Consider the following 56,490-nt stretch of genomic DNA (forward strand, 5'->3'; position numbering starts at 1 on the left):
CTGGTGATCTGCGAGAAAGACCGCGTGCTGCCGCATCCGCGGTTCACCCGGCACTTCACCTCGCAGCTGCCCTCCGACACGAAGGTCACCCACCTCGACGGCGTCGGGCACATCCCGATGTACGAAGCGCCGCAACGGGTCGCCGACCTGATCGTCGAGTTCGTCGACGGCTACGCCGCACCGCCGCCACGCGAGGCGCTCGGCGGTTAGCCCTGCGTCACCGGCGCTTCGGTCGCGCCCTCGAGCACCGAGTTCAGCGTCTTGCTCGGCCGCATCACCGCGGTGGTCTTCTCCGCGTCCGGGTAGTAGTAGCCGCCGATGTCGACCGAGTCGCCCTGCACCTCGGCGAGCTCGTTGACGATGGAGTCCTCGTTGTCGCCCAGCGCCTTGGCCAGCGACGCGAAGTGGTCGGCGAGCTCCTTGTCCTCACCCTGCTCGGCGAGTTCCTGGGCCCAGTACAGCGCGAGGTAGAACTGGCTGCCGCGGTTGTCGAGCTCACCGGTCTTGCGCGACGGACTCTTGTTGTTGTCCAACAGCTTTCCGATCGCGGAGTCCAGCGTCTTGCCCAGCAGCACGGCGCGCTCGTTGCCGGTCTTGCGGCCGATGTCCTCGAAACACGCGCCCAGAGCCAGGAATTCACCCAGCGAGTCCCAGCGCAGGTGGTTCTCCTCGACCAGCTGGTGCACATGCTTGGGCGCCGAGCCGCCGGCCCCGGTCTCGTACATGCCGCCGCCGGCCATCAGCGGGACGATGGACAGCATCTTCGCGCTGGTGCCCAGCTCCAGGATCGGGAACAGGTCGGTCAGGTAGTCGCGCAGGATGTTTCCGGTGGCGGCGATGGTGTCCTGGCCGCGGATCAGCCGCTCGAGCGTGTACCGCATCGCCCACACCTGCGGCATGACCTGAATGTGCAGGCCCTCGGTGTCGTGGTCGGCCAGATAGGCCTTGACCTTGTTGCGCAGCTCCACCTCGTGCGGGCGCTCGGTGTCCAGCCAGAACAGCACGGTCATGCCCGAGGCGCGGCCGCGGTCGACGGCCAGCTTCACCCAGTCGCGGATCGCGGCGTCCTTGACGATCGGCATCCGCCAGATGTCGCCCTCTTCGACGTTCTGCGTGAGCAGCACCTCGCCGGTCTCGTTGTCGACGATGTCGGCGACGCCGTCCTCGGGGATCTCGAAAGTCTTGTCGTGACTGCCGTATTCCTCGGCTTTCTGCGCCATCAACCCGACGTTGGGGACGGTGCCCATCGTCGTCGGGTCGAACTGGCCGTGGGTCTTGCAGAAGTTGATCATCTCCTGGTAGATCCGCGAGAACGTCGACTCCGGGTTGACCGCCTTGGTGTCCTTGGTCCGTCCGTCGGCGCCGTACATCTTGCCGCCGAGGCGGATCATCGCGGGCATCGACGCGTCGACGATCACATCGGACGGCGAATGGAAATTCGTGATGCCCCTTGCCGAATCGACCATCGCCAGTTCCGGCCGGTGCTCGTGCACGGCGTGGATGTCCTGGACGATCTCCTCGCGCTGCGAGGCGGGCAGCGACTGGATCTTGTCGTACAGATCGGACATGCCGTTGTTGACGTTGACGCCGAGCTCGTCGAGCACCTGCTGGTGCTTCTCGAACGCCTCCCGGTAGAACACCTTGACGGCGTGGCCGAACACGATCGGGTGGCTGACCTTCATCATGGTCGCCTTGACGTGCAGCGAGAACATCACGCCGGTCTTGTAGGCGTCCTCGATCTGCTCTTCGTAGAAGGCGATCAGCGCCTTCTTGCTCATGAACATGCTGTCGATGATGTCGCCCTCATCGAGCTTGACTTCGGGCTTGAGGACGAGGGTTTCACCGCTCTTGGTCTTGAGCTCCATGCGCACGTTGCGCGCCTTGTCCAGCGTCATCGACTTCTCGCCGTGGTAGAAGTCGCCGCCCTTCATGGTCGCGACGTGGGTGCGCGACGCCTGCGACCAGTCGCCCATGCTGTGCGGGTGCTTGCGGGCGTACTCCTTGACCGCCTTGGGTGCACGACGGTCCGAGTTGCCCTCGCGCAGAACGGGATTGACGGCGCTGCCGAGCACCTTGCCGTACCGCTCCTTGATGGCCTTCTCGTCGTCGTTCTTCGGCTCACCGGGATAGTCGGGCAGGTCGTAGCCCTTGGCCCGCAGCTCCTTGATCGCCGCCAGCAGCTGCGGCACCGACGCGCTGATGTTGGGCAGCTTGATGATGTTGGTGTCGGGCTCCTGGGTCAGCTGACCGAGACGGGCCAGGTTGTCCGGGACACGCTGCTCTTCGGTCAGCCGGTCGGAGAACTCGGCGAGGATGCGCGCGGCCACCGAGATGTCGCTGGTTTCGACGTTGATGCCGGCCGGTTCGGTGAACGTGCGGATGATCGGCAGGAACGCGTACGTCGCCAGCAGCGGCGCCTCGTCGGTGAGCGTGTAGATGATGGTCGGCTGCTCGGCGGTCATGCGGTGTTCTCCCGGCTCGTTGTCGGTCAGGTTCAGGCGTCTCAGTCGCCTACCAGTATTGCTCCGCACCCGACGCTACGTGTGAGCCAGGGGGTCCGCCCGGGTCCGGTGTGATCTGGCTACTGACCAGTAGCTTTCGCGCCGGCAAGCACACGCTGGCCCACGGTCAGGAAGGTGCGCTAGGCTTCTGGTCGGTCATGAGCGCCAGCGACAAGCCCCGGCTTGCTGGCCGGCAACCCTCCAACCGCGGTGGGGTGCCCCGGGTGATGACCAGGTTGAGCGGCCGCTAGCGAGCGGTCGCCGGCAAGCGCGGGTCCGTTGTGACGGACCCCCCGAGAGCCAGATGGAGGTCCGTTCCGCATGAGCACGCCAGAAGACCCGACTGCCAATTGGGCGTTCGCGACCAAGCAGGTCCACGCCGGGCAAACCCCCGACCCCGCCACCAACGCGCGGGCGCTGCCGATCTACCAGACGACGTCGTACACGTTCAACAACACCGACCACGCCGCAGCGCTGTTCGGGCTCGCCGAGCCGGGCAACATCTACACCCGGATCATGAACCCGACGCAGGACGTCGTCGAGAAGCGCATCGCCGCGCTCGAGGGCGGCGTCGCGGCGCTGTTCCTGGCTTCGGGTCAGGCCGCCGAGCACTTCGCGATCCTCAACCTCGCGAACGTCGGCGACCACATCGTGTCCAGCCCGCGGCTCTACGGCGGCACCTACAACCTGTTCCACTACACGCTGCCCAAGATCGGCATCGAGGTCAGCTTCGTGGAGGACCCCGATGACCTCGACTCCTGGCGCGCGGCGGTGAAGCCGAACACCAAGGCGTTCTTCGCCGAGACGATCTCCAACCCGAAGATCGACGTCCTCGACATCCCCAACGTCGCGGCCGTCGCCCATGACAACGGTGTGCCGCTGATCGTCGACAACACCATCGCCACGCCGTACCTGATCCAGCCGCTGGCCCACGGCGCCGACATCGTCGTGCATTCGGCCACCAAGTACCTCGGCGGCCACGGCGCGGCGATCGCCGGTGTGATCGTCGACGGCGGCACGTTCGACTGGACCAACGGCAAATTCCCCGGGTTCACCGAACCCGACCCGAGTTACCACGGGGTGGTGTTCGCCGAACTCGGCCCGCCCGCCTACGCGCTCAAGGCGCGCGTGCAGCTGCTGCGCGACCTGGGCTCGGCGGCCTCGCCGTTCAACGCGTTCCTGATCGCCCAGGGTCTGGAGACGCTGTGCCTGCGCGTCGAGCGGCACGTCGCCAACGCGCAGAAGGTGGCCGAATACCTGGAAGGCCACGACGACGTGCTGTCGGTGAACTACGCGGGCCTGCCGTCGTCGCCGTGGTACGAACTCGGAAAGAAGCTGGCCCCCAAGGGCACCGGCGCGGTGCTGGCGTTCGAACTGGCCGGCGGCGTCGACGCGGGCAAGGCGTTCGTCAACGCGCTGACGCTGCACAGCCATGTCGCCAACATCGGTGACGTGCGCTCGCTGGTGATCCATCCGGCGTCGACCACGCACGCGCAGCTCTCCCCCGAGGAGCAGCTGGCCACCGGCGTCACCCCCGGTCTGGTGCGGCTGGCCGTCGGCATCGAGGGCATCGACGACATCCTGGCGGACCTCGAGCAGGGCTTCGCCGCGGCCAAACCGTTCAGCGCCGCGAGCGCGACGGACCCGAACACTGCGGCGGCGTTCTGATGACGCTTTCTGACCTGGAAGTCGAGGTGCCCCTCCTGAACCTGCCCGCGGAAGGCGAGATCGGCGTGGTCGACATCGGCCCGCTGACGCTGGAGAACGGTGCGGTCATCGACGACGTGTCGATCGCCGTGCAGCGCTGGGGCGAGCTGTCCCCGGAGCGCGACAACGTCGTGGTCGTGCTGCATGCCCTGACCGGCGACTCGCACATCACCGGTCCGGCCGGCCCCGATCATCCGACCGCCGGCTGGTGGGACGGGGTCGCGGGGCCCGGCGGCCCGATCGACACCGACCGCTGGTGCGCGGTGGCGACCAACGTGCTGGGTGGCTGCCGCGGCTCGACCGGGCCGAGTTCGCCGCACCCCGACGGCAATGCGTGGGGTTCGCGGTTCCCGGTCATCTCGATCCGCGACCAGGTCGCCGCCGACATCGCCGCGCTCGAGGCGCTCGGCATCACCGAGGTCGCCGCGGTGGTGGGCGGCTCGATGGGCGGCGCGCGGGCGCTGGAGTGGATGGTCGGGTATCCGGAGCGGGTGCGCTCGGCGCTGGTGCTGGCCGTCGGTGCGCGCGCCACCGCTGACCAGATCGGCACCCAGAGTTCGCAGATCGCCGCGATCAAGGCCGACCCGAACTGGTGCGGCGGCGACTATTACGGCACCGGCCGCTCCCCCGACCTCGGCATGGAGATCGCCCGCCGGTTCGCGCATCTGACGTACCGCGGCGAAACCGAACTCGACACCCGGTTCGCCAACGACGCGCAGCCGGGTGAGGATCCGGGGCGCGGCGGCCGCTATGCGGTGCAGAGCTACCTCGAATACCAGGGCCGCAAGCTCGTCTCGCGGTTCGACGCGGGAACCTATGTCACGCTGAGCGATTCGCTGTCCAGCCACGACGTGGGCCGTGGCCGAGGCGGCGTGGAGGCCGCGCTGCGCGGCTGCCCCGTGCCCGCGGTGGTCGGCGGCATCACCTCCGACCGGCTGTATCCGCTGCGGCTGCAGCAGGAACTGGCCGATCTGCTGCCCGGCTGCGACGGGCTAGACATCGTCGACTCCATCTACGGACACGACGGGTTCCTGGTCGAGACGGACGCGGTGTACAAGCTGATCCGCCAGACGCTGGAGCTGGCTTCGAAATGAGCCCGCGGTGAGCCGGCCGGAGCAGGACCGCTCGCTGTCCTTCGGCGCGGAAGCCGCCGCCTACGAACGCGGCAGGCCGTCGTACCCGCCCGAGGCCATCGACTGGCTGCTGCCGCCCGACGCGCGCACGGTGCTCGACCTGGGAGCGGGCACGGGCAAGCTGACCACCCGGCTCGTCGAACGCGGTCTGGACGTGGTCGCCGTCGACCCGATTCCGGAAATGCTTGAGCTGCTGAGCAATTCGCTGCCCGACACGCCCGCGCTGCTCGGCACCGCCGAGGAGATCCCGCTGCCCGACGACAGCGTCGACGCGGTGCTGGTGGCCCAGGCGTGGCACTGGTTCGACCCGGAGCGCGCGGCCAAGGAGGTGACCCGCGTGCTGCGGCCCGGCGGCCGGCTCGGGCTGGTGTGGAACACCCGCGACGAGCGGATGGGCTGGGTCAAGGACCTGGGCCGCATCATCGGTCACGAGGACGACCCGTTCAACCACAAGGTGACCCTGCCCGAGCCGTTCACCGGCGTCGAGCGCCGCCAGGTCGAGTGGACGAGTTATCTGACCCCGCAGGCGCTCATCGATCTGGTGGCGTCGCGCAGCTACTGCATCACCTCACCGGAGAAGGTCCGCACCCGCACGCTGGACCGCGTCCGCGAACTACTGAACACGCACCCGGCGCTGGCGAATTCGAGTGGGCTGGCGCTGCCGTACGTGACGGTGTGCATCCGCGCGACGATGACCTGACGCCCCAACGTCGAGTTGCGCTCGAGAATCTGCCCATATCTCACTCATAACTTGACGTTCGGCGAGCCGAGCTGATCGCGGCCACCGCGAGCGCCGCAGTGGCCGACAGCACCGCCAGTACCGTCGTCGACGAGTGCAGCGCGGTCAGGAAGGCTTGCTGTGACGCCTCTGCGACCGGCCGGCCGCCCGGTCCCAGTGACTGCGCGATGCGCACGGCCTTGCCGAACCCGTCGGCGACCTCGTCGGCGAGCGGCCGGGGCAGCCCCGCCAGCCGCGTGCTCACCTCGGCGGCGTAGCGGTCGGCGAGCACCGAACCGGCGACGGCCATCCCGACCGCGGCGCCCAGTTCGCGGGTGGTGTCGTTAATCGCCGACGCCACACCCTGCTGGTCGTCGCGCAGCGCCAGCATGATCGTCGACGTCGCCGGCGCGGTGGCCAGTCCGATGCCCGCACCGATGATCACCGACGACAGCAGCAGGTTCGGGTACGACGAATCCGGTTGCAGCAACAGCATGCTGGCGAAGCCGGCCGCGATCACCGCCAGCCCCGCGACCAGCGGACGCACCGGTCCCCAGCGCGGCACGATCCGGTGCGAGAGCACCGACAGCGCGACCACCGGCACCGCGAACGGAGCGAACGCGCCGGCGGCCGTCAGCGCCGAATAGCCGAGCACCAGCTGCGCGTACTGCATACCGAGGTAGAAGAACCCGAACGTCGCCGCGAACAGGGCGGTGATCGTCACCGCGCTCGCCGCGAGCAGCCGGTCGGTGAACAACCGCGGATCCAGCAGCGGTGCGGTCATCCGCCGTTCGGTCAGCACGAACAGCGCGGCGGCCAGCGCGCCGCAGCCCAGGCAGCCGAGGGTCCGCCAGTCCGTCCAGCCGCGGGTGGGGGCCTCGAGAAGCCCGAACACCACCAGCGCGACCGCGAGGGCGATCAGCAGCGACCCGAACCAGTCGATGCCCCCGGTGGCGTGCTCGCGCTCGGCGTCGGGCGAAAGCGTCAGCGCCGCAAGGAGAACGACGACACCGGCGCCCGCGAGCGCCCAGCAGATGGCCTGCCACTCGCCGTTGGCGAGCACCAGTCCGGACCCGAGCAGCCCCAACACCCCCGCGCAGCCGGCGACCGCCGCCCAGATGCCGATGACCTTCGCGCGCTCCTCGGCCGGGTAGGCCCGCGACAGCAGCGACAGGCCGGCGGGCATGACGAACGCGGCGCCGGCACCGGCCACCAACCGGGCGGCGATCACCTGTGTCGGGGCGTCGAACAGCACCGGCGCGGCCGACGCGATCGAGAACACCGCGAGCCCGCCGATCAGCGCGGCGCGCCGGCCGTAGCGATCGCCGATGGCGCCGGCCAGGAGCAACAGGCAGGCCAGCGCCAGCGTGTAGCCGTCGACGATCCAGTTCAGCTGCGTCTGGGTCGCCGAGGTCACGGCCGCGACATCGCCGAGTGCGGTGTTGAACGCGACCATCGAGCCGACCACCACCGCGACGCTGAGGCAGCCGACGACCAGAGTCAGCATCCGCGACGACGGCGGCCCGTCGACTTTCGGCATCGGCGATACCTGCGTCATCCCGCACTCCTTAGCTTCGGGCGACCGCGCGCCGCCGACTTCGCATGGCGTCAGGGATTCGACGCAGAAGCGATGCGGGATGGGTGCCCGCGGCGGGTTATCCGAAACCCCTACCCGGCGCCGAACCAGCGCGCGAGGGCGACCCGCAGCGCGTCAGCCGCAGTGTCGTCGACCCGGTCCGCCGCCCAGGCCACGTACCCGTCGGGGCGGATCAACAGCGCCGCGGCGGGCGGCGGCGTCATGGTCGTGACCGCGGCGTCGACCCGGTCGGCCCACGCCGCAGCGGCCGCCGCCGCGGCGCCGCCGGACAGGTCGAGCAGCACCGCGCGCCCCCGGTGCAGGAGTTCGGCGACACGCCGACCGTCGTCGAGCACCAACTCCGGCACCATCCGCCCCGACAGCGGGTGTCCGTCGCCGACGTCGTAGCGCACGTCGGAGCCCGCCAGCAGGTGCGCCAGATGTTCGACGACCACGCGGTGCTCGGCGAGCTCGCCGAACAGCGTGCGCAACGCGTCCACGTCGGGTCCGGGTGCCGCGAGCGCGAGCTGAGCCTGCGAGTGCATCATCACGCGCTTGCCGACCGGGTAGCGCTCGGACTCGTAAGTGTCGAGCAGGTCGTCGGAGTGCCGGCCGTTGACGACGGCGGCCAGTTTCCAGCCGAGGTTCACCGCGTCCTGCAGTCCGAGATTCAAGCCGGGCCCGCCCATCGGCGAGTGCACATGGGCCGCATCGCCGAGCAGCAGGACACGTCCGACCCGGTAGCGCTCGGCCTGGCGGGAGTTGATGTTCTCGAGCCGCCGAAGTGCATGTGGGCCCGCGGCTTTCGGGGTCTGCAGCGGTACGTCGACGCCGATGATCCGACGGACACTGGCCCACAGTTCGTCGAGGGTCATCGCGTCGTCGGCATCATCGACTGTCTGGCCGTACTCGGTGGTGCCCAGCAGCGGCCGTTCGGGCTCCAGCGGGAAGACGATGATGCTGCCGCGCTCGAATCGGTTGTAGCCGAACTTGAGACGGCCGAATTCGGGAATGTCGTATCCCTGACCGGGAACGAGCCATTCGTCGGGCAGCCCGACGTGCGCGATCCGGCTCACGATCGGCGATGTGTGGCCGAGAAAATCGACGCCGAGGCGCTTGCGGACCATGCTGCGACCGCCGTCGGCACCGACCAGATAGCCGGCGCGCAGGCCGTAGGTCTGCCCCTCTGCGGCCACTGTCACCGACACCGAGTCGGCGTGTGCCTCCAGATCGATCAGCTCGTGCCCCCAGCGGATGTCGACGCCCAGGCCGCGCGCGTGCTTCTCCAGCAGCCGCACCAGCAGCGGTTGCGTGATCAGCAGGGCGTGCATCGGGTTGTCGTCCAGCTCGAGGAAGCTCAGCGCCATCCCCGCGAACGGCCACCCGTACACCGGCCGCGGCGGACCCTCCTCGCCACCGAGCACGTGGTACAACCCGCGCATGTCGAGGTGCCGGATCACCTGGCCGACAAGGCCGTTGGCCTTCGGTTCGTCGCTCGGTCCGGGCAGCCGGTCGAGGACGACCGGGCGCACACCGGCGAGCGCGAGTTCACACGCCAGCAGCAGACCGTTCGGACCCGCCCCGCTGATCACCACACTCTCGCGGCTCATGAGGCGCTCGGATCCGGCAGTCCGGCGGCCACTTCGGCGAAGCCGGCGCGAATCAGCGTGGTGATCGGAACCGGTGGATCGGCCCGCACATACGTTTCGGTCGCCGCGTCTCCGACGGCCCGGACGACGGCGGCGACCAGGCGGGGATACATGTCCACCTCCGGGTCGGTGCCGGTGCGCTCGGCGACCACGACCATCCACTCGTCGAACAGTTCTTTGGAGACCACGTCGCGAATTTCCGGTCGCATCAGCAGTTTTCGGATCTCCGCGAACTCCTCCCGGCTGGGTATCCGGTTCTCCGCGGCGTCCGAGTCGGCGAAGTCCTCCTCGAGCGGCGCCAGCACCGACTCGGTGATCGACGTCCACAGCGGCTCGTCGGCGGGCCGCTGGCGCAGCACCGCGATGCTGCGGCGCAGGCGTTCACTCTGCCGGTAGGCCAGCGCCTCGTACTTGCCGGTGAAGTAGTTGTTGAAGGTGCGCAACGAGACGCCGGCCAGCTCGGCGATCGCTTCGCGGGTCACCGAGTCCACGCCCCGCTCCAGGACCAGCTTGAGCGCGGCATCGCTCAGTGCGCGTTTGGTGTCGAGCTTCTTGCGTTCCCGCAGTCCGGTCATGCGGCCAGGCTAACCCGAAACTTGCACAGCGGGCAAGATTGCCCGTTGAGCAAATTTACCGTCGGCGCCGAAACTGAGGTTGTGCAGGCTCCTACTCGCACTTTTTCTGCAGATCCTCAGTTTCGGCGAGCGCGCGGCGAGCGCGCGGGTCAGCTGGTGCCCAGCGGGTCGATCGTCCAGGCGATGTAGAGCATCGCCGCGCTCACCACCGCCGTCGTGACGACGTCGATCATCCGGCTGCGCACCGCCAGCAGCCCCGCGCGCTCGTCGCTAAGCATCAACCGCAACCCCGCCGCGACGCCGACGCCGATCGCCATCACCAGCGCACCGCGCCGCCAGTACCCGGTGACCACGAGACCGAAGGCGGCAGCCAGGATCAGGCCGACCAGCCAGAACGGCCACTGCCCCGCGAAAACCTTGCGCGCGAACTCCTTTGGGGTCACGTTGCGGCGAGTGCCTCCGCCCGCTCGACGACGTTGGTCAGCAGGAAGGCCCGGGTGAGCGGGCCGACGCCGCCGGGGTTGGGCGACACGTGGCCGGCCACCTCCCACACGTCGGGGTGCACGTCGCCGACGAGCTTGCCGTTGTCGTCGCGGCTGACCCCGACGTCGACGACGGCCGCGCCCGGCCGCACCATCTCCGCGGTCACCATGTGCGGGACGCCGGCCGCGGCGATGATGATGTCGGCCTCCCGTGCGATCTCGGACAGATGCCGAGTCGCGGTGTGGCACAACGTGACTGTGGCGTTCTCCGAGCGACGGGTGAGCAGCAGGCCCAGCGGCCGCCCGACCGTCACACCGCGGCCGATGACGACCACGTGCGCGCCGGCGATCTCCACCTCGTAGCGGCGCAACAGGTGCACGATGCCGCGCGGCGTGCACGGCAGCGGCGCGGGCTCGTTGAGCACCAGCCGGCCCAGGTTCGTCGGGTGCAGGCCGTCGGCGTCCTTACCGGGATCCACCCGCTCCAGGGCGGCGTTCTCGTTGAGGTGCTTGGGCAGCGGCAGCTGCACGATGTAACCGGTGCACTCGGGATTGGCGTTGAGCTCGTCGATCGTCGCGTCGAGTTCGGCCTGGCTGATGTCGGCGGGCAGGTCGCGGCGGATCGAGTTGATGCCGACCTTCGCGCAGTCGGCGTGCTTACCGCGCACATAGGCGTGCGAGCCCGGGTCGTCGCCGACGAGCACCGTGCCCAGTCCCGGTGTGCGGCCGGCCGCGGTCAGCGCCGCAACCCGCTCCTTGAGGTCGACGAAGATCTCGTCGCGCGTGGCCTTGCCGTCCAGTGTCATCGCACCCACGGGTGTCAGTCTGGCATGCTCCTCACTATGAACACTCAGCCCAATGTGTTCACCCCGGCCAAGCTCGGCCCGGTGACGCTGCGCAATCGAATCATCAAAGCGGCGACGTTCGAGGCGTCGACGCCGAACGCGCTCGTCACCGACGAGTTGATCAACTACCACCGGCTGCCCGCCGCCGGCGGAGTCGGCATGACGACGGTGGCGTACTGCGCGGTGGCCCCCGGCGGGCGCACCGACGGCTGGCAGATCTGGATGCGCCCGGAGGCGGTGCCGGGTCTCAAGAGGCTGACCGAGGCGATCCACGCCGAAGGCGCGGCGATCAGCGCGCAGATCGGCCACGCCGGCCCGGTCGCCAACGCCAGGACCAACAAGGCCAAGGCGCTGGCACCGATCCGCTTCTTCAACCCGCTGTCGATGCGGTTCGCCAGGAAGGCCACCCGCGAGGACATCCGCGAGGTCACCGAGGCGCACGCCAGCGCCGCGCGGCTGGCGATCGAATCCGGCTTCGACGCCGTCGAGATCCACCTCGGCCACAACTACCTCGCCAGTTCGTTCCTCAGCCCGCTGCTCAACCGCCGCACCGACGAGTTCGGCGGCTCGCTGGAGAACCGCGCCAAGGTCGCGCGCGGCGTGGTGCGCGCGGTCCGCCAGGCCGTCGAGAAGGAGGGCAACCCGATCGCGGTGACGGCCAAGCTCACCATGTCCGACGGTGTGCGCGGCGGGATCAGCATCGAGGAGTCGCTGCAGACGGCGAAGTGGCTCGAGGAGGACGGCGGGCTCGACGCCATCGAGTTGACCGCGGGCAGCTCACTGGTCAACCCGATGTACCTGTTCCACGGCGACGCACCGGTCAAGGAGTTCGCCAACGCGTTCAAGCCGCCGATCCGGTGGGGCATCCGGATGACCGGCAAGAAGTTCCTGCGCCAGTATCCGTACCGCGAGGCGTTCCTGCTACGCCATGCCAAGCAGTTCCGCGCCGAGCTGAAGATGCCGCTGATCCTGTTGGGCGGCATCACGAATCGCGAGACCATGGACCTGGCGATGGCCGAGGGTTTCGACTTCGTCGCGATGGGTCGCGCGCTGCTGGCCGAACCCGACCTGCTCAACCGCATCCAGGCCGACAGCTCGGTGCGCTCGATCTGCGACCACTGCAACAAGTGCATGCCCACCATCTACAGCCACACCCACTGCGTGCTGACGGGCGCACCGGATCACTATCAGCCGGTGGTGCGCGGCTCCACGTAGGCCACCATCGGCTCGGTCACGAGTACCCGATCCCCTTCGGCGACAACGAGTTCCTTCGCGGAGAAGGTGTAGGCGACACCGTCGTTCTCGGCGTTGAACACACCGGCGCCGGTTCGGTCGGCGGCCAGCGTGAGCAGCGCATCGTCGCGGAGCCGGACGCCGCGGTACTGATAGCCGTCGCCGGTCTTGCAGATCACCACCAGCGCGCTGGCGGTGCGGCCGAACGCCACCCCGGATGACGCGGTCTCGCAGCGGGCTTCGGTGCCGACGAATCCCCTGCCGTCGATGGCGACCGCTCCGCCTTGGGCATCGACCGTCGGCGCCAGCAGCGCGGCGACGACGCACAGTCCGGTCACTCCGATGAACAGCAGGGCCGCTCGGGACACCATGCTCAATGGTGACCACGAACTCGCGCGGATTCCGCGCGACTCGCCGGACGACCGGCAAACTTTCAGTCGGCGATCAGCGCCGCGGCGCAGTCCGCGACGATCTCGTCGGCGCTGGGTGGGATCACCGCGCCGGCCGACAGGTGACGGCGCACGACCGCGTAGGGGATGTCGATGACGGCGGCGTTCACCCGGTCGGTGTCGGCGTGCAGATCCTTGAGCAGACGGCGCAGTTCCCGATGCAGGCGGCGGCGCCGCGCGGCCACGGCCGACGGCCAGTCCGCAGCGCCCAGCGCGTCGGCGCCGGCCAACAGGACCCCGGCCTCGCTCGGATTCTGACGACACCACGCCACGGTGAACCGGGCGCCGGCGACACATCGCTGACGCGCATCGCCCGGCGCCGAGAGCGCCGCGGTGAAACCCCCGACGAACCGCTCCTCGGTGCGCATCCACAGTTCGGCGCAGAGGGCCGCCCTGCCTGCGAAGCGGTGATACATCGAGCCGCTCGGAGCGCCGGCCGCACGGGCCACCGCGGACATCGTCACCGCGGCGGGGCCCCCGTCGGCGAGCACCTGAGCAGCCGCGTCGAGGAGGTCGTCGACGGTGAACTGCGCGGGCCGCGGCATCGCACTACCCTATAATAGAGAGCACTCTCTAATATTTGAAGGAGCGCCGATGACCACCGCCACCGATGTCGCCCAGCGGCTCTACGCCGCGCTCGCCGCCGCCGACGGCGAAGCCCTTGTCGGATTGCTGACCGACGACTTCGTCGGAACGGTCAGCGCGGGCATGCCCCATCAGGTCGGCGGCGTGCACCGCGGCGCGCTCGACATGATCGGGACCGTCTGGGGCCGCATCGCCGAGCTCTACGAGATGCATGTCGACCCGACCGAATACCTCGCCGTGGACGCCGACCGCGTGGTCGTGCTCGGCCGCTACCGGGGCCCGGCCCGCGACGGTGCGACGACCGTCGACGCCGACTTCGCTCACGTCATCACGACCCGCGGCGAGCGCATCGCGGCTTTGCGGCAGATCACCGACACCGCGAACTGGCGAATCCCGCGGCGCTGACCACGGGTCGCACCTCCGCCGAAGCCGGCCCTCCTGCGGTTAGAGTTGGGCCCGATGAGCCGACCCGCTGCACCTGCGCTGACCGTTCGGTATGACGGATCGACCCGGACCTTCGCGGCCGGAAACGATGTCGTCGTCGGGCGTGACCTCCGCGCCGACGTCCGAATCGCCCACCCGCTGATCAGCCGCGCACACCTGGTGCTGCGGTTCGATCAGGGCCGCTGGGTCGCGATCGACAACGGCAGCCTCAACGGGATGTTCGTCAACAACCGGCGGGTGCCCGCGGTCGACATCTCCGACGGCCAGACCGTCAACATCGGCAACCCCGACGGCCCCCGGCTGACCTTCGAGGTCGGCCGCCATCAGGGCGCTGCCGGCCGGACCCCGACCACCGCGGTGCCCATCGCGGGTCAGCAGCGCCAAGCCCCGCCGGCCTACCCGCAGCACGCCTCGGCCCCACGTCAGTACGCACCGCCGCCCGGCCCTCCGTCGCGCCCGCACACGTATCCGACCGCGCCGCCGCCGCGCTACCCCACCGCGCCGCACGCCTACGCCAGCGGACCGACGGCCTACCCGACCGCACCGCCGAGCACCGCCCCGACCCCGCCTCCGCTCCGGCCGTCGCAGCCGCCGCCGATCTCCTCGCCGGAGCTGGAGTCCGCGACGATGATGGGCCCGACCGCGGCACCCCGCTCCAGCGACGGCAACCTCGCGACGAGCATGCTCAAGATCCTGCGGCCGGGCAGCCGGCCCGCGGACAACGTTCCCGGCGCGGTGAAGATCGGCCGCGCCACCGACAACGACATCGTCGTGCCCGACGTGCTGGCGTCGCGCCACCACGCCACCCTGGTGCCGACGCCGGCCGGGACCGAGATCCAGGACAACCGCAGCATCAACGGCACGTTCGTCAACGGCGCGCGGGTGGAATCGGCCCTACTGCACGACGGCGACACCGTCACGATCGGCAACATCGACCTCGTCTTCTCGGGCGGCACGCTGGTGCGGCGCACCGAGACCGAGGCCGCGACCCGCACCGGCGGGCTCGAGGTGCACGGGGTCACGTGGACCATCGAGAACAACAAGACGCTGCTGGACAACATCTCGATCGCCGCGCGGCCCGGCACGCTCACCGCCGTCATCGGCCCGTCCGGTGCCGGCAAGTCGACGTTCGCGCGCCTGGTCGCCGGCTACACGCACCCGACGACGGGCACGGTCACCTTCGAGGGCCACAACGTGCACGCCGAGTACGCCTCGCTGCGCTCCCGGATCGGGATGGTGCCGCAGGACGACGTGGTGCACGGCCAGCTGACCGTCCGCCAGGCGCTGATGTACGCCGCCGAGCTGCGGCTGCCCCCGGACACCACGAAAGCCGACCGCGAGCAGGTCGTCATGCAGGTCCTCGAGGAACTCGAGATGACCAAGCATCTCGAGACCCGCGTCGACAAACTCTCCGGCGGCCAGCGCAAGCGCGCGTCGGTGGCGCTGGAGCTGCTGACCGGCCCGTCGCTGCTGATCCTGGACGAACCGACCTCCGGTCTGGATCCGGCGCTGGACCGGCAGGTCATGACGATGCTGCGCCAGCTCGCCGATGCGGGCCGCGTCGTGCTGGTCGTCACGCACTCGCTGACCTACCTCGACGTCTGCGATCAGGTGCTGCTGCTGGCGCCGGGCGGCAAGACCGCGTTCTACGGTCCGCCCAGCCAGATCGGCCCGTCGATGGGCACCACGAACTGGGCCGACATCTTCAGCTCGGTCGCCGGTGACCCGGATGCGGCCGCTCAGCGGTTCCTGGCCCAGCACGGGCCGCCGCCGCCCCCGCCGCCGACCGAGGAGCCGTCCGACCTGGGCAGCCCGACCAGCACCAGCGTGCGACGGCAGTTCTCCACGATCGCGCGGCGCCAGGTGCGGCTGGTGATCTCGGACCGCGGCTACTTCTCGTTCCTGATGCTGCTGCCGTTCATCATGGGCGTGTTGTCGCTGTCGGTGCCCGGTGACGTCGGGTTCGGCGTCCCGATCCCCGCGCTGCAGGGCGGTCCGGCGCCCAACGAGCCGGGCCAGATCCTGGTGATGCTCAACGTCGGCGCCATCTTCATGGGCACCGCGCTGACGATCCGGGCGCTGATCGGCGAGCGCGCGATCTTCCGCCGCGAGCAGGCCGTCGGGTTGTCCACCACCGCCTACCTGCTGGCCAAGGTGTTCGTGTTCACGCTCTTCGCGATCGTGCAGTCGGCGATCGTCACGGTGATCGCGATCATCGGCAAGGGCTGGGGTCCCGGCGCCGTCGAGTCGGGTTCGGTGCTGGGCAACCGCAGCGTCGAGTTGTTCGTCGACATCGCGGTGACGACGGTGGCCGCGGCCATGGTCGGTCTGGCGCTGTCGGCGTTGGCCAGGTCGAACGAACAGATCATGCCGCTGCTGGTGGTGGCGATCATGTCGCAGCTGGTGTTCTCGGGCGGCATGATCCCGGTGACCGACCGTATCGTGCTCGACCAGATGTCGTGGTTCACCCCGGCCCGGTGGGGTTTCGCGGCGTCGGCGTCGACGATCGACCTCATCCGGCTGGTCCCCGGCCCGCTGACCCCCAACGACCGGCATTGGCAACATACGTCCGGAGCGTGGCTGTTCGACATGGCAATGCTCGCCGCGATCTGTATCGGCTACACCGCTTTCGTGCGCTGGCGGATCCGGCTGTCGAGCAGCTGACCTACCGTCCGTAACGCCAGTTGTTCTCTGCACGACAGTCCTTGTGCGGGCGGCGTTCGCCGCTGGCGGAAAACGGCGAGCACCCTCGCGATGGTGTTAGCGTGGTCTGATCGTGACCAAAGTGGCGGAAGGTATATAACGCATGCGCACAGCGACGAAACTGGTTGTCGCCTCGGGTGGTCTGGCTCTACTGCTGGGAGCAGGGGCCGGCGTCGCCTCCGCCCAGCCGGTGGACGACGTGATTGTGAACTCCACCTGCACCTACCCGCAGGCGATCGCCGCGCTGGAGGCTCAGGACCCCAAGCTCGCCCAGCAGCTGCAGGCGGAGCCGGCGGCGACGGGCTGGCTCAAGAGCCTGATCGCGGCATCGCCGGATCAGCGCCGGGTGATGGTCGCTCAGGCCAGGGCGTTCCCCGGTGTGCAGCCGTTCATCCCGGTGATCACCGCGGTGGCGAACACCTGCCAGAACTTCTGACCGGTCAGCCGTCGGGCACGGCGCTCGCAGTCACGGACTATTCGCCGTGGATGTCGAGGCCGTGCGCGACGGCGTAGGCCACGGCCTGGTCGATGTCGATCTTCGCGCCGCGCAGGCTCGCCGTAGTCCACAACGTGGGATCGATGCGGGCGGCGCGCAGGTCGGCGTCGTCGAACCGGGCGTTCTGCACGCGCGCACCGGTCAGGTCCGCGGTGCGCAGCACCGCTTTGCGCAGATCGGTGTCGACGAGGCTCGCCTCGCGTAGCCGGCACCCGCTCAGGTCGACGCCACGCAGATCGCAGCCGCCCAGCACGGCCAACGTCAGATCCACTTCCGCGAAGGTCACCGGCCGCAACCGGCTCTCGGTGAAGACGGATCCGAGCATGCTGCACTGACGGAAGCTGCTGTGGTGCAACGTGGCCCGCTCAAAGCGGCAGTTGCGGAACGCCGACCCGACGTGCTCGGACTCGGTGAGGTCGACGCCGCGGAAGTCGCATTCGTCGAACACCACCCGCTCGGTGCGCAACCGGCTGAGGTCCTCGTCGCGGAAATCGCGGCCGCTGAATTCCTCTTCGGCCCAGACTGTTTCGTCCTCGGACACCGAGTCAACCCGGCAGCGCGCTGAGGCTGGCGAGGGCGTACTCGGTGATTGCGATGAGCGCCGCCTTGGCCGACTGGCGGTCACGGGCGTCGACGGTGATCACCGGGATGTGCTCGGGCAGCGCCAGCGCCTTACGCACCGCGGCCACCGGATGCCGTGGCGCGTCGTCGAATTGGTTGATCGCGACGAGGAACGGAAGCCTGCGGGCCTCGAAGAAGTCGACCGCGGCGAAGCTGTCCTGCAGGCGGCGCACGTCGACCAGCACGATCGCCCCGATCGCTCCGCGCACCAGGTCGTCCCACATGAACCAGAACCGGCGCTGCCCCGGGGTGCCGAACAGGTACAGCACCAGGTCATCTGCGAGGGTGATGCGGCCGAAGTCCATCGCCACGGTCGTGGTGTTCTTGTCCGGCGTGGCGTCGAGCCCGTCGAGTCCCGCCGAGGCGTTGGTGACCAAAGCCTCGGTGCGCAGCGGCATGATCTCGGAGACGGCGCCGACGAACGTCGTCTTGCCGGCGCCGAAGCCGCCCGAGATGACGATCTTCGTCGACGCAGCGTCAGAGTGCCCTGAGGCCACGCAGTGTCCTTCCTATCAACTCACGTCGTTCGTCGAGCGTGCTCGACTCGGTCAAGGTGCCGCGCACCGCGACATAACCCTGCAGCACCAGATCCCCGATCAGCACCCGCGCCACGCCGAGCGGCAAGGATAACTTCGCGGCGATCTCGGCGACCGACGGATGTTCGACGCACATCGCGACGATCTGGCCGCGCACATCGCCGCCCGGCCACTGCGGCTCGGCCGCCTCGAGCGTCTCGATCGGCGCCTCGAGCGGAAGGTCGACGCGCGACGTGGTGCGGCCCGAGGTCAGGATGTACGGCCGGACCAGGCTCGGCTGGTCGCCGGCGTCCTGCTCCCACAGCGGATGCCCGGCGGCGCCGTCCCCTCCCACTGGTTCGTCCATGGGCCGCTCACGAGTGCTGCGGTGCGCGTCGTCGTGCCGACTGGACGACGGTGCCCACCCGCTCGACCAGAATGGCCATCTCGTAACCGATTTGGCCGATATCGCAGTTGCGGGTCGCCAACGTGGCCAGGTTCGACCCGTCGCCGACGCGCATCAGCAGCAGGTAGCCGTGCTCCATCTCCACCACCGACTGCAGCACGTGACCGCCGTCGAACAACTGCGCGGCACCGGTGGACAGGCTGGCCAGCCCCGAGGCGACGGCCGCGAGTTGGTCGGCGCGCTCGGTCGGGATGTGCTCGCTGGCGGCCATCAGCAGCCCGTCGGCCGACACCAGCACCGCGTGCGCCACCCCGGCGACGTCGCGGGCGAACTTCGACACCAGCCAGTCGAGCGATTCGCGCTGCGACGGACGGGGCGGGTAGGTCATTCGGTCTCTGTTCCTCTGGTCTCTCTGGCGTGCGAGCGGCCGGCGCGCACCCCGCCGAAGTGGCTGCTGATGCTCGCCCGGACGGCCTCGGGATCACGCGGCGGAGACGGTTCCGCGCCGGGCGCGGATCCCGGGTCGCCCCCGAACTCAGCCGCCGATGCTACCTGCTCGCTGCGGTGGGCACCCCCGTTGCGCTGCTGGGGGTCGCCGAACATGCGGTCCGCGAGGTCGGCCGCGCCCGGCACCAACCTGGCCCCCGGTTCGCGGACCGGCAGGCCCTCGTCGGTGACCTGGGTGACCGGCGCCTCGTCGGCGGCGGCCGCGACCGACCAGCCGCGGTCCCAGACCGACTCCCAGTTCAGGTCTTCGCTGTTGGCGAGTTCGGTCGGGTCGACCAGCCATTCGGACAGCATCTTCTGGTAGATCGCATCGTCGGAACCCCCGTCGTCGGACGCGGGCGCGGGCTCCGAGCGCACCGGCTCGGGTGCCGGCTGCGGTGCCGGGTCGGGGGCGACCTGCGCGCGTGCGGCGAAGAATCCGGAGGTGTCGGTCGGCCGGACCGGCTCGGGTGCGACCGGCTCCGGTGCGACCGGCGGTTCGGGCGTCTGGGCGGGCATGGAATCCGCCGGCCACTCCTCCTGATACACCTCGGCGGGCGGCGCGGTCAGCGAGCCGGGAACGTCGGAGATCCCGCTGGCACCCGGATTTCGTTGCGGCAGCAGCGAAACCGGCACCTCGAAGTGGCCGTTGAGTTCGTCGTCGTACCGCCCGCCCTGGTCGGCGTACGGGTCGTGCTGCTCGGCATGCGCGGGCGCCTCATGGTTCTCGTCGAGATGGTCCTCGTCGAGCGCCAGGGCCGTCGCGATGCCGGCGTGCGCGTCGGCCGGGGTCGCGTAGTCGGGTGCGCTGAACTGGTCCGGCCGGCCGGCGTGGGTCAACAGTTCGGCGGGCACGTACACCCCGGCGGTGGTGCCGGAGTTCGGCTCGCCGTTGACGGTGCTCCGCAGCCGCACCACCAGCCCGTGCTGCGCGGCCAGCCGCCCGACCACGAACAGGCCCATGTGCCGCGCGGTGTACGGGTTGACCTCGCCGCCGGACTGCAGGCGGGTGTTGGCCACCCGCAGGTCGGATTCGGTCATCCCGAGACCGATGTCGCTGACCTCGATGACCAGCCCGCCGTTGGCGGTGTGCACCGCCGACACCCGCACCTGCGAGATCGGCGGCGAATACCGCAGCGCGTTGTCGAGCAGTTCGGCCAGCAGGTGGACCAGGTCGCCGGCGACGGCGCCGGTGACCTCGCTGTCCGGCACGGTCGCGGTCACCACCCGGGTGTAGTCCTCGACCTCGGAGGCCGCCGCGTTGATCACCGCGGACACCGGCACGGGCTCGGCCTGCTCGCGCGGCACCTTCGCCCCGGACAGCACCAGCAGGTTGGCGCCGTTGCGGCGCATCCGGGCGGCCAGGTGGTCCAGCCGGAACAGGCTTTCCAGCCGGTCGGGGTCCTCTTCGTCGCGTTCGAGGCGGTCGATCAGCGACAGCTGCTGGTCGACCAGGGAGCGGCTGCGCCGCGACAGCGTCTCGAACATGTCGCCGATCTGCAGCTGCAGCCGGGACTGCTCGGCGGCCAGGAACACGGCCTGCTCGTGCAGTTCGTCGACGGCGTGCGCGACCTGTCCGACCTCCTCGGAGGTGTGCACGGGGATCGGTTCGATCGGCGCGGCGTCACCGCCGGCGCGGACCTGCTCGATCTCGCGGGTCAGGTCGTCGTGGGCCACCTTGAGCGCGCTGTCGCGCAGCCGGCGCAGCGGGCGCACCAGCGAGCGCGCGACCAGCACCACGACGATCAGCGCGAGCAACAGCGCGGCGCCGACGATGGCGGCGTCGCGGATCAGCGTGCTGCGTTGCTCGGCGGCCTTCTGCTCGACGGCGGCGGTGATCGAGCCGGTGGTGCGGTCGATGATCTGGCGGGCGATCTGATCGGTGGCGTCCACCGACGCCAGCAGTTCGGGGTTGTTGACCAGCGGCACTGCCGGATTGGTCATCAGCGCCATCCGTTTGACGAACTCGGCCTGCAGCTTCTGCGCATCCGGCGAGCCGACGCCGAGTACCTGGCTCATCCCCAACAGCGTCGACGGCTCGGTGCCCGCCAGCGCGATCACCGCGGTCCGCAACTCGGGTTCGGGCAGTTCGGCGCCGCGGGTCAGCGCCAGCCGCTGCATCATCATCTGGCCGCGCGCGCCGATCGCGCGGGACACCCCGACGGTCTCGGCGCGGATGCGTTCGTCGTCGACGCGGACCGACGCCGTCACCGTGTCCTCGGCGGGCAGCAACAGCAGCGCATAGGCCTGGATGCTGTCGCGCAGCCCGATGCTGTTGGCGGTCACCTTGTCCATCAGCGCCTGGCCGTCGTCGATCAAGGTGGTCACGCCCTCGCGGACGTCGGGGGCGATGTCGGTGTCGGACAGCCGGCGCTGCAGGTCCTGGCGGCTGCTGTCGAACGTGCTCAGCGCGGCCTGCGGGTCGCCTCCGGTGGGCGCGGCGAGCATCGCGCCTTCCAGCGAGGCCATGTAGTTCTCGATCGCGGGCACCATTTCGGCGCGATCGGCGGCGCGACGCAAATCCGTTTCGGCCGTCGCACTTCCGTAGATTCGCAAGCCGCCGAACGTTCCGGCCAATATCAGCGGCACCAATACGATCGCCAATACTTTCCACCGGACGGGCCAATTGGACAGCGCCCAGCGCGACGGCCGCTGCACGGGTGGCGCCTTCTCGCGGTCGAAATCCACCAGCGTGCCGTCGGCCTGCTTGAGCTGGGAGAACGCGCTCATCGTCGGCAGCCCGCGTTATCGGTCGGCGATCCGAATTTCAGTAATGGCGCGTCGTTCATCTGACTTCCTGCTGATTTCAGCTTCTCCAGTTGCTATTGCCCACCCCCGGCGGGCGCGCTCGGCCCCTGGCAATTGATCGAGTATGCCAGCGATGTGAACCGGGTTCCACAATTCTTACTGAACAGACAGAGTTCAAACCCGCAGGTCGGAAGTGGTTGTGCTGATTCGAGCAAATACCGGAACGCAACCGTGATGCGACGGGGTCAGGCGGGCCGCAGGACCGCCACGAGGAAGTCGGCGTCGTCGGTGAACGGCCGCGCGTCCCAGGTCGACAACAGCAGGTCGGCGGCGAAACCCGCGCCGGCCGCATCATCGAGGAAGTCGGCGAATGCGTAGTCCCGCCCGGCGCCGAACCCGATGACGGCACGGCCGTCGTCGCGCAGGTGGGCCCGCAGCCGGGACAGCACCAGGCCGCGGGTGCTCGGCGCGAGGAACGTCATCACGTTGCCGGCGGACACGATCACGTCGAACCGCTCGGTGATGCCGTGCGCGGACAGGTCGAGCTCGGCGAGATCGCCGACGAGCCAGCGCGGTCCGGGATGATCCTGTTCGGCGGCCTCGATGAGCGCCGGGTCGACGTCGACGCCGACGACGCGGTGACCGACCGTGGCCAGGTAGCCACCGACGCGACCGGGTCCGCAGCCGGCGTCGAGGATGTGCGCGTCGCGGGGCGCGATCGCGTCGACGAAGCGGGCCTCGCCGGTCAGGTCCTCGCCGGCGCGCGCCATGGCGCGGAACCGCTCGATGTACCAGCGGGAGTGCGCGGGGTCGGCCGCGACCTTCTGCATCCAGAGACTCTGCGCGACCATGCCCTCATTATTGCCATGCCCGACCCGTGCGGTCGCAGCGTAGATTCGTCGAGTGTTTCGGCTGCTGTTCTATTCGCCGCGCATCGCCCCCAATACCGGCAATGCGATCCGGATGGTCGCGGCGACGGGCGCCGAACTGCACCTCGTCGAGCCGCTCGGGTTCGACCTGTCCGAGCCGAAACTGCGCCGCGCGGGGCTGGATTACCACGATCTGGCGTCGGTCACCGTGCACCCCGACCTGCCGGCCGCCTGGCGGGCGCTGGCGCCGCAGCGGGTCTATGCCTTCACCGCGCACGCGACGACGTCGTTCACCGACGTCGCCTACCAGCCCGGCGACGTGCTGATGTTCGGCCCCGAACCGACGGGCCTGGACGCCGCGACGCTGGCCGACCCGCACGTCACCGCGCAGCTGCGGATCCCGATGCTCGCCGGTCGTCGCTCACTGAACCTGTCGAACGCCGCCGCCGTCGTGGTGTACGAGGCCTGGCGCCAGCACGGGTTCACCGGCGCGGTCTGATACTCACCAGGTGTTGAAGTGCGCGAACTGCTCGGCGGGCAGCCGCTTCGCGCGCCGGAAGTCGGTGCCCTTGGTGTAGGCGATCGGGAACAGGCCACCCTGGCTGTACTGCTCGTAGGGGATTTCGAGCACGTCGGCGGCCAACTTCTCGCCCTTGCCGAGCAGGTGCAGTGTCGTCCACGCCGAGCCCAGACCCCGCTCCCGCAACGCGAGCATGTAGCTCCACACCGCGGGCAGCAGCGAGCCCCAGAACCCGGCGCTCTGCCCGGCGGGGGCGCCGTCGGGGCGGCCCTCCAGGCACGGGATCAGCATGACCGGCACCTCGTGCAGGTGGTCGTTGAGGTACTTCGCGGACTCGGTCACCAGCGGGCGTTGCTCGTCGCGGGTGTCGCCGAATTCGGGTTTCGGCGCGTCGAGATACGGCGTGGCGTTGTGCCGGTAGATGTCGGCGAGCGCCTTCTTCTTGTCGGGGTCGTCGACGAACACCCACTGCCAACCCTGGGCGTTGGAACCCGTCGGCGCCTGCAGCGCGATGTCGAGGCATTCGAGAAGCACCTCGCGCGGCACCGGCTTCTCCAGGTCGAGCCGCTTGCGGACCGAACGCGTGGTGGTCAGGACTTCGTCGGCGGACAGGTTCAACGGCATCCTTCGACCCTACATTCGCCGGGGTTCAGGACCTCACCTGCGAGCGGACCGGCCGCACGGCCGCCGCGCACAACCCGATCAGGGCGATGACGACGAACGCCGTCCTGGCTCCGGTCGCGTCGATCAGCGCACCGGCGGCGGGGGCGCCGACGGCCTGCCCGGCCGCGATCGTGAAGAACCCCAACCCGACTCCGAACGAGGTGCTGTCCGGATACAACCGCGCGCTCCACAGCAGCACCAGCCCGGTCAGCGCGATGTAGGCCCCGCCGAACAAGGTCGACGCCGCGACGATCACCGCCAGATGGGACGGTGCCGCGGCGAGCAGGAGCGACGCCGCCGCCATCGTCGCCGTGGCGAGGACCCACGCCCGGTGCAGGCCGATGCGCTGCGCGGCGTCACCGGCCAGCGCGCCGACGATCCCCGCGGCGCCTATCACGATCCACATCAACGACGACCGCGTGGCATCCGCACCGCCGACCGTGGTGATCAGGTCGCGGCCGAACGTCCACACGGCGACGCTGCCCAACCCCGTCAGCAGCGAGGCCGCCAGCATCGCGAATGTTCCTGCGCGCCAGGGCTGCTCGACGACCAACCCGCTGCGGCGCTGTCGCGACGGGGGGATGGACCGGTACACCCACACGGTGACGATCGCGGTGATCGCGGCGAAGATCGCCCAGGCGCCGCGCCAGTGGCTCAGCAGCAGCAGCGCGATGGGCGCCGACAGCACCACGCCGATCCCGGTGCCGCCGTTGACCACGGTCTGAGCCCGGTCGGCTGACTCCGCGGGCACATGCTCGGCGACCGCCGCGGCCAGCGGCGGCGACACGATCCCCGTGCTGCAGCCGGCGACCAACACCCCGACCGCCAGTATCCACGCCGTCGGCGCCAGCGCGATGATCGAGATGCCCACTGCGGCAACCACTCCGGCCGCGACGGCGACTGTGCGCGGTCCGAGTCGGTCGGTCAGCAGCAGGCTGGCGACGATGGCCGCGCAGTATCCGACGTAGCTGCCCGCCCCGATCACACCCGTGATCGTGGCGTTGAGGCCGAACGTCTCGGCGAACACGGGCCCGAACAACCCGTAGGAGAACCGGCCGAAGCCGTAACAACACGCAATGAGCGCGGTGCCCGCGCCGATGAGAAGTAAGCCGGGTCGCCGCACCGTTCAACGTTAGCGACCCCTTCTCGCCCGGTCATCTCGGACCGGCGAAGCGACTGCATCAAGTTTGCTGTGAAGTCACTCGACTGCCGCGGGGCGCGGTTCCAGGCGGGCCACGAGCCGGTTCTCACCGGCGTGCACCGATATCCGCGGCGGGAGTCGCTGCGGGCTGGGGCGAGCCGCCGCGCGGATCTCCGCTCGCGGCGTCGCGAGCGGTGCCGCGGCCGGCCGTGTAGTCGGGAGCCAGCCCATCCAGGTACGGACCCGACAATGACAACAAACGATGTCTGTAATTGCTACGCGCACATTGAGCGCTTTGCTGAATTCGCATCAGCAGGGCGAGAGCGGTTTGCGCGCGGATCAGCCTAGCGACGATTTTTCGCTGCATATGGCCAGTTCACAGTCACTATCCGCGCAGCACGGCGAAACTGGTGCCGGGGTGTGTCGAGGTGCTGAAAATTGCTAGTTTCGTGCAGTTTCGCAATCCGTGATCTGCCAGCGAAGTTAACCCGACCTCAGCGCCCAAGATCAATTACCGCATTCGTCAAAAAAGGGGGAAGCTGGCTTGCTGTTCGGTTAATTTGAGGGACATAACTCGACCTATGGCGCACCGAACGAGGTCTGAAGGGAGCAAGCATGAGGTGGTGGACTCCGCCGCGGCGGCGTTGGAGCGCGGTACTGGCGGTGATCATGATGGTCCCGATGGCCGCCATGCTCATGGCCCCAAATGATTTGCTCAGCGACAAGCGTCGGCTGGTCGCGATGCCCTATGTGCTGACCGCTGCCATCGAGGAGTCCGGGTCGACGGTCGGTATGGCCGACTCACACATCTGGGAGTTGACGACGCCGGCCGGCCAGCCCGATTACGCCGCGATGGACGAGCACCTCGAAGCGATGCAGCAGTTGGGCATCGACACCGTCCGCGTCATCATCCCGTGGCGTGGCAACGAGCCGTGGGGCCCGCCGGGCACCGTGGCGTCGCCCATCGAGCAGTCGTACTGGGCCCGTTCGGACTACATCATCAACCGCGCGCCCGAGCGCGGCATGGCCGTGCTCGGTGTGCTCAACCACGCACCCGAATGGGGCAGCGCATTCCCCGAACCGTGGGCGACGATCGGCTTCGAGGAAGCCCCGGATCCGGAACTGTATGCCGAGTACGCGGCCCGGGTCGTCGAACGCTACGGCGACAAGGTCGGCGCGTACGAGATCTGGAACGAGCCGAATGCGGTGACGGGCTGGGCGCCGAATATCGATGCGGCCCTTTACACCGAGGTCCTCAAGGCGGCCTACACCGCGATCAAGAACGTCAATGGTGACGACCCCAACGACCCGCTGGTTGTCGCGGGCGTGTTGGGCGCGGTCGTCACCACGCCGCTGCTGACGCTGGACCCGCGCGCGTTCGTCGCGACCATGTACGCCAGTGGGGCTCAGGGCTACTTCGACGCGCTGTCGTTCCACCCGTATCACTACAGCCTGCCGTTCTCCGAGGGCGAGGTCACCAACAGCGAGCCGTGGAAGATCAACTCGCCGCTGGAACAGGTCATCGCGATCCGGCAGCTGATGCTCGCCAACGGTGATGCGGACCTGCGCATCTGGGCAACGGAGTACGGCCTGCCCACGTTCGGGCTCAACGGAGTCACCGAGGATCAGCAGCGGGACTACATCAAGGACTTCCTCGATGCCTGGGCCAAACTCGAAGACGAGGACGGCACCAACTACGCCGGTCCGGCGTTCCTGTACACGCTGCGCGACGCGTATCTGAACGGTGAACTGACCGAGGCGACGTCGTTGGGCCTGTTCAAGTACGACATCCTCACCGGCGAGTGGATCGCCAAGGAAGCGGCCAAGTGGCTCAAGGACTTCCTCGCCGATCCGACGAATCCGACGGACCCGCCGCCCGCAAGCGGTGGCCCGAGCAACCTGGGCGAGGCGATCGCCCAGGCGATGCAGGCGTTCTTCGAGCAGATCCGGGCGACCGTGCAGCTGTTCCAGCAGCAGGTCGAAGGTCTGGTGAACTCGGTCAACGCGATGATGCGGGCGGTGGCGCAGGCGATCGCGTCGATCTTCAATCCGCGTAGCGCCGTGGCGCCGGCACTGGCGCCCGAGGTTCAGGACGCCGTCGCCGCGGGTGCGAGGACGGCGGCGTCGGCGCTGGCCGCCGAAACCCAGGAACCCACGGCTGACGTCGTGGGCGGTGAGGAGTCGGCGGACGCATCGAAGACGGCCGTCGAGACCGTCGAGTCGGAGCCCGTGGTGGTCGAGACCGCACCGACGGTCGAGGTCGAACCGGTCTCGGCACCCGAGGTCACGTCCCCGGTGGAGGTGCCGGCGAGTGAACAGGAAGCGGTTGCCGTCGAGGGGTCGGCTGCCGATGAGGAGTCGAACCCCGGCGCAATGCCGACCGAGGTCGACTCGGTGACTGACGAGACAAGGGAGGACGAAACCGGCACGGGTACAGCTGATCCGGTGGTCGCCACGGATGACGACACCGACCTCGCCGATGAGGCTGCGACCAAGTCACGCCAACCCGATGTGCGGGTCGGGATCGTGGCGCGGCCGGGTGGGACCGGCGATGACGACGGTGACGTCGACGACGCCAAGGACAGTGCACCCTCGACCGAGACGGCGGACGACACCGACGACTCGGCGGATACGTCCAGTGCCGACTCCAGCAGCGAGAGCTGACCGGTAGGCCCGATCGTCATTCGAGAGCCGCCCCGGCCTTGTGCCGGGGCGGCTTTCGTTTGACCCGTGTCCGGTCAGCGGAAGTCGCGGGATCTGGAGCCGACCGCCATCGTGAGCTGACCCAGACGCTCGGCGACGACTGTCACGGCCCCGGTCGCGTTCTGCACCCGGCCGCGCACCAGCAGGGCCGCCGCCGTCTGCGCCAGCTTGCGGTGGCGTGCCCACACCCCGCGTGAGCACACGACGTTGACCATCCCGGTCTCGTCCTCGAGGTTGAGAAACGTGACCCCCTGCGCTGTCGCGGGCCGCTGCCGGTGTGTCACGGCCCCGGCGATCAGCACCCGCGAACCGTCGGGCACGCTCAACAGGCGGTCCGCGCAGACCACTCCGAGAGCGTCGAGATCCTCGCGCAGGAACTGCGTCGGGAAGCTGTCGGGCGAGACGCCGGTGGCCCACACGTCGGCGGCCGCCAACTCGAGTTCGGTCATCCCGGGCAGCGCCGGAACATGCGACGACGCACCCACTCCCGGCAGCCGGTCGGGACGTTGACTCGCGGCCGCGCCCGCCGCCCACAACCCTTCGCGGCGGGTGATCCCGAAGCAACCCAGTGCGCCCGCGGTGGCCAGCGCCTCGGTCTGCGGCACCGACAGTTGCACCCGCTGGGTCAGGTCCAGCAGGGAGGTGAACGCGCCCTGTGCGCGTTCCTCGACGATCCGCTCCGCCAGTTCGTCGCCGATGTGGCGGACGTTGCCCAGGCCCAACCTGACCTCGGTGCCCGCGTTCTCCAACGTGGCGTGCGCGAGGCTGGCGTTGACGTCGGGTCCGTGGACCGTGACGCCGTGCCTGCGCGCGTCGGCCACCAGCGTCTGCGGCGAGTAGAAGCCCATCGGCTGGGCCCGCAACAGCGCGGCGCAGAACGCGGCGGGGTGGTGCAGCTTGAACCACGACGAGTAGAACACCAGCGACGCGAAGCTCAGCGAATGGCTCTCGGGGAAGCCGAAATTCGCGAACGCCTCCAGCTTCTCGTAGATGCGGTCGGCCACCTCTCCGGTGATGCCGTGCCGCTGGCGCATCCCGTCGTAGAACCGGCCCCGCAACCGGCGCATCCGCTCGGTGGAGCGCTTGGACCCCATCGCCCGGCGCAGCTGGTCGGCCTCGGCGGCGGTGAACCCCGCGCAGTCCACCGCCAGCTGCATCAACTGCTCCTGGAACAGCGGCACGCCCAGCGTCTTGTGCAGCGCCGGTTCCATCGACGGGTGGTCGTAGGTGATCGTCTCTTCGCCGTTGCGCCGCTTGATGTACGGGTGCACCGATCCGCCCTGGATCGGGCCCGGGCGGATCAGCGCTACCTCGACGACCAGGTCGTAGAACACCCGCGGCTTCAGCCGGGGCAGGGTGGCCATCTGCGCGCGCGACTCCACCTGAAACACCCCGACGGAGTCGGCCTTCTGCAGCATCTCGTACACCGCGGGCTCGGACAGATCCAGGTGTGCGAGGTCGACGTCGATGCCCTTGTGCTCACGCACCAGGTCGATGCAGTAGTGCAGCGCCGAGAGCATGCCGAGCCCGAGCATGTCGAACTTGACCAGTCCGATGGCCGCGCAGTCGTCCTTGTCCCACTGCAGCACGCTGCGGTTCTCCATCCGGGCCCACTCGACCGGGCACACGTCGGCGATCGGCCGGTCGCAGATCACCATGCCGCCGGAGTGGATTCCCATGTGCCGCGGCAGGTTCGACACCTGCTTGGCCAGGTCGATCACCTGTTCGGGAATGTCCTCGGTGTGCGGCGCCTCGGACAGGTTGCCCCACTGGCCGAGTTGCTTGCTCCACGCGTCCTGCTGGCCCTGGGAGAAGCCCAGCGCCCTGGCCATGTCGCGCACCGCGCTGCGGCCCCGGTAGGTGATCACGTTGGCCACCTGCGCGGCGTAGTCGCGGCCGTAGCGCTGGTAGACGTACTGAATCGCGTTCTCGCGCAAGTCCGATTCGATGTCGATGTCGATGTCGGGTGGACCGTCGCGGGCGGGCGACAGAAACCGCTCGAACAGCAACTCGTTGGCGACCGGGTCGACGTTGGTGACCCCGAGCGCGTAGCAGACCGCGGAGTTGGCCGCCGATCCCCTGCCCTGCGCCAGGATGCCGTTCTCCTTGCAGAACCGGGTGATGTCGTGGACCACCAGGAAGTAACCCGGGAAGTTCAGCTGCTCGATGACCTTCAGCTCATGTTCGATCTGCGCGTAGGCCCGCGGCGCCCGCGCGGGCGGACCATAGCGTCTGCGGGCGCCCTCCATCACCAGGTGCCGCAGCCAGCTGTCCTCGGTGTGCCCGGCCGGCACGTCGAACGGCGGTAGTCGCGGCGCGATCAGCGCGAGTTCGAACGCGCACTGCTCGCCGAGGTCGGCCGCGGCCGTCACCACCTCGGGCCGGTCGGCGAACAGCCGCGCCATCTCCACACCCGACCGCAGATGCGAACCACCCAGCGGTGCAAGGAAACCGGCGGCCTCGTCCATCGAGTTGCGGGCGCGGATCGCGCCCATCGCCATCGCCAGCCGGCCCCGCGACGGTTCGGCGAAGTGAGCCGCGGTGGTGGCCACCACGCCAAGGCCGAACCGCGGCGCCAGCTCGGCCAGCACCGCGTTGCGCTCGTCGTCACACGGATGCCCGTGGTGGGTGAGTTCGACGCTGACCCGGTCGCGGCCGAACCGGTCCACCAGGTCGGCCAGCGCCTTGTTAGCGGCTTCGGGTCCACCCGTCGAAAGCGCGTGCCGGACATGGCCTTTGCGACAGCCGGTGAGAATGTGCCAGTGCCCGCCCGCCGCCTCGGTCAGCGCGTCGTAGTCGTAGCGCAGGATTCCCTTCTCCCCGCCTGCGAGGTGCGCCTTGGCGAGTTCGCGGGACAGCCGCCGGTAGCCCTCCGGGCCGCGCGCCAGCACCAGCAGGTGCGGGCCTGGCGGGTCGGGATCCTCGGTGCGGTCACCGCCGCTCAGCGACAGTTCCGCGCCGAACACCGTCGACATCTGCAGTTCCTTAGCGGCTTCGGCGAACCGGACCACGCCGTAGAGCCCGTCGTGGTCGGTCAGCGCGATCGCGCGCAGGTCCAGCCGGACCGCTTCCTCGACGAGTTCCTCCGGCGTGCTGGCGCCGTCGAGGAAGCTGTAGGCGGAATGCGCGTGCAGTTCGGCGTACGGGACCGTCGACGTGGGCCGTTGCACGTCGAGCGCCTGGTACTCTCCCCGCTTGCGCGACCAGGCCGGGCTGTCGCCCCCGTCGCCGATCTGCTGGTCGATGGGCCAGCCGGCGCGGCGCGGTTTGCTGTTGAGCACCCGCTCCATCTCCGCCCAGGTCGGCGGCCCGAGATGCCAGCTCATGCCGACAGTCTATCGAACATGCGTTCGATCTTGAATGGTCGACTCTGCGGCTAGGGCCCCCAAACCGGCCGATAACGCGCCCTCAGCGCAGAGTCAACGCGTCACGGCAGGTCGTCGCGCCCCAGTTGGTCGCGCGGCACCACGACCATCGGCACGTCGAGCACCCGCAGCATCTTGGCCGCCGTCGACCCGAGGAACAACCGCCGCGGGGCGCTCAACCGGCTGGACCCCACCATGATCAAGTCGCCGTCCTGCCAGTCCAGCTTGCCCACCGCGTCCTCGACCGTCGTCCCCTCCACGATGGTCGAGGTCACCGGGAACCCGTCGGGCAATTCGGCCTTGGCGGATTCGAGTACGGCCTCCGCGTGCGCCAGCGCCCGCTGCCGCACCGCGTCGCCGTCCGCGCGCAGCACGCCGAACGTCGGGTCCAGCGCCACCAGCGACACCAGCCGCAGCGGGGTCCCTGCCGCCAAGCTGTACCGAACGGCGGTGTCCAGCAGGACATCTGCGCCATCGCGTTCGCCGATCGCGCACGTCGCCTCGTGGACCCGATCGACTGTCGAATTGCGCGTTCCGCGCGGCGCCACCGCGACGGGCAGGGGTGCCGAATGCAGCAGTCCGTTGACCACCGAACCGAGCGAGTAGCTGCCGGCCAGGCCGCCGCCCGCCCCGCCGACGATGATCATGTCGGCCTCGACGCGGGCGGCCTCCTGGATCAGCCCGTCGGCCGACGAGTCGTCGATCCGGACGTGGGTGCGGACCGTGACGTCGTCGGGCACCGTGGCCGCGGCCTCGGCGAGCCACTCCTGCGCCTGGGCGGCGAGGTGCTGTTCGAAGTCGCCGACCGGTTTGATCGACGGCGCCACCCGGTCCGGCGGCAGCACCATGCACAAATCCAGCTCGGCGCCGAGGGTGCGGGCGAACCGCACGCCGAGCGCCACCGCATCGGCACCGCCCGGGGTGGCCAGATAACCAACGACGAACCTCATGGTCGATCATCCTGTCAATCGGCGGCGCTCGATGCCTGCGGATCGACCAAATGACGGTCAGTCCGTGTATTCGGCGGCACCGTCCTCGAGGACCAGCCGGGTGTTGGAACCGTCGGGACCGGCCGCCTCGGTGCGGAACACCGCGCGGCCGGCCTCGGTCCGCCAGATCGACGTCGTCAACGTCTCTCCCGGGAACACCGGCGAGGTGAACCGGGCGTCGATGGCGCGGACCTTTCTCGCATCGCCGCCGCCGAGCTCGGCGACCAGCGCGCGGCCCGCCACCCCGTAACTGCACAGCCCGTGCAGGATCGGCTTCGGGAATCCGGCCAGCTCGCGGGCGAACCAGGGATCGCTGTGCAGCGGGTTGCGGTCACCGGAGAGCCGGTAGATGAGTGCTTGATCCTCCCTGGTGGGCAACGAGATTCGCGCGTCGGGCGCCCGCTCGGGGATCTGCGGGGCGACGGGGCGCTGACCCGGTTGCCCGCCGAATCCCCCTTCGCCGCGCAGGACTGCGGTCGTGAAGGTCTCGGTGACGACGGCGGAGGTGTCGGGATCGGTGCCCGTCGCCTTGAGCATCACGATCGCGTTCTTGCCCTCGCCCTTGTCCTGGAGGTCGACGACTTCGGCGACGACGCTGAGCCTGCCCGCCGGCTTGAGCGGTTCGTAGAGCCTGATGCCCTGCGATCCGTGCAGCAGCATCGCGAAGTTGAACGAACCGACCAGACCGATCGCCGCGAACGGCAGGCACGCGATCACCGCGTAGGTGGGCAGCACCTGCTGTTCGACGCCGTGGCTGTTCTCGGTGGTGAACACGAGATCGTCGGTCCCCGCGCCGACGCCCAGCGCGTAGAGGAGCGTGTCACGGTCCGTCCATTCGAACAGGTGGGGTTCGGTCTGGGCGCCGATGGCTTTGGGGTCGAGTGGCATACCCGGACGATAGCCGCTTCGCCTCACCGCGTGCCCTATCGTTGTCGGGGTGACGCACCCGGTCTTCGCCGACGTCGACACCGGCGTGGACGACGCGATGGCGCTGACGTATCTGTTCGCCAGCGACGACGCCGAGGTGGTGGGCATCGCGTCGACGGCGGGAAACGTTCCGGTGCACCAGGTTTGCCGCAACAACCTGGGCCTGCTGCAGCTGTGCGGGTTGTCGGGCATCCCGGTGTCGCAGGGCGCCGAGGCACCGCTGAGCACACCGCTGCGCACCGCGGAGGACACCCACGGCCCGCAGGGCATGGGGTACGCCCGGTTGCCCGCCACCGAACAGCGGCTCACCGGCCATGACGCTGCAGATGCGTGGGTGCGTGCGGCACAGTCGCATCCGGGTGAACTGATCGCGATAGCCGTCGGCCCGCTGACCAACCTGGCGCTGGCCCTACGCAAAGAGCCTGCGCTGCCGACACTGCTGCGCCGGTTGGTGATCATGGGCGGGGCGTTCGACTACCGGGGGAACACCACCCCGGTGGCCGAGTGGAACATCAGCGTCGACCCTGAAGCCGCGGCCGAGGTGTTCGGCGGATGGACCGCGGCGTGGGGCGGGCGGCCACCGGCACACCTGCCGATTGTGTTGGGGCTGAACCTGACCGAGAACATCGCGATGACGCCGGCGCTGCTCAACCGGCTCGCGACGGCGGCGGGCGTCACCGCGGATCCGATGAGTGTGCACGACGAGCGCGGCGCCCGGTCCGCATCAGCCAACCCGTTGATCGCGGTACTCGAGGACGCGATGCGGTTCTACTTCGAGTTCCACCACGACCAGGGCGAGGGGTATCTGGCGCACCTGCACGACCCGTTGGCCGCGGCGGTGGCGTTGGACCCGAGCCTGGTCGAGTGCCGGGCCACCACCGTCGACGTCGAACTGACCGGCACGCTGACGCGCGGGATGACGATCGCCGACTGGAGCAACCGGTGGGGCCGCGAGCACAACGCGCTTGTCGGCGTCGGCGTTGATCCCGGCGTGTTCTTCGACCGGTTCATCGACCGCGTCGGAGCGTTCGCCCGGCAGGTCGGCTCCTAGAGCCCGCCCATCAGCACCCACACCACTGCGGACAGGAACAGCAGCACAAAGATCGCGATCGCGATGACGCTGATGACCGCCGTCGGCGTCCAGCGGCTGCGCCCCGGCGGCGACTCCACGGCGCCGATGCCCGAGGTCTGGTCGGAGTCCGGCGGCGTCGACCCGGGCGGCACACCGCCACCAGGCTCGAGGTCGGGGACGTCAGCGGGATCGGGGTCCGGAGGTATGGCGGTCATCGAAAAGCGGATACCCGCTCATCCGGTCATCATTCATAAATCCCTTCGACATACCAGCGCCGCTGCCGGTAGCACAGCAGCAAGGCCTGACCGGGCCGGCCGTCACGGTCGAGCAGCACCTGCGCCCGCGCGGTGCGGCCGGCCTTGACCTGTTCGGGATCCCACCACCGCTCGTCGACCGGCCACGGCCCGGCCCACCAGGCCAACCGGCCCGTCGTGACCGCCTTGCCCGGCGCGGCCAGCCGCGACGGATCGGCGGAGAACAACCCGCGCGCGGTCACCCGCACCGGGCGGTCGTCGGCGTCGAACAGGTCGACGGGATCGTCGAGCAGCACCGTCGGCGACGGCTCGGGCAGCTGACCGGGCCACGGCTGTGCCGGGTCGGCCCGCGGCACCGGTTCGTCCCCGAACGGGGTGAGCGTGATGCGTTCGGCGGGTCCGCGGCCGCCGCTGAGCACCGGAACCTGCACCGCTTCCGGCCCGAGCAGACCCTGCACGCGCACCAGCGCGCGGCGGGCCCGCAGCCGGTCCTCTTCGCCAACTCCACCCCACAGCGGCAACTGAAGCGCCTCGGCCGAGACCACCTCCACCGGGCGCAGCCGCAGCACGGTGATCGGCGCTGTGGGCCGGTCGTTGGGGTTGCGCCGGTTCAGCCAGCCGTCCAGCTGCCAGCGCACCCGGTCGGCGGTGGCGTCCTCGGTCAGCGGTTCGGCACAGCGCCAAACCCGTTCCAGCTCTTTGCCGTCGGCGGTGATGGCGCGGATGGCCAACCGGGTGCAGCCCACGCCCGCCGCCGCCAGGGTGCGGTGCAGGTCGGCCGCCAGCGACCGGCCTGCGAAGGCTGCGGCGTCCACCCGGTCGATCGGCGGGTCACAGTCCATCACGGCGTCGAGTTCGGGTTCGGGTTCGCGACCCGACGGGCCCCGCGTCGGCTCCCCGCAGGCGAGCTGGTGCGCGGCCACCGCGTCGGCGCCGAACCGCGACGCCACATCGCTGCGGGACAGCGCGGCGAACTGCCCGACGGTGCGAATTCCCATGCGCCACAACAGGTCAGCCAGATCCTCGCGGCCGGGCTCGGCCAGGCTGGGCTCGGTGGCCAGCTGGCGGATCGACAGCGGTGACAGGAACTGCGCGTCCTGGCCGGGCTCGACGATCCGGCCCGCCCGCGCGGCGAAGACCGCGGTGGGCAACTGGTCGGCGATCCCGACCTGGCATTCGGCCCCGGCGGCGGCGACCGCGTCGACCAGACGTTCGGCGGCGTCCTGCTCGGAGCCGAAGTAGCGGGCCGCCCCTCGGACCGGCAGCACCAGCAGACCCGGCCGCAGCACCTCGGCCCGCGGCACCAAGTCGTCCACCGCGAGCGTCACCTGCTCGAAGTGCCGGGCGTCGCGGGCCGGGTCGGCGGCGGCCACGTGCAGTTCCGGACAGCGGGCCTGCGCTTCGCGGCGGCGCAGACCGCGCCGCACCCCGACCGACCGGGCCGCCGCCGAACACGCGATGACCCGGTTGGCCAGCGTCACCGCGATCGAGGCGGTGGACGGCAGGTCGGCTGCGGCGGCCGCGGCGACGGCCGGCCAGTCCATGCACCAGATGGCCAGCACACGCGAAGCACTCATCCGCCGACCGCACGGGCGGGACCGAAAGCTCGACCGGCCGCCCGCATGGCGAGCCGGACCCGGCTGATGCGGCCGAACCCGGGACGCCCGTGACCCGTGATCTCATAGCCGCTCACCCGGGCCTCCAGCCGGGTGGCCGCCCCCTGCCAGTCCCCATCGGTGACCAGCAGCGTGCACCCCTTCTGCCGGGCCCTGGCCACCACCGCCCGGGCGCGGGTGGCAGGCACCGCCCGTCCAGCCAGGCCGAGCACGACCATGTCCATGCCGTCCATCAGCACGGCGGCCACCTCGACCGGATCGGCGCCGGGTTCGGGAATGACCGCGATACGGCTCAGGTCGGCGCCCATCTCCACGGCCGCCAGCAGACCGACGTCGGGTTGGCCGACGATCGCGGCGTGCCCGCCCTCTGCCGTCACCGCCGCCACCATGCTCAGCGGCAGCGACCGGGCCCCCGACACCACTGCCACCGTCCCCCGCGGCAACGGCTTCGGGAGGAGTTCGGCCAGCGTTTCGGGCACTGGCAGCAAAGTTTCCGAGTCGGGAAGCGGGTCGGCGTCCTGCGCCGCGCCGCGTCGCCCGCCGCCGACCTTGCTGGAGACCGCCGCCATCTTGCGGCGCAGGTGTTCGACCTGTTCAGCCCGGGTAAGCTGACGGTGATTCAGGTCCGCCGCAGCAGTCACAGCAGCACCTCCTGCATCATCAGAATCACCGGTCATTCGAATGTATGTTCGATACACCGAGTAAACACCCACCCACCGACAGCGTCAAGCGCGCAGACGCCCTGCACTATCGCCATTGAAAATTGCTGACATTGACAAATGTCATCATTGGCTGTTGCACTAAGGCGGTGCTCACAGAAGAGCCCGCCCTGCCGTCGCGCGGTTCGCTGCGCGCCCGCGGTGCGGCAGCGATCAGCAGCCTGACCTTGCGCCAGATCAGCGCCGTCCTTCCGCCTGACCAAGCCTGGGGACTGTGGTGTTCCCGCCAGATCGTGGCGCGCGTGATGGATACCTTCGGACCATCGCTGTCCGGTACTCGGGTGCGCCGGGTCGACACCCGAACCGCACGCGGAAACCGCGTAGTCGGCGAATGGGTGTACGGCGCGAAAGTGCCCCGCCGTGGCACCGACGCGGCCGTCTACTACGTGCACGGCAGCGGCTACGCCCTCTGTTCGCCGCGGACGCACCGCCGTCTTGCGTCCTGGGTGTCGACGTTGACCGGCCTGCCGGTCTTCAGCATCGACTACCGACTCGCTCCCCGACACCGATTTCCCACCGCCGCAGACGATGTCCGCACCGGTTGGGAGTGGCTGACCACCGAACAGGGATTGCGGGCCGGCCGGGTCGTCATCGCAGGCGATTCCGCGGGCGGTCACCTGGCGGTGGATCTGCTCCTGCAGCCCGCCACCGCACATCCCGCGGCACTGGTGCTGCTGTCTCCCCTGCTAGATTTGACGTTCGAGCTGGCCAGAGCTCGCGAGACCGTGCGCCGCGATCCCGCCATCCGGTCCCGCGATGCCCGGCGGCTCATCGAGTTGTATTGCGCCGGCATCGATTCCACCCACGCCCGGCTTCGCCTCGACGTCGCGTCCGGTCGGGTCCTGCCACCGACGCTGATCCAGGCCGGTGGCGCCGAAATGCTGGCCGCCGACGCCATCGCGCTCACCGACGGCATCCGTGCCGCCGGCGGCACCTGCGACCTCGAGGTGTGGCCGGACCAGGTGCACGTGTTCCAGGCCCTACCGCGGTTGACCGCCGAGGCGGCCCCCGCCATGCGCAGGATCGCCGCGTTCATCGCGCGGTCGCTGCGCGCCGACGACATCGACCAGATTGCGGGGTGAGGTCATGATTTTCGGACGCCGACGTAGCCGCAACGCCGACGCCGTCATCACAGGAGCGGGCAGCGGAATCGGTGCCGCCTTCGCCGCCGAACTCGCCCGCCGCGGCGGCCGGGTGGTGTGCAGCGACGTCGACGAAGGATCCGCCGAGGTCACCGCCGAGGTAATCAATACTTCTGGCGGACAGGCTATTTCGGTTCGGTGTGATGTTACCGAACTCGATGACGTGCGACGACTGGCCGACGAGGCGCAAACCTGGTTCGACGGTCCCCCCACCCTGGTGATCAACAACGCCGGCGTCGGCGCAGGCGGACTGCCGATCGGCGAGACCGAGATCGACGACTGGCACTGGGTGCTCGACGTCAACCTGTGGGGGCCTGTTCACGGCTGCCATGTGTTCGCACCGATGATGAAGCGGGCCGGGTTCGGTGGTGTCATCAACGTCGCCTCCGCCGCCGCCTTCGGCGCGGCGCCCGGGATGGCGGCCTACAACGTCAGCAAGGCGGGCGTGCTGTCGCTGTCGGAAACCCTGGCCGCCGAACTCAGCGGAACCGGCGTTCACGTGACCGCGCTGTGCCCGACGTTCGTCAAGACCAATATCGTCGAGGCGGGCCGGATCTCTGACCGCTCCACCCAACTGGCCGATCGCCTGATGCGCTGGACCGGCTTCTCACCCGAACGGGTCGCCCGCATGTGCCTGGACACCCATGACCGCGGCGGCCTGTACTGCATGCCGCAACCCGATGCCCGGATCGGCTGGGGCATCAAACGTTTCACCCCGACGGTGTACACCCGCGCCGTCGGCCTGACCACCCGCGTCACTACGTAAGGAGAATCGAGATGGCGATCGACATGGACGCGATGCTGGCCAAGATCAAGGACCGGCAGTGGGCGCTGGCCGACATCGACTGGGATGCACCGGGTGCCGAGCTGATCACCGATGAACAGCGTCCTCAGCTCAAGGCCTTCATGGCCGACCTGTGCTGGATCGAGAACATCGGCGCGCGCGGATTCGCCGCACTGGCCAAGAAGGCGCCGACCCCGACGATCGCGGAGATCTACCGCTACTTCCACGCCGAGGAGCAGCGCCACGCGAACGCCGAACTGGCGCTGATGAAGCGCTGGGGCATGCTCGAAGACGGTGAGGTGCCCGAACCCAACGTCAACATCCGCCTGGCCATCGACTGGCTGGATCGCTGGGCCGACGACATGCCGCTGTCACTGCTCGGCACCGTCATCCCCATGCTCGAGGTAGCGCTCGACGGTGCGCTGCTGAAGTTCCTGCTCGACGAGGTCGACGACCCGGTCTGCCACCAGGTCTTCGAGAAGATCAACAACGACGAATCCAGGCATCTGGTAGTCGATTTCGAGGTGCTCAACATGATCGGCCACGCCAAGGTCCGGCGGTTGCTCATCGACTTCGTCGGCCACAACGCCACCCCCGGCCTCATCATCGGTGCCATCATGGGCGCGCCGCTGATCAACCGCATCCGTAACGAGATCGTCGCCATGGGGATGGAACCCGAGCGGTTGTATCGGGCGGTCAAGCGGTTCAAAGAACTCGGCGATCGCGGTGAGCACACCCGACGGGTGCCCACCTATCTGTTCCTGCGGCGCTACGCCGCGGTGGTCACCAACCCGCGCCATCCGTATCACCTGCTGGCGAACTCGATGGTGTGGTTGTCGGACCGCTACCCGCGGCCGCTGCTGCCATCGGTGCCGAGCTGGGTCAAAGAGGTCACCCACGAGCCGGCGGCCTGACATGGAGAAGATCTACGACACGCTCGTGGTCGGCGCCGGCTTCACCGGCATCGGTGCCGCGATCAAATTGACCGAAGCCGGGGTGAACGACCTCGTCATCCTCGAGCGCGGCGACCGCGTCGGGGGCACCTGGCGCGACAACACCTATCCCGGTGCCGCCTGCGACATCCCGTCGCTGTTGTACTCGTTCTCTTTCGTCAAGAACCCGAACTGGTCGCGATCGTATGCGCCGGGCGATGAGATCTGCGCCCACATCGAACACATGGTCGACGATTTCGGGCTGCGGCGGTTCATCCGGTTCCGCACCGAAGTCAGCGGTCTGCATTTCGACGAGGCACAAGGCATCTGGACGGTGCAGGTCAAAGGCAAACGAGCGCGTGCTTTTCGCGCGCGCACCGTGGTGCTGGCCTCTGGTCCGCTGCCGGACCACAGGTGGCCCGACATCCGCGGTCTCGAGTCGTACCGGGGCCACAAGATCCACAGCGCCGACTGGGACCACGACTACGACTTCACCGGCAAGCGGGTGGCCGTCGTCGGGACCGGCGCCAGCGCGGTGCAGATCGTCCCTGAACTGGTCAAGCGGGCGGACTTCGTCAAGGTGTTCCAACGGACACCGGGCTGGGTGCTGCCGCGCCTTGACATCGCCACCCCACCGGTGGCGCAGGCGTTGTTTGCCAGAATACCTGCGGTACAACAAGTTGCGCGGCAGGCAGTCTTCTGGGGCCACGAGCTCACCGCAACGGCGCTGGTGTGGGACACACCCCTGACCGGTCTGGTGGCCCGGCTGGCCAAGGCGCATCTGCGTCAGCAGGTCTCCGACCCGTGGCTGCGCCGACAGCTCACCCCGAACTTCACCCCCGGCTGCAAGCGGATGCTGATGTCCAACGACTACTATCCTGCGCTGCAACGCAACAACTGCAAGCTCATCGACTGGCCGATCGCCACGGTCAGTCCGGTCGGCATCCGTACCAGCGACGGGATAGAACACCACCTCGACGCGATCGTCTTCGCCACGGGCTACGACGTTCACCTCACCGGACCGCCCTACCCGGTCACCGGAATCGGCGGACGGTCGCTGGCTGACGAATGGGCCGGCGGCGCACAGGCATTCAAGACCGTCAACGCCCACGGCTATCCCAATCTGTTCTTCATGACCGGCCCCAATTCCGGGCCAGGGCACAACTCGCTGCTGGTGTACGTGGAGGGCCAGCTCGACTACACGGTACGAGCCATCACCACCATTCTCGGCCAGCGGTTGCGCTATCTCGACGTGCGCAAGGACGTGCAGCAGCGCTACAACGAGCGGCTGCAGAAGCGGCTCACCAAAACCACCTGGATGTCGGGATGCAGCAGCTGGTACCTCACCGCCGACGGATACAACGCCGCGATGTACCCCGGGTTCGCCACCCAGTATCTTCGACAGATGCGGGACTTCCGGACCTCCGACTACGTCGCGATCACGCGGGACGCGCTGCACGCGGTGCCGACGCCGGCCTGACATGACGGCACGGCAGCCGCGGCCGCAGGCGGGCGCGATCTCGGCGATCCTCAACGGACTCCGCCGCGCGCCCAGACGCGTCCGCCGCGGGTCGCGTGACGTCATCGAGACGGCAGTGTCGCAGCTGTTCGACGCGGCGGTGCAACCGCACGGCGTCGAGGAGTCCAACGAGTACCGCATCGACGAGTTGGCCAGGCTCGCCGGCACCACCACCCGAAACATCCGGGTGTACCGCGACCGCGGATTACTGCACCCGCCGCTGCGAGTCGGCCGGATCGCGCTGTTCAACGACACTCACCTGACCCGGCTGCGGCTGATCACCTCACTGCTCGACCGCGGCTACAACATCGCGCACGTCCGCGAGATGCTGTCGGCCTGGGAACAGGGCAAGGACGTCGGTGACCTGCTCGGGCTGGAAACCGCCATCGCCGGCAGTTGGGCGACCGAGAAACCCGAGCGGATGAGCCTCGCCGACGCGAGGCGGCTGATCGACGACGACCCCGGGTTCGAGCGCATGGTCCATCTCGGGGTGATCAAACTCGACGACGGCGAGGCTGTCGTCGTACGGCCGAGGCTCATCGAGGCATTCAACGAGATCCGGCAGTACGGCGTGGCCACCGGCAAGCTCATCGACCTGCACGAACAGATCGCGCCGCTGGTCGACCAGATCAGCGGCCTGCTGGTGCAGGCGGGCATCGAGGAGGTGCTGCACCGCATCAATCCCGGTGCCGAGTTGCCGCCGGACACCGAGATCGCCGAATTGATCACGATGCTCGTGCGGTTCCGCACCACGGCGGTGTCCGCGGTGTCGGCGACGTTGGCGTTCTCCATCGAGTCGACGATCGAGTCGGCGGTCGGTCAGATCCTCGGCGAGCTCATCGACAAGGAACCGGACGAGTAGTCACTCCCACTCGATGGTGCCGGGCGGCTTGCTGGTGACGTCGAGCACGACGCGGTTGACGTCGGCCACCTCGTTGGTGATGCGCGTCGAGATGCGCTCGAGCACCTCGTACGGAATGCGGGTCCAGTCGGCGGTCATCGCGTCCTCACTGGAGACAGGGCGCAGCACGATGGGATGTCCGTAGGTGCGGCCGTCGCCCTGCACACCGACCGACCGGACGTCGGCGAGCAGCACCACCGGGCACTGCCAGATCTGGTTGTCCAGGCCGGCCGCGGTCAGCTCCTCGCGGGCGATCGCGTCGGCGCGCCGCAGCGTCTCCAGCCGCGCCGCGGTGACCTCGCCGACGATCCGGATGCCCAGTCCGGGACCGGGGAATGGTTGGCGCGCAACGATTTCCTCAGGTAAGCCGAGTTCGCGGCCGACCGCGCGGACCTCGTCTTTGAACAGCAGCCGCAACGGTTCGACGAGCTTGAACTTCAGGTCGTCGGGCAGGCCGCCGACGTTGTGGTGGCTCTTGATGTTCGCCGTACCCGCACCACCTCCGGACTCCACCACGTCGGGATAGAGCGTGCCCTGAACCAGGAAGTCCACCTCCGGACCGCCGCCCTCGACCAGCTCGCGCACGGCGCCCTCGAACGCGCGGATGAACTCGCGGCCGATGATCTTGCGTTTGCCCTCGGGGTTGGTCACCCCAGACAGCGCCTCGAGGAACCGGTCGGCCACGTCGACGGTGACCAGGTTGGCATGCGTGGCGGCGACGAAGTCGCGTTGCACCTGCGCGCGCTCCCCCGCCCTCAACAGCCCGTGGTCGACGAAAACACAGGTCAGCCGGTCGCCGATGGCGCGCTGGACCAGTGCTGCGGCGACCGCCGAGTCGACCCCACCCGACAGCCCGCAGATCGCCCGGCCGTCGCCGACCTGCTCGCGCACCTGCTCGACGAGCGCGTCGGCGATGTTGGCCGGGGTCCAGGTCGAATCGATTCCCGCGAACTCGTGCAGGAAGCGACTGAGCACCTGCTGACCGTGCGGTGTGTGCATGACTTCGGGGTGATATTGCACACCCGCCAACCGCCGGCCCCGGTTTTCGAACGCCGCCACCGGGGCACCGGAACTGACCGCCACCACCTCGAAGCCGTCCGGCGCGGCGGTGACCGCGTCACCGTGGCTCATCCACACCGGCTGGGTCTCCGGGAGATCCGAATGAAGTTCTCCGCCAGTGACTTTCAGTTCGGTGCGGCCGTACTCGCGGGTTCCGGTCCTGGCGACTGTGCCGCCCAGCGTCTGGGCCATGGCCTGGAAGCCGTAGCAGATCCCGAACACCGGCACCTCGAGGTCGAACAGTTCGGGGTTCAGCTGCGGAGCGCCGTCCTCGTACACGCTGGCGGGTCCGCCGGACAGCACGATGGCCTGTGGGTCGCGCGCCTTGATCTCCTCGACGCTCGCCGTGTGCGGGACCACTTCGGAGTACACACGGGCCTCGCGCACGCGGCGCGCAATCAGTTGCGCGTACTGCGCGCCGAAGTCGACCACCAGAACGGGACGGGGAGATCCAGATGTCACCCGGCCAGTCTAGTTGGCTCCGCCGGGCTCACACCTGCAGCGCAGTGAACGGTTCAAATGGCAAGTTGCGCACCACGAACCAGACCACGATTGCCACCAGCGCCGCCGGCGCGGCCCATCGCAGGTGGTGCCAGGTGCGGATCGGTCTACCGACCGCGAGGCCGTACCCCCACGTCACATACGCGCTCACCAGCAACAGCACCGCCACGACGCCCAGCGCGTTGAACCGCACCGCGGCCGCCACGTCGAAGTGCAGCAGTGAGTAAATCATGCGCAGGCTGCCGCAGCCGGGACAGGCGACGCCGAGCAGGGCCTTGGTCGGACAGACCGGCAGCACACCGCCGGGTGTGGTGGGGTCGGCCAGCCAGATCGCCACGCATCCGCCCGCCGCGGCGGCGGCGACCGCCATCGGTGCGGCGAGCGGACGCACGGTCATCACATGTATGCGAACCCGCCTCCGACGAGCCCGATGAGCGCATAGATGACGAGGACGACCACGCCGGCGATCGCACCCCAGATCGCCCACTTCTTGGCGTCGTCGGAAGCCTTCTGCGCCTGCGCGTACTGACCCTGGGCCCACAGGCCGGACACCTTGGCCGCGTTGATGATCGAGACGATGCCGAACGGCAGGCAGCACAACACCGTGACGAGGATGCCCCACACCAGATTGCTGTCGGGTTGCTGCGCGGGGACGCCACCCGGCGGGGGTCCGTACCCCTGCGGAGGTGGTGGCGGCGGAGGTGGCGGATACGTCATCGGTGTCCCCTTTTCTCGAGTAGCACCCTGCGTCGGTGGTCCGACTGGTGAGCCCGCTCAATATAAGTCACCGGTTTGCTGTGCGCGCGGCTTTCGATCATCGCCGCCACAGCACGAAAACGCCGTCTGAGCTGTGCCCCATCGCCTGTACGAAGGCCTCGTTGTCGAAGCCGGGCAACCGTTGCAACCGGGGCAGCAGCTCTTCGCTGTCACCGAGCCCGATCGCGGTGGAAGGCCCGTCGGCATAGGCGAATACGAAGAACACGTCCTCCTCGGCAGGCCCGCGGTCGGTGGTGCGCAGCGACACCTCGGTCAGCGCGTCCCACCGCACGCCGGTCAGGTCGTCGGGGGTCAAAACCGCGGGGTGTTCGGTTGACAGCGCGTTCGGTCGGGGAACTCGAAACATATTGCCCGCCAGGCGCCCAGCGGAATCGGCCCGATCCTGCGGGAGTACTGCTGTTCGGTCAGGCGCAGACTGCTCAGCAGCCAGTCACCGATCACGCCCGCACCGATCAACGTCCAGTCCGGCAGGCCGCCGGCCAGCTCGGCGTCCACCCACGTGAAGTTCGCGGCGGCCACGAGTTCCTCGTCCGCGAACGGCTGGGTACGTTCGATCAGCAGCCGCGTACGCCTGCGCGCCAGTAAGTTCATCGAAGCGCAAGTATGCCCGCGCACCATAACGGGAATGGGTGAAATGTGCCTGGAGCCGACGAACCACACCACGCGCTCGGTCTGCCCGACGAGATCCGCGCCGCACTGTTCGACCTCGACGGCGTGCTGACCGACACGGCCAGCGTGCACAAAAAGGCATGGAAGTCCATGTTCGACGACTTTCTGCGCCGACGAGCCGAAGCCGACGGCGCCGAGTTCACCCCGTTCGACATCGGCGCGGACTACCTGACCTATGTCGACGGGAAGAGACGCGAGGACGGCGTGCGGTCCTTCCTGGCCAGTCGCGGTATCGAACTGCCCGAGGGCAGCCCCGACGACGGACCGCAGACCGACAGCGTCTCCGGTCTCGGCAACCGGAAGAACGCCTTGTTCACCGAGGTGCTGCACACCGACGGCGTCGAGGTGTTCGACGGGTCGCGCCGTTATCTGCAGGCGGTCGCCGACGCCGGACTCGGCGTCGCGGTGGTGTCCTCGAGTGCCAACACCCGTGAGGTGCTCGAACTGACCGGTCTCGACCGGTTCGTCCAGCACCGCGTCGACGGCGTCGTACTGCGCGAGGAGAACATCCCGGGCAAGCCCGCGCCGGACTCGTTCCTGCGGGCCGCCGAGCTGCTCGGGGTGCCGCCCGCGCAGGGCGCGGTGTTCGAGGATGCGCTTTCGGGGGTGGCCGCGGGGCGGGCGGGTCACTTCGGCCTCGTGGTCGGCGTCGACCGGGCCGGACACGCAGATGCGTTGCGGCACAACGGCGCCGACATCGTCGTCACCGACCTGGCGGAGCTGCTGTCATGATGATCAACGACCAGGTGTTCCCCGTCGAGCCGTGGCAACTGCGCGAGACGTCGCTCAACCTCGACATCCTCGCGCAGTCCGAGTCGTTGTTCGCGTTGTCCAACGGGCACATCGGCATGCGGGGGAACCTCGACGAAGGCGAACCGCACGGCCTGCCGGGCACCTACCTCAACTCGTTCTACGAGGTGCGCCCGCTGCCGTATGCCGAAGCGGGATACGGCTATCCCGAGGACGGGCAGACCATCGTCAACGTCACCAACGGAAAGTTGGTGCGCCTGCTGGTCGACGACGAACCCTTCGACGTGCGGTACGGCTCGCTGCTCGAGCACGAGCGTGTCCTCGACTTTCGCGCCGGCACCCTCAAACGCACCGCGCTCTGGGAGTCCCCGGCCGGCAAACGGGTGAAAGTCACCACCACGCGGCTGGTTTCGCTCACCCAGCGCAGCGTCGCGGCCATCGAGTACGTGGTCGAGGCGCAGGACGATTTCATCCGGGCCACGGTGCAGTCCGAACTCGTCGCCAACGAGGAGGTTCCGCAACCGTCGAAGGATCCGCGGGTGTCCGCGGTGCTCGAGAAGCCGCTCGATCCGGTGCAGCACGAGAACTCCGACCGCGGCGCGATCCTGCTGCACCGCACCCGGGCCAGCGACCTGATGATGGCCGCGGCGATGGACCACGACGTCGAGGTGCCCGGCCGGGTGGAGGTCAGCACCGGTGCCGGGATGGACTGGGCCACGACCACGGTGATCTGCGGGCTCCGTCCCGGACAGCGGCTGCGGATCGTGAAGTATCTGGCCTACGGCTGGTCGAGTCTGCGGTCGCGGCCCGCCCTGCGCGATCAGGCGGCCGCCGCGCTCAGCAGCGCCCGCTACACGGGGTGGCCGGGAATGCTCGACGCGCAGCGCGCGTACCTCGACGACTTCTGGGACGGCGCCGACGTCGAGGTCGAGGGCGACAACGACTGTCAGCAGGCGGTGCGGTTCGGGCTGTTTCACGTGCTGCAGGCCAGCGCGCGCGCCGAGCGACGGGCGATCCCGGGTAAGGGCTTGACCGGCACCGGATATGACGGCCACGCGTTTTGGGACACCGAGGGTTTCGTGCTTCCGGTGCTGACCTACACCGAACCCGCGGCCGCGGCCGACGCACTGCGCTGGCGCGCGTCGATCCTGCCGCTGGCCAAGGAGCGCGCCGCGCAACTGGATCTCGAAGGCGCGTCGTACCCGTGGCGCACCATCCGCGGCGAGGAGTGCTCGGCGTACTGGCCGGCGGGCACCGCCGCGTTCCACGTCAACGCCGACATCGCGATGGCCTTCGAGCGGTACCGCATCGTGACCGGCGACGACTCGCTGGACGCCGAATGCGGGCTGCGGGTGCTCGTCGAGACCGCCCGGCTGTGGCTGTCGCTGGGTCAGCACGACCGGCACGGGGTGTGGCACATCGACGGGGTGACCGGACCCGACGAGTACACGGCCGTGGTGCGCGACAACGTGTTCACGAACCTGATGGCCTCGGCCAACCTGCGGGCCGCCGCCGACGCGTGCGGCCGGCACGTCGACGCGGCGCTGGCGATGGGCGTGACCACCGAGGAGATGGCCGCCTGGCGCGACGCCGCCGACGCCGCACACATCCCGTTCGACGAGGAACTCGGTGTGCACCCGCAGTGCGAGGGATTCACCACGCTGCGGGAATGGAATTTCGTCGACAACACCGTCTACCCGCTGCTGATGCACGAGCCGTATGTGCGGGTGTATCCCGCCCAGGTCATCAAGCAGGCCGATCTGGTGCTGGCGATGCATTGGCAGGGCCACGCGTTCACCGCGGAACAGAAGGCCCGCAACGTCGACTACTACGAACGCCGCACCACCCGTGACTCGTCGCTGTCGGCGTGCACGCAAGCCGTGATGTGCGCCGACGTGGGCCATCTGGAGCTCGCACACGACTACACCTACGAGGCCGCGATGATCGACCTGCGCGATCTGCATCGCAACACCCGCGACGGCCTGCACATGGCTTCGCTGGCCGGGGCGTGGACCGCGCTGGTGGCCGGATTCGGTGGCCTTCGTGACGATGAGGGGCTGCTCACGCTCAATCCTCGTCTGCCCAGTGGGATCTCGCGGCTGCGGTTCCGGTTGCGCTGGCGCAACTTCCGGCTCACCGTCGACGTCAATCACGCCGACGTCACCTACACGCTGCGCGACGGCCCCGGGGCGACGCTGCTGATCCGCCACGCGGGTGAGGACCTCGAGTTGACGTCGCAGGAGCCGACGACGGTTCCGGTGCGCCGATGTGAACCCATGCTTCCGCCGCCGGCGCAGCCCCCCGGTCGGGAGCCGCTGCGCCGGCGGCGGATGTGACGTCACGCACCTTCGAGCAGCCAGGCCTGTTCCTGACCGGGTTCGGGCAGTACGCGGCCACCTTCGATGGCGAACCGGGCGGGGCTGTTGCCGATGACGACCAGCACCCGCTCCGGCGGTATGCCGGTCACTTGCGTTGCCGCATGCGCGATCTCGGTGACCAGCCGGCTGGTCTCCTCGTCGGGATGTCCAGAGCGTACCCAGCCGTTGATGATCAGCGGCCGTGTGGGCTTGGCGTCGGTGTAGACATTGTCGGGAGCGAGCTCGTTGAACACCACGTTGACGTAGGTGCTCGGCACGTGGTTGACGTCGGAGTGGATGCGGGTCACCTCGGCGGCCAGGTCCGCCTTGGTGGCGGAGTCGAGCGTTCCGGCCGCGGTGGTGATCGTGTAGATGGGCATCGGAGTTCCTTTCAGAGTCTTCGAGAGCCAGTACCGAGGGTCAGCCCAGTCGGGGCAGTTGCGGGACGGTGGGCACGACGAGCACCGTCGGGCCGTCGGCCTCCAGCGCGGTCTTGAACTCGTCGGCCAGCATGTCGGTGCTGTCGACGTTGACCGCGCGGCAACCGAAACCGGCTGCCACCGAGGCGATGTCGAGGCCCGGCAGGTCGAGGGCCGGAACGTTCGGCGTCTTCTCCAACAGCGCGAACGACTTCAGGATCGCGTACTCGCCGTTGCGAAGCACCACGAACACGATGGGCAGCTTGTGCTGCGCGGCCGTCCACAGCGCCTGGATCGAGTACTGGAACGAGCCGTCGCCGATGGTGGCCACGATCGTGCGGTCGACGCCCCGGGCGCGGTCGCCGAGCGCCAGGCCGACGGCCGCGGGCAGGCCCCAGCCGATGCCGCCGCTTCCGGTGGCGTAGAAGCTGCCGGACCGGGTCGTGGGCAACCAGTTGAACAGGTCCGGCATCGTCGACGTCGACTCCATGACCACCGCCGCGTCATCGGGCTTGACGGTGCTCAGGGTCTCGTAGACGGCGTTGGACGACATCGGCGCCTGCACAGGGCCTTCGGACTGCCGGTTGCGCACCAGCGGTCCCGGCGGCTCGCGGTCGGCGGGCACCCGGATCAGGTCGGTCAGCTGCGTCAGCGCGACGCTGACGTCACCGACCAGGCTGTCGCCCACGGGGGCGATCCCGGCCATGTGCGGATCGGATGTGATCTGCAGCAGCTCACTGCCCTCCGGCAGGTACTCGCCGGGCACGTACGGGTAGTAGCGGAACACCTGCGCGCCGATCACGATGACGAGATCGTGGCCGCGGACCTGGTTCTCGACGTCCGCGATCGTCATGCCGAGCGGACCGGCGTACAGCGGATGGTCCTCCGGGAAGGAGACGCGGTCGGACAGCGCGCTGCCGTACACCGGCGCCCGCAGCTTCTCGGCGAACGCGATGCCGGCATCCCAGCCGCCTGCGCGGTCGACTTCGGGGCCCAGCACCAGCATCGGCCGCTGCGCGGCGCTGATCCGCTCGGCGAACTCGGCCAGGCGCTGCGCGTCGGGCGCCACGCGGTTCGAGACGGTGCGCACGACCGCGGGTCCGAGCGCCGGCTTGTCCCAGTCGTCGAGCGGAATCGACAGGAACACCGGGCCTTTCGGCTCCTGCATGGCCATCGCGTAGGCCTGCATGAACGCGGCGGGCACATCCTCGGCGCGGGCCGGTTCATACGACCACTTCACCCACGGCTTGGGCATCTCGGTGGCATCGGGATTGTTCAGGTACGGGTCGACGATCGACATCTCGCGGGTCTGCTGGCCGGCGGTGATGATCAGCGGCGTGTTGGCCCGGTAGGCGGCCACCAGGCTGCCCATCCCGTTGCCGGTGCCGGCGGCGGTATGCAGGTTCACCAGGGCGGGCTTGCCGGTCGCCTGGGTGAACGCGTCGGCCATCGCCACCGCGGAGGCCTCCTGCAACGCCAGCACGTACTCGAAGTCGTCGGGGAAGTTCTGCAGGAACGTCTGCTCGGTTGAGCCGGGATTACCGAAAACTGTTGTCACACCCAGCTTCCGGAGAAGGTCGAAGGTCACGTCGTGAACGGTCTGCTGCTCGGACATCGGAACCACCTGTCTTTCGTGGATGGAATATCGTCGACTGAAGAGCCGTTGCTCCTCAGTTGGATAAACCATCGCGGACAGGCTCGGCGCGGTCATCGACGCTGCCGGGTATTGCAGCGGGCACCTTCCCGGAAGCCGGTGGTACCGCTAGCAGGTAAGAGGCGGGCGCTAGGCCATCTGCTTGTGCATCGGCAGCCCGCCGGTCGCCTCGAAGACCACCCGCTTGCCGATCTCGACGGCGTGGTCGGCGAACCGTTCGTAGTAGCGGCCGAGCAGCGCCACATCGACCGCCGAGCACACCCCGGTCTGCCACTTGTGGTCGATCAGCAGCGTGAACAGGTGCCGGTGCTCGGCGTCGACGGCGTCGTCCTCGTCGCGCAGCCGTGCCGCCTTGTCGGGATCACGCGTCAGCAGCACCTCGCGCGCGGTCGTCGCCAGCTGCACGGCCCGCGCGCCCATCTCGGCGAAGCTGGCCCGCACGTCGGCCGGCAGCGCGCAGTCCGGGTGCCGCAGCCGGGAGATGCCCGCGACGTGGACCGCCAGCGCGCCCATCCGGTCGATGTCGGCGGCGATGTGGATCGAGCCCACGACGGTGCGCAGGTCGGTGGCCACGGGTTGCTGCAACGCCAGGATGCGCAGCGCGCTCTGTTCCACCTGCCGGTTCCGCGCGATGATGTGCTCGTGGTCGGCGATGACCTGTTCGGCCAGCGTCAAGTCGGCCTCGAGCAGCGCCTGCGTCGCCCGCTCCATCGCGACCACCGCGAGCCCGCACATCTCCCCCAGCTGAACGGACAGCCCCGTCAACTGCTCTTGATATGCGGTGCGCATTCCGGCCCTCCTCCGCTCGGGACACGGGCGTCCGAGCGCAGGTCGGAGTACCCGCTCCGGCGGGTTCTAACCGCCTAGCCCGCGGAACTGACCGGCTCGATCGGCAACCACCGCAGCGCGGCAGGGGCATCGGCGGGCACCACCGGATGCTCCGGGGCGACCGGGTCCAGCCTGCGGTACGGCTCGCCCTGCGCGGGCCGCAGGTCCTGCTCGCCCTTGTTGGGCCACAGCGACGTCGCCCGCTCGGCCTGCGCGGTGATTGAAAGCGACGGATTCACACCGAGATTCGCCGAGATCGCCGCGCCGTCGTGCACCGACAGCGTCGGATATCCGTACACCCGGTGGTAGGGGTCGATGACGCCGTGTTCGGGGCTGTCGCCGATCGCGGCGCCGCCGAGGAAGTGCGCCGTGAGCGGAATGTTGAACAGTTCGCCCCAGGTGCCGCCCGCGACGCCGTCGATCTTCTCGGCGATGCGCCGGGTGACCTGGTTGCCGACCGGGATCCACGACGGATTCGGCGCACCGTGGCCCTGCTTGCTGGAGAACCGGCGGATACCGAACCGGTTGCGCTTGGTGAACGTGGTGATCGAGTTGTCGAGATGCTGCATCACCAGCGCGATCAGCGTGCGTTCGCTCCACCGCCGCACGTTGAGCAGTCGGAGGGTGCCGCGCGGATCCTGCCGGGCGTTGATGAACAGCTGCCGCCAGCGCGGGATACCGGGCCCCTCCGGACCGTCGCCGTCGGTCATCAAGGTCTGCAGCAGTCCCATCGCGTTGGAACCCTTGCCGTAGCGCACCGGCTCGACATGGGTGTCGGGCGTCGGGTGGATCGACGACGTGATCGCGACGCCGTGGGTCAGGTCGAGATCGTCGGATACCTCGAAACGTCCTGCGCCGACGATGGATTCGGAGTTGGTGCGAGTCAGCACGCCGAGCTTGTCGGACAGCTTCGGCAGCTTGCCCGCGTCGCGCATGTTGAACAGCAGCCGCTGGGTGCCCCAGGTGCCGGCCGCCAGTACGACGTGGCTCGCGGTCAACGTCTTGCGGCGGCGCCGCACCCACGCGCCGGTCTTGGCGGTGCGGACCTCCCACAGCCCGTCGGCACGCTGTTCGAAACTCGTCACGGTGCTCATCGGAATGACTTCGGCGCCATGGCGTTCCGCCAGTCCGAGGTAATTCTTGAGCAGGGTGTTCTTGGCGCCGTAACGGCAGCCGGTCATGCACGAGCCGCACTCGATGCAGCCGGTGCGCTCCGGGCCGGCGCCGCCGAAGTACGGGTCGGGCACGGTCTTGCCGGGCGCCTTGGTGCCGTCGGGTCCGAAGAACACGCCCACCGGCGTCGGCACGAACGTGTCGCCCACGCCCATGTCGTCGGCGACCTGCTTCACCACGCGGTCGGCGTCGGTGAACGTCGGGTTGGTGACCACCCCGAGCATGCGCTGGGCCTGGTCGTAGTGCGGCATCAGCTCGCCGCGCCAGTCGGTGATGTCCTTCCACTGCGGGTCGTTGAAGAACGGGTCCGGCGGCACGTACAGGGTGTTGGCGTAGTTCAGCGATCCGCCGCCGACGCCTGCGCCGGCCAGGATCATCACGTTGCGCAGCAGATGGATTCGCTGGATGCCGAACATCCCGAGTCGCGGTGCCCACAGGAACTTGCGCAGGTTCCACGAGGTCTTGGCGAATTCGTCGTCGTTGAATCGCCGCCCGGCCTCGAGTACACCGACGCGGTAGCCCTTCTCGGTGAGCCGCAGTGCGCTGACGCTCCCCCCGAACCCCGAACCGATCACGAGCACGTCGTAGTCAGGTTTCATGCCTTCAGTATGGCGTTACCCAGCGGTAACTTCTAGACAGGGGGGCCTAACTTGTAAAGCAGATGGCACGGGGTTAGCTGCCGACCGTCAGCCCGACCTTCTGGAACTCCTTGAGGTCGCAGTACCCGGCCTTGGCCATCGATCGGCGCAGGCCGCCGACCAGGTTCAGCGAGCCGAACGGATCGTCGGACGGCCCGTCGAGTACCTGCTGCAGCGTCGGCCGCTCACCGAACGCGACCTGCAGGAACGCCCCGCGGGGCAGCGACGGGTGGGCGGCGGCGGCGGGCCAGAACCAGCCGTTGCCAAGCGCCTCTGCCGAGGTCGCCAGCGGCGTGCCGAGCACCACGGCGTCGGCGCCGCACGCGATCGCCTTGGCCAAGTCGCCCGAGGTGTGCATGTCCCCGTCGGCCAGCACGTGGACGTACCGCCCGCCGGTCTCGTCGAGGTACTCGCGCCTGGCCGCGGCGGCGTCGGCGATCGCGGTGGCCATCGGCACGCTGATGCCGAGCACCTCGTCGGAGGTCGTGACCCCGGAGGTCGACCCGTAGCCGACGATGACGCCGGCCGCGCCGGTGCGCATCAGGTGCAGCGCGGTGCGGTGGTCGAGCACGCCGCCGGCCACCACGGGCACGTCGAGTTCGGAGATGAAGGTCTTGAGGTTCAGCGGCTCACCGTCGTTCGCCACCCGCTCGGCGGAGATGATCGTGCCCTGGATGACCAGCAGGTCGATGCCGGCGGCCACCAGCGTCGGGGTCAGCGCCTGGGCGTTCTGCGGGCTGACCCGCACCGCGGTGGTGACGCCGGCGTCGCGGATCCGGGCGACGGCGGCACCCAGCAGATCCGGGTTCAGCGGCGCGGCGTGCAACTGCTGCAGCAGCCGGATCGCGGCCGAGGACTCGGGCTCCTTCTCCGCGGCCTCGATCACCTGCGCGATCTTCTCTTCCACGTCGGCGTGCCTGCCGATCAGGCCCTCGCCGTTGAGCACGCCGAGGCCGCCGAGCTTGCCCATCTCGATCGCGAACTCCGGCGAGACCAGCGCGTCGGTCGGGTGCGCGACCACCGGGATCTCGAACCGGTACGCGTCGAGCTGCCACGCGGTCGAGACGTCCTTCGACGACCGGGTGCGCCGCGACGGCACGATATTGATGTCGTCGAGTTCGTATGTGCGGCGGGCGGTTCTGCCCATGCCGATCTCAACCATGTCTCGCACGGCCCGTTATCTCCTCTTTGAGCAGGCGCTCACCGGCACTACACCCGGTCAGCGGGTGGTGTAGTTCGGCGCCTCGACGGTCATCGTGATGTCGTGCGGATGGCTTTCCTTGAGCCCGGCAGCGGTGATCTGCACGAACTGCGCCTGTTGCAATTGCTCGATGGTCGCCGACCCGGTGTATCCCATCGCCGCGCGCAGCCCGCCGGTGAGCTGGTGGATCACCGTCGCGAGCGGACCGCGGAACGGCACCCGGCCCTCGATCCCCTCGGGCACCAGCTTGTCCTCGCTGAGCACGTCGTCCTGGAAGTAGCGGTCCTTGGAGTAGGAGCCGCGGACCGCCCCCGCCGCGTTGCGGCCCTGCATCGCGCCGAGCGAGCCCATGCCGCGGTAGCTCTTGAACTGCTTGCCGTTGACGAGGATGAGGTCGCCGGGCGACTCGGCGGTGCCGGCCAGCAGCGAGCCCAGCATCGCCGTCGAGGCGCCCGCGGCGAGCGCCTTGGCGATGTCTCCGGAGTACTGCAGCCCGCCGTCGGCGATGACCGGGACGCCCGAGGGCGCGCACGCCGCCACGGCCTCGAGGATCGCGGTGATCTGGGGTGCGCCGACGCCGGCCACCACGCGGGTGGTGCAGATCGAGCCCGGCCCGACGCCGACCTTCACCGCGTCGGCGCCGGCCTGCACCAGCGCGGCCGCGGCGGCGCGGGTCGCGACGTTGCCGCCGATGACCTCGACGCGGTCCCCGACCGCGGCCTTCACGCGGCTCACCATGTCCAGTACGCCGCGGTTGTGGGCGTGGGCGGTGTCGACGACGAGCACGTCGACGCCCGCGTCCACCAGCGTCATGGCGCGCGTCCAGGCGTCCTCACCTACGCCGACCGCGGCTCCGACCAGCAGCCGGCCGTCGGAGTCCTTGGTCGACAGCGGGAATTGCTCGGTTTTGACGAAGTCCTTGACGGTGATCAGCCCGGTGAGCTTGCCGTGGCCGTCGACGATCGGCAGCTTCTCAATCTTGTTGCGGCGCAACAGACCCAGCGCCGCCTCGGCGGACACACCTTCGCGCGCGGTGATCAGCGGCGCCTTGGTCATGACCTCGGAGACCGGCTTGGACTGATCGACCTCGAAACGCATATCGCGGTTGGTGATGATGCCGACCAGTTCGCCGGTGTCGTCGACGACGGGCAGCCCGGAGATGCGGAACCGCGCGCACATCGCGTCGACCTCGGCCAGCGTGTTGTCCGGCGAGCAGGTGACCGGATCGGTGACCATCCCGGCCTCGGAGCGTTTGACCGTCTCCACCTGACCGGCCTGTTCGGCGACCGGAAGGTTGCGATGCAGCACACCCATCCCGCCGGCCCGGGCCATGGCGATCGCCATGCGGGCCTCGGTCACGGTGTCCATCGCGGAGCTGACGAGCGGCACCTTGAGCCGGATCTTGCGGGTCAGCTGGCTCGAGGTGTCGGCGGTCGCGGGCACGACGTCGGACGCGGCGGGCAGCAGCAGGACATCGTCGAACGTGAGGCCGAGCATGGCGATCTTCGTCGGGTCGTCGCCGCCGGTCGGCACCGGCACCGCGAACGGGATGTTGTTTTCGCCGGTCGACATGGGTGTCGATGTGGGTATCGACAAGGCGGGCCTCCAGTAACAAATGCAGCCGAACACAGTCGTCGAGCTAGAGATCCATCCTATCGGCTGCGGGCTGCGCGGCCGGTGTCACGGGCCATGACGCTGATAACTATTCGCCTGGCCGTTTTTGGCTGTCCGACACGGCCCGGCCAGTCGCCGCTAACGGCTGGCGCGATACCAGCACCGCTGCGTAGTGTGGACTCGTGCGAGATCACCTGCCGCCGGGTTTGCCACCCGACCCGTTCGCCGATGACCCGTGCGACCCTTCGGCCGCACTGGACGCGCTCGAGCCCGGCCAGCCGCTGGACCCGCAGGAGCGGACCGCGGTCGAGGCTGATCTCGCCGATCTCGCGGTCTATGAGGCGCTGCTGGCCCATAAGGGGATCCGCGGCTTGGTGGTCTGCTGTGACGAATGCCAGCAGGACCACTACCACGACTGGGACATGCTGCGCGCCAACCTGCTGCAGCTGTTGGTCGACGGCACGGTCCGCCCGCACGAGCCGGCCTACGACCCCGAACCCGACGCCTACGTGACGTGGGATTACTGCCGCGGGTATGCAGACGCCTCGCTCAACGAGGCGACGTCGGACACCGACGGCTACCGCTGATCGATAACTCTTTCTAACCGGCCTCGTTGTCAGGCTCGGGCACCACGACGGTCGTCGTGACCGGCGCCCGCTCAACGGGCTGCTCGGGCGTCGGCGCCTGCGCCGGCGGCTCACTTTCCTCCTGCACCACCGACGCCGGGGTCGACGGCGTCGGCAACTCCACCCGGGTGGTGGGAGTGGGCTGAGGCGTCGGTTGTGGTGTCGGCACCGGCGTCGTGACCGTCGAGCGCGGAATGCTCGTCGGACTGGGCAGCGGTGAGCTGGCCGACGGCGAC

Annotated in this window: 53 protein-coding genes and 1 riboswitch (2 of these 54 running past the window's edge); of the genes, 19 read left to right on the forward strand and 34 right to left on the reverse strand. The window is 69.1% G+C overall.

Annotated elements, in window-relative coordinates; all coding sequences use genetic code 11:
- Positions 1–210, forward strand: partial view of an epoxide hydrolase EphH gene (locus tag BLW81_RS28150; protein ID WP_083410059.1) — the end only. It extends 627 nt beyond the left edge of the window; the window shows 210 of its 837 coding nt (coding positions 628–837); its start codon lies off the left edge, out of view; the stop codon is at positions 208–210.
- On the opposite strand, the gene BLW81_RS28155 is transcribed toward BLW81_RS28150, so the two are convergent.
- Positions 207–2,462 (reverse strand): NADP-dependent isocitrate dehydrogenase, encoded by a 2,256-nt coding sequence (locus tag BLW81_RS28155; RefSeq protein ID WP_083410060.1) that lies wholly within the window; start codon positions 2,460–2,462, stop codon positions 207–209. The two genes, BLW81_RS28150 and BLW81_RS28155, sit on opposite strands and share 4 nt — an antisense overlap.
- A 193-nt stretch (positions 2,463–2,655) precedes the next feature.
- A riboswitch (SAM riboswitch) is annotated at positions 2,656–2,778 on the forward strand.
- Between the two features lie 44 nt (positions 2,779–2,822).
- On the opposite strand from BLW81_RS28155, the gene BLW81_RS28160 reads away from it, so the two are divergent.
- Genes BLW81_RS28160 through BLW81_RS28170 form a run of 3 tightly spaced genes read left to right on the forward strand, consistent with a single transcriptional unit; the run spans position 2,823 to position 6,041 of the window.
- Positions 2,823–4,169: a bifunctional o-acetylhomoserine/o-acetylserine sulfhydrylase gene (locus tag BLW81_RS28160; RefSeq protein WP_083410061.1), complete on the forward strand. Its 1,347-nt coding sequence runs from the start codon at positions 2,823–2,825 to the stop codon at positions 4,167–4,169.
- Positions 4,169–5,302, forward strand: coding sequence for a homoserine O-acetyltransferase MetX (gene metX, locus BLW81_RS28165; protein ID WP_083410062.1), 1,134 nt, complete (start codon positions 4,169–4,171; stop codon positions 5,300–5,302). Before BLW81_RS28160 ends, metX begins: the two co-directional genes overlap by 1 nt.
- A 7-nt stretch (positions 5,303–5,309) precedes the next feature.
- Positions 5,310–6,041 carry a class I SAM-dependent methyltransferase gene (locus BLW81_RS28170; RefSeq protein WP_083410063.1) on the forward strand — a complete coding sequence of 244 codons (732 nt, stop codon included), beginning with the start codon at positions 5,310–5,312 and terminating at the stop codon, positions 6,039–6,041.
- 40 nt (positions 6,042–6,081) lie between these two features.
- Here the strand turns inward: BLW81_RS28170 and BLW81_RS28175 are convergent, their stop codons facing one another.
- From BLW81_RS28175 to BLW81_RS28195, 5 genes are all read right to left on the reverse strand, one after another.
- Entirely contained in the window at positions 6,082–7,617 is a 1,536-nt protein-coding gene (locus tag BLW81_RS28175; protein ID WP_083410064.1) for an MFS transporter, read from the reverse strand.
- 110 nt (positions 7,618–7,727) lie between these two features.
- The gene (locus BLW81_RS28180) at positions 7,728–9,245 is read right to left on the reverse strand and encodes an FAD-dependent monooxygenase (protein WP_083410065.1); all 1,518 of its coding nucleotides are present in this window, start codon (positions 9,243–9,245) and stop codon (positions 7,728–7,730) included.
- Positions 9,242–9,859 (reverse strand): TetR/AcrR family transcriptional regulator, encoded by a 618-nt coding sequence (locus BLW81_RS28185; protein WP_083410066.1) that lies wholly within the window; start codon positions 9,857–9,859, stop codon positions 9,242–9,244. Before BLW81_RS28185 ends, BLW81_RS28180 begins: the two co-directional genes overlap by 4 nt.
- Positions 9,860–10,008: 149 nt before the next feature.
- On the reverse strand, positions 10,009–10,302 hold the full coding sequence (locus tag BLW81_RS28190) for a DUF3017 domain-containing protein (RefSeq protein WP_083410067.1): 294 nt from the start codon (positions 10,300–10,302) through the stop codon (positions 10,009–10,011).
- Positions 10,299–11,156, reverse strand: coding sequence for a bifunctional methylenetetrahydrofolate dehydrogenase/methenyltetrahydrofolate cyclohydrolase (locus BLW81_RS28195; protein WP_197680346.1), 858 nt, complete (start codon positions 11,154–11,156; stop codon positions 10,299–10,301). The genes BLW81_RS28190 and BLW81_RS28195 overlap by 4 nt, the downstream gene beginning before the upstream one ends.
- Positions 11,157–11,183: 27 nt before the next feature.
- Here BLW81_RS28195 and BLW81_RS28200 point away from each other — a divergent pair, with 27 nt between their 5' ends.
- Positions 11,184–12,401 (forward strand): NADH:flavin oxidoreductase, encoded by a 1,218-nt coding sequence (locus tag BLW81_RS28200; RefSeq protein WP_083410068.1) that lies wholly within the window; start codon positions 11,184–11,186, stop codon positions 12,399–12,401.
- Here BLW81_RS28200 and BLW81_RS28205 read toward each other — a convergent pair.
- The gene (locus tag BLW81_RS28205) at positions 12,374–12,790 is read right to left on the reverse strand and encodes a hypothetical protein (protein WP_083410069.1); all 417 of its coding nucleotides are present in this window, start codon (positions 12,788–12,790) and stop codon (positions 12,374–12,376) included. The genes BLW81_RS28200 and BLW81_RS28205 overlap by 28 nt on opposite strands.
- Before the next feature lie 62 nt (positions 12,791–12,852).
- On the reverse strand, positions 12,853–13,413 hold the full coding sequence (locus BLW81_RS28210) for a TetR/AcrR family transcriptional regulator (RefSeq protein WP_083410070.1): 561 nt from the start codon (positions 13,411–13,413) through the stop codon (positions 12,853–12,855).
- 49 nt (positions 13,414–13,462) lie between these two features.
- Here BLW81_RS28210 and BLW81_RS28215 point away from each other — a divergent pair, with 49 nt between their 5' ends.
- The 3 genes from BLW81_RS28215 to BLW81_RS28225 all read left to right on the forward strand — a co-directional run bounded on the left by BLW81_RS28215 (position 13,463) and on the right by BLW81_RS28225 (position 17,036).
- Positions 13,463–13,858, forward strand: coding sequence for a nuclear transport factor 2 family protein (locus BLW81_RS28215; RefSeq protein WP_083410071.1), 396 nt, complete (start codon positions 13,463–13,465; stop codon positions 13,856–13,858).
- Between the two features lie 54 nt (positions 13,859–13,912).
- Complete coding sequence (locus tag BLW81_RS28220) at positions 13,913–16,561, forward strand: FHA domain-containing protein (protein ID WP_083410072.1); 2,649 nt, start codon at positions 13,913–13,915, stop codon at positions 16,559–16,561.
- Positions 16,562–16,703: 142 nt separating this feature from the next.
- Complete coding sequence (locus BLW81_RS28225; RefSeq protein WP_083410073.1) at positions 16,704–17,036, forward strand: hemophore-related protein; 333 nt, start codon at positions 16,704–16,706, stop codon at positions 17,034–17,036.
- A 37-nt stretch (positions 17,037–17,073) separates the two neighbouring features.
- Here BLW81_RS28225 and BLW81_RS28230 read toward each other — a convergent pair whose 3' ends face one another.
- The 6 genes from BLW81_RS28230 to BLW81_RS28255 all read right to left on the reverse strand — a co-directional run bounded on the left by BLW81_RS28230 (position 17,074) and on the right by BLW81_RS28255 (position 22,723).
- Positions 17,074–17,637, reverse strand: coding sequence for a pentapeptide repeat-containing protein (locus BLW81_RS28230; protein WP_083410074.1), 564 nt, complete (start codon positions 17,635–17,637; stop codon positions 17,074–17,076).
- 4 nt (positions 17,638–17,641) lie between these two features.
- Positions 17,642–18,214 carry a GTP-binding protein gene (locus BLW81_RS28235; RefSeq protein WP_083410075.1) on the reverse strand — a complete coding sequence of 191 codons (573 nt, stop codon included), beginning with the start codon at positions 18,212–18,214 and terminating at the stop codon, positions 17,642–17,644.
- Positions 18,195–18,599, reverse strand: a complete 405-nt coding sequence (locus BLW81_RS28240; RefSeq protein WP_083410076.1) for a DUF742 domain-containing protein — start codon at positions 18,597–18,599, stop codon at positions 18,195–18,197. Before BLW81_RS28240 ends, BLW81_RS28235 begins: the two co-directional genes overlap by 20 nt.
- Before the next feature lie 7 nt (positions 18,600–18,606).
- Positions 18,607–19,026 (reverse strand): roadblock/LC7 domain-containing protein, encoded by a 420-nt coding sequence (locus BLW81_RS28245; protein ID WP_083410077.1) that lies wholly within the window; start codon positions 19,024–19,026, stop codon positions 18,607–18,609.
- Positions 19,023–21,854, reverse strand: a complete 2,832-nt coding sequence (locus BLW81_RS28250; RefSeq protein WP_083410078.1) for a HAMP domain-containing sensor histidine kinase — start codon at positions 21,852–21,854, stop codon at positions 19,023–19,025. The genes BLW81_RS28245 and BLW81_RS28250 overlap by 4 nt, the downstream gene beginning before the upstream one ends.
- A gap of 263 nt (positions 21,855–22,117) precedes the next feature.
- Positions 22,118–22,723 (reverse strand): class I SAM-dependent methyltransferase, encoded by a 606-nt coding sequence (locus BLW81_RS28255; protein ID WP_083410079.1) that lies wholly within the window; start codon positions 22,721–22,723, stop codon positions 22,118–22,120.
- 52 nt (positions 22,724–22,775) lie between these two features.
- Between BLW81_RS28255 and BLW81_RS28260 the strand changes: the two genes are divergently transcribed.
- On the forward strand, positions 22,776–23,240 hold the full coding sequence (locus BLW81_RS28260; protein WP_083410080.1) for a tRNA (cytidine(34)-2'-O)-methyltransferase: 465 nt from the start codon (positions 22,776–22,778) through the stop codon (positions 23,238–23,240).
- 3 nt (positions 23,241–23,243) lie between these two features.
- On the opposite strand, the gene BLW81_RS28265 is transcribed toward BLW81_RS28260, so the two are convergent.
- Both BLW81_RS28265 and BLW81_RS28270 read right to left on the reverse strand, forming a co-directional pair.
- Entirely contained in the window at positions 23,244–23,885 is a 642-nt protein-coding gene (locus BLW81_RS28265) for a nitroreductase family protein (protein ID WP_083410081.1), read from the reverse strand.
- A gap of 25 nt (positions 23,886–23,910) precedes the next feature.
- Positions 23,911–25,047, reverse strand: a complete 1,137-nt coding sequence (locus BLW81_RS28270) for an MFS transporter (protein ID WP_083410082.1) — start codon at positions 25,045–25,047, stop codon at positions 23,911–23,913.
- A 633-nt stretch (positions 25,048–25,680) separates the two neighbouring features.
- Here BLW81_RS28270 and BLW81_RS28275 point away from each other — a divergent pair.
- Positions 25,681–27,729: a glycoside hydrolase family protein gene (locus tag BLW81_RS28275; protein WP_083410083.1), complete on the forward strand. Its 2,049-nt coding sequence runs from the start codon at positions 25,681–25,683 to the stop codon at positions 27,727–27,729.
- 74 nt (positions 27,730–27,803) lie between these two features.
- On the opposite strand, the gene BLW81_RS28280 is transcribed toward BLW81_RS28275, so the two are convergent.
- The 3 genes from BLW81_RS28280 to BLW81_RS28290 form a co-directional block, all read right to left on the reverse strand.
- Positions 27,804–31,094: an error-prone DNA polymerase gene (locus BLW81_RS28280; protein WP_083410084.1), complete on the reverse strand. Its 3,291-nt coding sequence runs from the start codon at positions 31,092–31,094 to the stop codon at positions 27,804–27,806.
- 101 nt (positions 31,095–31,195) lie between these two features.
- Positions 31,196–32,083: a universal stress protein gene (locus BLW81_RS28285; RefSeq protein ID WP_083410085.1), complete on the reverse strand. Its 888-nt coding sequence runs from the start codon at positions 32,081–32,083 to the stop codon at positions 31,196–31,198.
- Positions 32,084–32,140: 57 nt separating this feature from the next.
- Positions 32,141–33,010: a MaoC family dehydratase gene (locus BLW81_RS28290; protein WP_083410086.1), complete on the reverse strand. Its 870-nt coding sequence runs from the start codon at positions 33,008–33,010 to the stop codon at positions 32,141–32,143.
- A gap of 49 nt (positions 33,011–33,059) precedes the next feature.
- Here BLW81_RS28290 and BLW81_RS28295 point away from each other — a divergent pair, with 49 nt between their 5' ends.
- Positions 33,060–34,100 (forward strand): nucleoside hydrolase, encoded by a 1,041-nt coding sequence (locus BLW81_RS28295; protein WP_083410087.1) that lies wholly within the window; start codon positions 33,060–33,062, stop codon positions 34,098–34,100.
- Here the strand turns inward: BLW81_RS28295 and BLW81_RS28300 are convergent.
- The 3 genes from BLW81_RS28300 to BLW81_RS28310 are packed head-to-tail and all read right to left on the reverse strand — an operon-like array spanning position 34,097 to position 36,632.
- A complete protein-coding gene (locus BLW81_RS28300) occupies positions 34,097–34,336 on the reverse strand; it encodes a DUF6480 family protein (RefSeq protein WP_083410088.1) in 240 nt (79 codons plus the stop codon). The genes BLW81_RS28295 and BLW81_RS28300 overlap by 4 nt on opposite strands.
- Before the next feature lie 29 nt (positions 34,337–34,365).
- Positions 34,366–35,952, reverse strand: a complete 1,587-nt coding sequence (locus tag BLW81_RS28305; RefSeq protein WP_083410089.1) for a DNA polymerase Y family protein — start codon at positions 35,950–35,952, stop codon at positions 34,366–34,368.
- Complete coding sequence (locus BLW81_RS28310; RefSeq protein ID WP_083410090.1) at positions 35,949–36,632, reverse strand: DnaE2-dependent mutagenesis accessory factor ImuA'; 684 nt, start codon at positions 36,630–36,632, stop codon at positions 35,949–35,951. The genes BLW81_RS28305 and BLW81_RS28310 overlap by 4 nt, the downstream gene beginning before the upstream one ends.
- Positions 36,633–36,799: 167 nt before the next feature.
- On the opposite strand from BLW81_RS28310, the gene BLW81_RS28315 reads away from it, so the two are divergent.
- From BLW81_RS28315 to BLW81_RS28335, 5 genes are read left to right on the forward strand one after another with little or no spacing between them, the layout of a single operon-like run.
- On the forward strand, positions 36,800–37,792 hold the full coding sequence (locus BLW81_RS28315; RefSeq protein ID WP_235632119.1) for an alpha/beta hydrolase: 993 nt from the start codon (positions 36,800–36,802) through the stop codon (positions 37,790–37,792).
- 4 nt (positions 37,793–37,796) lie between these two features.
- The gene (locus tag BLW81_RS28320) at positions 37,797–38,618 is read left to right on the forward strand and encodes an SDR family NAD(P)-dependent oxidoreductase (RefSeq protein ID WP_083410091.1); all 822 of its coding nucleotides are present in this window, start codon (positions 37,797–37,799) and stop codon (positions 38,616–38,618) included.
- Positions 38,619–38,629: 11 nt separating this feature from the next.
- Positions 38,630–39,550: a ferritin family protein gene (locus BLW81_RS28325; RefSeq protein WP_083410092.1), complete on the forward strand. Its 921-nt coding sequence runs from the start codon at positions 38,630–38,632 to the stop codon at positions 39,548–39,550.
- Between the two features lies 1 nt (position 39,551).
- Positions 39,552–41,048, forward strand: coding sequence for a flavin-containing monooxygenase (locus tag BLW81_RS28330; protein ID WP_083410093.1), 1,497 nt, complete (start codon positions 39,552–39,554; stop codon positions 41,046–41,048).
- Position 41,049: 1 nt separating this feature from the next.
- Complete coding sequence (locus tag BLW81_RS28335) at positions 41,050–41,949, forward strand: MerR family transcriptional regulator (protein WP_083410094.1); 900 nt, start codon at positions 41,050–41,052, stop codon at positions 41,947–41,949.
- Here BLW81_RS28335 and guaA read toward each other — a convergent pair whose 3' ends face one another.
- The 5 genes from guaA to BLW81_RS28360 all read right to left on the reverse strand — a co-directional run bounded on the left by guaA (position 41,950) and on the right by BLW81_RS28360 (position 44,916).
- A complete protein-coding gene (guaA, locus tag BLW81_RS28340; RefSeq protein ID WP_083410095.1) occupies positions 41,950–43,509 on the reverse strand; it encodes a glutamine-hydrolyzing GMP synthase in 1,560 nt (519 codons plus the stop codon).
- 28 nt (positions 43,510–43,537) lie between these two features.
- On the reverse strand, positions 43,538–43,945 hold the full coding sequence (locus BLW81_RS28345; RefSeq protein WP_083410096.1) for a DUF2752 domain-containing protein: 408 nt from the start codon (positions 43,943–43,945) through the stop codon (positions 43,538–43,540).
- The gene (locus tag BLW81_RS28350; protein WP_083410097.1) at positions 43,945–44,265 is read right to left on the reverse strand and encodes a CD225/dispanin family protein; all 321 of its coding nucleotides are present in this window, start codon (positions 44,263–44,265) and stop codon (positions 43,945–43,947) included. Before BLW81_RS28350 ends, BLW81_RS28345 begins: the two co-directional genes overlap by 1 nt.
- Before the next feature lie 97 nt (positions 44,266–44,362).
- Entirely contained in the window at positions 44,363–44,620 is a 258-nt protein-coding gene (locus tag BLW81_RS28355) for a hypothetical protein (protein WP_083410098.1), read from the reverse strand.
- A complete protein-coding gene (locus tag BLW81_RS28360; RefSeq protein WP_083410099.1) occupies positions 44,617–44,916 on the reverse strand; it encodes a hypothetical protein in 300 nt (99 codons plus the stop codon). The genes BLW81_RS28355 and BLW81_RS28360 overlap by 4 nt, the downstream gene beginning before the upstream one ends.
- A gap of 45 nt (positions 44,917–44,961) precedes the next feature.
- Here BLW81_RS28360 and BLW81_RS28365 point away from each other — a divergent pair, with 45 nt between their 5' ends.
- Both BLW81_RS28365 and BLW81_RS28370 read left to right on the forward strand, forming a co-directional pair.
- Positions 44,962–45,726 carry a beta-phosphoglucomutase family hydrolase gene (locus BLW81_RS28365; RefSeq protein ID WP_083410100.1) on the forward strand — a complete coding sequence of 255 codons (765 nt, stop codon included), beginning with the start codon at positions 44,962–44,964 and terminating at the stop codon, positions 45,724–45,726.
- Positions 45,726–48,080, forward strand: coding sequence for a glycoside hydrolase family 65 protein (locus BLW81_RS28370; RefSeq protein ID WP_083410876.1), 2,355 nt, complete (start codon positions 45,726–45,728; stop codon positions 48,078–48,080). Before BLW81_RS28365 ends, BLW81_RS28370 begins: the two co-directional genes overlap by 1 nt.
- Before the next feature lie 2 nt (positions 48,081–48,082).
- Here the strand turns inward: BLW81_RS28370 and BLW81_RS28375 are convergent, their stop codons facing one another.
- The 6 genes from BLW81_RS28375 to guaB form a co-directional block, all read right to left on the reverse strand.
- Positions 48,083–48,481, reverse strand: a complete 399-nt coding sequence (locus BLW81_RS28375; protein ID WP_083410101.1) for a tautomerase family protein — start codon at positions 48,479–48,481, stop codon at positions 48,083–48,085.
- Positions 48,482–48,521: 40 nt separating this feature from the next.
- The gene (gene mdlC / locus BLW81_RS28380) at positions 48,522–50,135 is read right to left on the reverse strand and encodes a benzoylformate decarboxylase (protein WP_083410102.1); all 1,614 of its coding nucleotides are present in this window, start codon (positions 50,133–50,135) and stop codon (positions 48,522–48,524) included.
- A gap of 168 nt (positions 50,136–50,303) precedes the next feature.
- Complete coding sequence (phoU, locus tag BLW81_RS28385; protein WP_083410103.1) at positions 50,304–50,963, reverse strand: phosphate signaling complex protein PhoU; 660 nt, start codon at positions 50,961–50,963, stop codon at positions 50,304–50,306.
- Between the two features lie 74 nt (positions 50,964–51,037).
- Entirely contained in the window at positions 51,038–52,774 is a 1,737-nt protein-coding gene (locus tag BLW81_RS28390) for a GMC oxidoreductase (RefSeq protein WP_083410104.1), read from the reverse strand.
- A gap of 73 nt (positions 52,775–52,847) precedes the next feature.
- Positions 52,848–53,975, reverse strand: coding sequence for a GuaB3 family IMP dehydrogenase-related protein (locus BLW81_RS28395; protein WP_157898020.1), 1,128 nt, complete (start codon positions 53,973–53,975; stop codon positions 52,848–52,850).
- Positions 53,976–54,032: 57 nt separating this feature from the next.
- Positions 54,033–55,586: an IMP dehydrogenase gene (guaB, locus tag BLW81_RS28400; protein ID WP_083410106.1), complete on the reverse strand. Its 1,554-nt coding sequence runs from the start codon at positions 55,584–55,586 to the stop codon at positions 54,033–54,035.
- A gap of 224 nt (positions 55,587–55,810) precedes the next feature.
- On the opposite strand from guaB, the gene BLW81_RS28405 reads away from it, so the two are divergent.
- Positions 55,811–56,215: a DUF5319 domain-containing protein gene (locus BLW81_RS28405; RefSeq protein WP_059101442.1), complete on the forward strand. Its 405-nt coding sequence runs from the start codon at positions 55,811–55,813 to the stop codon at positions 56,213–56,215.
- Positions 56,216–56,228: 13 nt separating this feature from the next.
- Here the strand turns inward: BLW81_RS28405 and BLW81_RS28410 are convergent, their stop codons facing one another.
- Positions 56,229–56,490, reverse strand: the end of a protein-coding gene (locus tag BLW81_RS28410) for an anti-sigma-D factor RsdA (protein ID WP_083410107.1). It continues 869 nt past the right edge of the window; only the last 262 of its 1,131 coding nucleotides appear in the window; its start codon lies beyond the right edge, outside the window — the gene reads right to left on this strand; the stop codon is at positions 56,229–56,231.

This window comes from Mycolicibacterium rutilum (assembly GCF_900108565.1).
Lineage (GTDB): Bacteria > Actinomycetota > Actinomycetes > Mycobacteriales > Mycobacteriaceae > Mycobacterium > Mycobacterium rutilum.

Bases quoted from the DNA above. Each gene is read 5' to 3' on its own strand.
- BLW81_RS28210 (WP_083410070.1), bottom strand. From the start codon at position 13,413: ATGCCGCGGCCCGCGCAGTTCACCGTCGACGACCTCCTCGACGCGGCT.
- BLW81_RS28240 (WP_083410076.1), bottom strand. From the start codon at position 18,599: ATGGACGAACCAGTGGGAGGGGACGGCGCCGCCGGGCATCCGCTGTGG.
- BLW81_RS28360 (WP_083410099.1), bottom strand. From the start codon at position 44,916: ATGAACTTACTGGCGCGCAGGCGTACGCGGCTGCTGATCGAACGTACC.
- BLW81_RS28205 (WP_083410069.1), bottom strand. From the start codon at position 12,790: ATGGTGTCCCGAGCGGCCCTGCTGTTCATCGGAGTGACCGGACTGTGC.
- BLW81_RS28220 (WP_083410072.1), top strand. From the start codon at position 13,913: ATGAGCCGACCCGCTGCACCTGCGCTGACCGTTCGGTATGACGGATCG.
- BLW81_RS28265 (WP_083410081.1), bottom strand. From the start codon at position 23,885: ATGCCGTTGAACCTGTCCGCCGACGAAGTCCTGACCACCACGCGTTCG.
- BLW81_RS28185 (WP_083410066.1), bottom strand. From the start codon at position 9,859: ATGACCGGACTGCGGGAACGCAAGAAGCTCGACACCAAACGCGCACTG.
- BLW81_RS28300 (WP_083410088.1), bottom strand. From the start codon at position 34,336: ATGACCGCCATACCTCCGGACCCCGATCCCGCTGACGTCCCCGACCTC.
- BLW81_RS28225 (WP_083410073.1), top strand. From the start codon at position 16,704: ATGCGCACAGCGACGAAACTGGTTGTCGCCTCGGGTGGTCTGGCTCTA.
- BLW81_RS28370 (WP_083410876.1), top strand. From the start codon at position 45,726: ATGATCAACGACCAGGTGTTCCCCGTCGAGCCGTGGCAACTGCGCGAG.
- BLW81_RS28215 (WP_083410071.1), top strand. From the start codon at position 13,463: ATGACCACCGCCACCGATGTCGCCCAGCGGCTCTACGCCGCGCTCGCC.
- BLW81_RS28250 (WP_083410078.1), bottom strand. From the start codon at position 21,854: ATGAGCGCGTTCTCCCAGCTCAAGCAGGCCGACGGCACGCTGGTGGAT.
- BLW81_RS28390 (WP_083410104.1), bottom strand. From the start codon at position 52,774: ATGAAACCTGACTACGACGTGCTCGTGATCGGTTCGGGGTTCGGGGGG.
- BLW81_RS28180 (WP_083410065.1), bottom strand. From the start codon at position 9,245: ATGAGCCGCGAGAGTGTGGTGATCAGCGGGGCGGGTCCGAACGGTCTG.
- BLW81_RS28255 (WP_083410079.1), bottom strand. From the start codon at position 22,723: ATGGTCGCGCAGAGTCTCTGGATGCAGAAGGTCGCGGCCGACCCCGCG.
- BLW81_RS28275 (WP_083410083.1), top strand. From the start codon at position 25,681: ATGAGGTGGTGGACTCCGCCGCGGCGGCGTTGGAGCGCGGTACTGGCG.
- BLW81_RS28285 (WP_083410085.1), bottom strand. From the start codon at position 32,083: ATGAGGTTCGTCGTTGGTTATCTGGCCACCCCGGGCGGTGCCGATGCG.
- BLW81_RS28245 (WP_083410077.1), bottom strand. From the start codon at position 19,026: ATGACCTACCCGCCCCGTCCGTCGCAGCGCGAATCGCTCGACTGGCTG.
- BLW81_RS28155 (WP_083410060.1), bottom strand. From the start codon at position 2,462: ATGACCGCCGAGCAGCCGACCATCATCTACACGCTCACCGACGAGGCG.
- BLW81_RS28320 (WP_083410091.1), top strand. From the start codon at position 37,797: ATGATTTTCGGACGCCGACGTAGCCGCAACGCCGACGCCGTCATCACA.
- BLW81_RS28290 (WP_083410086.1), bottom strand. From the start codon at position 33,010: ATGCCACTCGACCCCAAAGCCATCGGCGCCCAGACCGAACCCCACCTG.
- BLW81_RS28305 (WP_083410089.1), bottom strand. From the start codon at position 35,952: ATGAGTGCTTCGCGTGTGCTGGCCATCTGGTGCATGGACTGGCCGGCC.
- BLW81_RS28335 (WP_083410094.1), top strand. From the start codon at position 41,050: ATGACGGCACGGCAGCCGCGGCCGCAGGCGGGCGCGATCTCGGCGATC.
- BLW81_RS28375 (WP_083410101.1), bottom strand. From the start codon at position 48,481: ATGCCCATCTACACGATCACCACCGCGGCCGGAACGCTCGACTCCGCC.
- BLW81_RS28280 (WP_083410084.1), bottom strand. From the start codon at position 31,094: ATGAGCTGGCATCTCGGGCCGCCGACCTGGGCGGAGATGGAGCGGGTG.
- BLW81_RS28345 (WP_083410096.1), bottom strand. From the start codon at position 43,945: ATGACCGTGCGTCCGCTCGCCGCACCGATGGCGGTCGCCGCCGCCGCG.
- BLW81_RS28350 (WP_083410097.1), bottom strand. From the start codon at position 44,265: ATGACGTATCCGCCACCTCCGCCGCCACCACCTCCGCAGGGGTACGGA.
- BLW81_RS28160 (WP_083410061.1), top strand. From the start codon at position 2,823: ATGAGCACGCCAGAAGACCCGACTGCCAATTGGGCGTTCGCGACCAAG.
- guaB (WP_083410106.1), bottom strand. From the start codon at position 55,586: ATGTCGACCGGCGAAAACAACATCCCGTTCGCGGTGCCGGTGCCGACC.
- BLW81_RS28330 (WP_083410093.1), top strand. From the start codon at position 39,552: ATGGAGAAGATCTACGACACGCTCGTGGTCGGCGCCGGCTTCACCGGC.
- BLW81_RS28175 (WP_083410064.1), bottom strand. From the start codon at position 7,617: ATGACGCAGGTATCGCCGATGCCGAAAGTCGACGGGCCGCCGTCGTCG.
- BLW81_RS28325 (WP_083410092.1), top strand. From the start codon at position 38,630: ATGGCGATCGACATGGACGCGATGCTGGCCAAGATCAAGGACCGGCAG.
- BLW81_RS28395 (WP_157898020.1), bottom strand. From the start codon at position 53,975: ATGGTTGAGATCGGCATGGGCAGAACCGCCCGCCGCACATACGAACTC.
- phoU (WP_083410103.1), bottom strand. From the start codon at position 50,963: ATGCGCACCGCATATCAAGAGCAGTTGACGGGGCTGTCCGTTCAGCTG.
- mdlC (WP_083410102.1), bottom strand. From the start codon at position 50,135: ATGTCCGAGCAGCAGACCGTTCACGACGTGACCTTCGACCTTCTCCGG.
- metX (WP_083410062.1), top strand. From the start codon at position 4,169: ATGACGCTTTCTGACCTGGAAGTCGAGGTGCCCCTCCTGAACCTGCCC.
- BLW81_RS28200 (WP_083410068.1), top strand. From the start codon at position 11,184: ATGAACACTCAGCCCAATGTGTTCACCCCGGCCAAGCTCGGCCCGGTG.